The sequence below is a fragment of the Caulobacter sp. CCNWLW153 genome (assembly GCF_036889365.1).
GTDB lineage: Bacteria > Pseudomonadota > Alphaproteobacteria > Caulobacterales > Caulobacteraceae > Caulobacter > Caulobacter radicis.
Genome location: NZ_JBAKFV010000003.1, coordinates 287,143 through 339,169 on the forward strand (window position 1 = coordinate 287,143; position 52,027 = coordinate 339,169).

The window sequence follows — 52,027 nt, forward strand, 5'->3', positions numbered from 1 at the left end:
CCGGGGATGCCGCGCATGTCGTTCTCCATGCACCAGAAGCAGCCGCCGGCGAAGACGGCGGTCCTGGTCGCCGCGGCCGAAGCGGCGGCCGGCAGGGCGGCCAGGGGCGCGGCCAGCAGGGCCAGGGCGATGAGGAGGCGACGGATCATGGGCGGTCCTTTCAGAAGCTCGAAATAGGTACGGATCGAGCCGGCGAAAGGATGGAGGCGATCAGCGCCAGCCGTGACCCACGCCCCGCACCACCGGAACCGACGCCAGGCGCGCGGCCAGCACCTGGGCGCGGTCGTCGCCCTGGTCGTCGATCTCCAGACGAATGGAGATGGCCGCGCCCTCGGGGTGGGCGGTCAGGGCGCGCAGGCGAACCTGCTGCACGCTGGCCACGCCCAGCACCCGCATCAGGGCGTCGGGCGTGTCCTCGGCGGTCACCAGGAAGAGGCGACGTCGATCCTCGCGAAATTTGTCGTCTTCCGATTTGAGCTCGCCTACGTCGCCAAGGCTCACGGACGCACCCACTGGTGTTCCACGCTGGCCGAGTTGACGCCGGGCCAGGCGGCCAGGTCGCGGGCGAGAAGGCGGGCGGCCTGGTCGCCGAGGCGACGGACGCGCAAGGAAGCCTCGACCAGCTGGCCGACGGGCTTGAGGGACAGGTTGCACAGCTCGGCGCCGCAGTCGGCCAGGCTCTGACGGACGGCGTCCAGCGCGCTGGGCGCGTCCTGGGCCGACAGGAACAGCTGGTGGACGGTGACGCCGTCGTCGTCGCTGTGGAAGGCGGGTGGGGAAGGCAGGTAGCTCATGTTCGAAGATCCTTTTGGGTTTGAGGACCGTCGGACCGCGCAACGAAAAAGCCCCGCTCCTTTCGGAGGCGGGGCTTTTTCGGATCTCGTGATCCTTCGGCTTGGTTTTCCAGGGAGGTCCCTAGTCTGCGCGCCGTCTTTGCCCCGTCCTGACAGGCACGGTTTTAATCTGGTTCATCTTCGACATCATGGCGCACCACATCGCGACGCCGGCCGAGAGGCCAGTCGTAAAGAGCGCGATGGTAATCAGGTGCGAGGGCATGGAGTCGGAAGGGGTCCAGGAAGGCTTGCAGGTCAACAGGTAACGCTTGCCGGCCCGCCGCGCAAGCTCTTGCCGCGCGGCGGGCTGAAATGCCTCATGTTGGGCACAAATTAGGCGAGTTCGATCGCCATGGCCGTGGCCTCGCCGCCGCCGATGCACAGGGAGGCCAAGCCGCGCTTGGCCTTGCGGGCCTGCAGCGCCGAGATCAGCGTGCACAGAATGCGGGCGCCGGACGCGCCGATCGGGTGGCCCAGGGCGCAGGCGCCGCCGTTGACGTTCAGCTTGTCGTCCGGAATGCCCAGTTCCTTCCGGGCGATCATGGCCACGACGGCGAAGGCCTCGTTGACCTCGAAGAGGTCGACGTCGGCGACGCTCCAGCCGGCGCGGTCGAGCGCCTTCCGCATCGCCGGCACGGGGGCGGTGGTGAAGAGGCCCGGCTCGTGGGCGTGGGCGGCGTGGCTGACCACGGTGGCGACCACCGGCAGGCCCAGGGCCTGCGCGACGCTCTTGCGGGTCATGACCAGCGCCGCGGCGCCGTCGCTGATCGAGCTGGAGTTGGCGGCGGTGATCGCCCCGTCGCGCGAGAAGGCCGGGCGCAGGGTGGGGATCTTGGCCGGGTCGGCCTTCAGCGGCTGCTCGTCCTTGTCGATGATCTCGGCGCCCTTGCGGGTGGTGACCGTGACCGGCGCGATCTCGGCGGCGAAGGCGCCGCCCTCGACGGCGGCCTTGGCCTTGGCGAGGCCCTTGGTCGCGTAGTCGTCCATGGCTTCGCGGGTGAACTGGTAGTCGGCCGCGGTGTCCTCGGCGAAGGCGCCCATCAGCTTGCCGGGGCTGTAGGCGTCCTCGAGGCCGTCGAGGTACATCGAATCCCAGATCTGGTCGTGGCCGATGCGGGCCCCGCCGCGATGCTTGGCCATCAGGTAGGGGGCGAGCGTCATGCTCTCCATGCCGCCGGCGACGATGACGTCGGCGCTGCCGGCCAGCAGGGCGTCGTGGGCCATGATGGCGGCCTGCATGCCGCTGCCGCACATCTTGTTGACGGTCGTGGCCTCGACCGACTTGGGCAGGCCCGCGCCCAGGGCGGCCTGGCGGGCCGGCGCCTGGCCAAGGCCCGCCGGCAGGACGCAGCCCATGATGATCTGGTCGACCTTGTCGCCGGCCAGGCCCGCGCGTTCCAGGGCCGCCCTGACGGCGGTCGCGCCCAGCTCGGTGGCCTTCACCCCGCCCAGCGCGCCCTGGAAGCCGCCCATCGGCGTGCGGGCGAAGCTGACGATCACCACAGGATCGGCGTGGTTGGACATGGACGAACTCCCGATACGTTTGTTTTGCGGTGGAATAGGCCCTCTATCGGCCCGCTTGCGCAAGTGTCTTGCGTCTGCGTGCGGCGCAAGAAGCGGCCGGCGGCGGAAGGGGGCTCCCGTCGTCGGCCGGAAAGTCGAGCAATGAACCGAGAGAGTCAATTGCGATAAAAAACCTACTCGGGTTCGTACTGAAAAGCAACGGCCCTTGCATTCCCTCGCGGAACGCCGCACTTTCGCGCCATGGGCCGCACCGCCGACTATAGCCAGCAACGCTGCGCCATCGCCGCCACCCTCGAGGTCGTCGGCGATCCCTGGACCCTGCTGATCCTGCGCGACGCCTTCCAGGGCGTGCGGCGCTTCGAGCAGTGGCAGGAACGCCTGGGCGTGGCGCGCAACGTGCTGGCCGCGCGGCTCAAGAGCCTGGTCGGTTACGGGGTGATGGAGACGCGCCGCTATTCGGAGCGTCCGCCGCGTCACGAATACGTGCTGACCGCCAAGGGGCGCGACCTGTCGAACGTGCTGCTGACCATGGCCGAATGGGGCGACCGCCACGTCTATGGCGTGGGCGCCGGCCCGGTGCATTTCGTGCACAAGGCCTGCGGCTGCGATTTCCACCCCAAGCTGGCCTGCGAGGCCTGCGGCCAGGTGGTCGACGGCCGCGACCTGTCCCGGGTGATCCACGACGACCCCGGCCCCACGGTGGCGCAGGCGCTCGAAGCCGTCGCGGTGAAGGTGGCGGCCGAGTAGGGCCTAGCCGCCCTGGGCCTCGCGCAGGCTCTTGGGGCGCATGTCGGTCCAGACGTTCTGGATGAACTCGAGGCACTGGCTCTTGGTCCCGCTGAAGCCGGCGCTCTGCCAGCCCAGCGGCAGTTCGCGGCCGGCCGGCCAGATGGAGTACTGCTCCTCGTGGTTCACGACCACGGTGTAGAGCGTGTTGTCTTCGTCGCCTTCGTACATCGTCCCCGCCTTGCATGCATTGGATGAGGCGCGAGGCTTGGTCGGAGCGAGGGTCGCTGTCAATCGCGCAGGTGGAGCTTGCGTGGCGCACGCCGTCCGGTTGCGCGGGGCGAGCGGTTGCTGGGGGTAACCGGCGGGCGTCCACAGCCAAGTTAACGGCAAGGCTTGAAGCGCCGGAACGCGCGCGAAACGAATCGGGACCGAATCGCTGACACGGTCCGATTCGGGATTTGTTCCCTACAAGCTATTGTAGCTTAACGCGGGTTAACCACAATGGCGTTCCCCGAAGGGCGTTCTGCGAGTGGGCGTCAGTCGACGTTGGTCGGGCAGGTGGCGGCCAGACGCTTGGCGCTCATCACGCCGGCGATGGGCAGGCCGTTGATGGTCTTCATCTTGACGTCGAGCTTGAAGCTCTCGGGGGTATAGCTGCCCTTGGCGCTGACCGGGGCCACGCGGCCCTTCTTGTCGGTCCAGGTCCCCTTCAGCGCGATCTTGCCGTCGTCGACCTGGTTGGTGGTGTAGTCGCACTTGTAGCGGCGCGTGCAGATGCCCTTGGAGAACTGGGCGGCGTCGGCCGGCTTTATGCACTTGTCCTCGCTGCCGGCGGGAATGATGCCGATCCGGTAGCTGTACTCCCAGTGGCCGGGCAGAATCGTCGACTTCGGCGCGGCGGCCGTCGCCGGCGCGGTCACGGCGAATCCCGCGGCCAGGGCGGCCAGGGAAGCGGCGATGGCGGGGGCGGCGAGGGCGATGGAACGCATGCGGTCGAACTCCTTCATGGCCGCGTATATAAGAAGTCGCAGATGAACCGCGATTGAAGGCGGGGAGATGGCGGGCGTTCAAGCCCATGCGCCTTGACTCCGGCGGGCTCCATCGCCTATATCGCCCCCTCTCGCGCGGCGGACCTGTCCGGAAGCGCGCCTGACATTATGTTCGCGGGGCCTTCGGCTTCGCCTAGCCCAAGGTACTCGTCATGTCGCGCCGTTGCGAACTCACGGGCGTCGGTCCGATGATCGGCCACAACGTGAGCCACTCGAACATCAAGACCAAGCGCCGGTTCCTGCCGGCTCTGTCGCCTGCCACGCTGCAGTCGGAATCGCTGGGTCAATCCTTCAAGCTGCGTATCAGCAACGCCGCTCTGCGCACCCTGGACTTCAAGGGCGGCCTGGACGTGTTCCTGCTGGGCGCCAAGGACGAGCAGCTGTCGCCGCGCGCCCTGAAGATCAAGGCCCAGGTGAAGGCCAAGGCCAAGGCCGCCGCGCAGGCCGCCTAAGCCTTTCGACCCTCCAGTCCTCAGGGATTGGCGGTCGAACACGAAAAGCCCGCCAGGTTCGCCTGGCGGGCTTTTTCGCGTTTCACTCCTGGGCCCTCTCTTTGTGAGAGAGGGAGGGGCCCGCGCCGCAGGCGTGGGAGGGTGAGAGGTAACAATCTCGCCGGACTGAGCGCGGTGGCTCGTGCGAGCGTCCACGTCCCCTTATCCTGGCATCCGGATAATCCGATCTTGCGGTTCATCCGGCCCCTAACGGCCAGCGGTGAAACCTCTCACCCTCCCACCGCTTCGCGGCGGGCCCCTCCCTCTCTCAAAGAGAGAGGGCTTTGGTTTGCGCCCAGCAAAAAGCCGCCGTCGCGGGGCGACGGCGGCTCTTGAAGCCTTGGAAGGGCTTGGGCGCCTTAGCGGGCGGCCACTTCCAGCGGCTTGGCCGGGTTGGCGGCGTTGTAGGCGATCAGGTCGGCGTTGCCGAGCTTGGTCACGGCGTCGTTGACCGACGAGCGGACGCAGGCCGGGTACAGGTACATGGCCAGCGACTCGCCGCGGACGTCCTGCCAGCAGACGGTCGAGGCGGCCTTGACGATGTCGGCGCGGACGTCGGCGGCGGCGCGGCCGGCGACCTTGACGCGGACTTCGGCGGCGCCGGCCGGGGCGGCGGCCAGCAGGGCCAGGGCGGAGAGAGCGAGAGCGGCGGAGCGGATCATGGGTGGGATTCCGGGTCGGGCGGCGCCTTAAGCGCACGGTTCAGATCGACCGCTTCCCGACGCGTTCCTCCGGCGACTGGTCCAGGATCTCGCCCGCTCTGTCGCCAGAGAACAGCCTTAGCTCATCGCCGATCAGTTATCAACAGTCATGTTGCTGCAACTTTCGGGCGAAGTCATTGATTTCACGCGCTTGTTACCGGTGTCATGAGCAACGTTCCAGGCAAGCAAAAGCCCGCGGAGCGGGGGCTCCGCGGGCTCTGGTCCCGATGGGCTAAGGCGTAGAAGCGCTTAGCGGGCCGAGGCGGTCTTGATCAGACCGTTCGGGCGCCATTGGGTCTTGTCGTAGGCGGTCAGGGTCGGGCTGCCGACCTTTTCGACGGCGGCGCGGGCCACGTCGCGGATGCAGTAGGGCAGCACGTCGGCGCCATAGGTGGTCGAGCCGTTGTCTTCCTGGCACACCGAGGTGGCGGCCTTGACGATGTCGGCGTGCACGGCGGCGGTGGTGCGGCCGGCGACCTTCACGGTGACTTCGCCGGCGAAGGCGGCGGGGGCGCTCATGAGAGCGATGGCCGAAGCGGCCAGAACAAACACACGTTGCATTTCAGTCATTCCGGAAAGGGGGTTGGGATCAACCTCCTCCCGATGCGTTCCTCTGACGGCCGACCGGATCTCGCCAGTTCGTCGCCGTCACGAACTAGATAGTGCTGACAGCGTTGTCATATCAAGCGGCTTTTTGGCTCCCGGTGTCAATTTTTTACGACGCCGGCGAACGTTGCGTGCGCAAAAGGCAGTCTGTGCAGCAAATAAGCGCCTCGAAACCCGTTAGTTTCAGGTGAAATTATCCCCATCTGTGGTTCTCGCACGCGACGCTGGACCCGACTTTCGGCGATCGGCGGGAAGGTCCTGGCCCCGATGGCGGCGGTGCTTAGCACGGCCGCCCAACAGGCGATCCCTGGCCTTCGGGGGAAGGGGGCGATCTGCCGCTGTTGCCATCGGGCCACAGCGGCCAGCCGGCTCTCGCGGTGATTCCGGCGGGAAGGACCCGCTGCTCGGCCGTGCGCGGCGCTATGGCTAGCGGAAGGTGCGCTTGTGGCGGCGCCAGGCCCAGGTCGCCAGGCAGATGACGGCCACCAGCACGCTCATGATGAGCAGGCGGGTCGGGAAGTGACGGAGGGCCTCGACGAAGCCGTCGTCGGTGACGTCGAACAGGAACTGCCCGCCCAGGATCGGCAGGGCCAGAAGCGGATAGTTCGACAGGCTCCAGCGCATGGCTCCACCGTAGCGCGCACCGCAACCCTGGCAAGAGGCGGCGGCGCCGCGCGGGGTCAGCGGCGCTTCTTCTTTGGCGGGGCGGGCGGCGGCGCGGGCTGGGGCGGCGGCGGGGTCCAGTCGAAGGCCAGCAGCAGGGTGCGCTGGTTCATCGAACCGCCGTTGTCGTCCGACAGCAGGTAGATCCGCGTGGCGCCATTGGGACCGGCGGCCAGGGCGATCCCCTCGAAATTGTCGCGGGTGACCTGGCCGTCCAGCATCAGCGTGGCCAGCGGATACTGCTTGGCCGCCGGCAGCAGCGGGTCGGGCAGGAACCGCACCTGGGCGCGCCAGCCGCGCACGGGGTCGTAGGCCCGGTGCAAGGTGGCCAGCGCCTTGCCCTGGAAGGCGGCGAAGCCCGACAGGCCCCAGGTGAAATCGTTGGGCGTCTGCGGGGCGATCGACTGGCAGTTCGTCGACAGCCGGCACAGCCAGGCCTCGCCTTCCTCGCCGCCGACGAGATAGGCGTCGGGGCCGGCGGCCGGATAGGCGGTGATCGCCTCCATGCCCTCGTTGTCGGGGAAGACGGTGGCGGGCTTGGGGGCGAGCGCCGGGCGGCTCCACTGGCCGTCGGCCCCGACGGCGTAGCGCCAAATGCGGTGATCGCGCTCGAAGCTGACCAGGCGCTCGCCGTTGGGCAGGCGGGTCAGCCCCTCGGCGTCGCCTTCGGTCTTGCCGCGCAGGCCCTCGCCGTCGACGCCCAGCAGGGGCGACAGCTTGCCGTTGGTCAGGCCGACCAGGCGTCCGTCGGCGTCGAGCTGGAGCTTCGCCGAGAAGCGGTCGCCGTCGTCGGTGATCGCCTCCAGGCCGTTGTCGTCGGTGAGGATCAGGTCCGACAGACCGTGCAGGCGGCTGGTGTCGGCGCTGGTGACGTGGATGCCGCCGGCATAGACGAAGCGGCCGACGGCCGTCTGGCTGGCGTCCGAGGCGTTCAGCGGCACGGGCGCGACCGTCAGGCCGATCTCCGGCCCGACCTTGACCGGGGCGGCGGGCAGCACGACGGGCGGCGGCGGGGCCGGCTTGGGTCCGCACTGGGCCAGCATGCCGCCGGCCAGGCCAAGAACGAGCAGGCTGCGCAGTCCGATCACGCCGAAACCTTGCGCGCGGCCTTGGGAGCGGAGGGCACGACGGTGGGCGGCGGCGGCAGCAGGCCGCGGGCGCGCACGGCCGTGCGCGGCTCCTCGTCGAACAGGGCGGCCAATTGCTCGACCAGCACCCCGCCCAGCTGCTCGACGTCGACGATGGTGACGGCGCGGCGGTAGTAGCGGGTCACGTCGTGGCCGATGCCGATGGCGATCAGCTCGACCGGGCTTTTGCCCTCGATCTCGGCGATGACCTGCCGCAAATGCCGCTCCAGATAGTGGCCCGAATTGACGCTGAGGGTGGAGTCGTCCACCGGCGCGCCGTCGGAAATCACCATCAGAATGCGGCGGGCTTCGGGCCGGCCGATGATCCGCTGGTGCGCCCACATCAGGGCCTCGCCGTCGATGTTCTCCTTCAGGAGACCCTCGCGCATCATCAGGCCCAGGTTCTTGCGAGCCCGGCGCCAGGGCGCATCGGCGGCCTTGTAGACGATGTGGCGCAGGTCGTTCAGGCGGCCGGGCGAGGGCGGCTTGCCGGCCTTGATCCACTCGTCGCGGCTGGTTCCGCCCTTCCAGGCGCGGGTGGTGAAGCCCAGCACCTCGGTCTTGACGCCGCAGCGTTCCAGCGTGCGCGCCAGGATGTCGGCGCAGACGGCGGCGACCATGATCGGGCGGCCGCGCATCGAGCCGGAATTGTCGATCAGCAGGGTCACGACCGTGTCGCGGAACTCCTGGTCTTCCTCCTGCTTGAAGGACAGCGGCGCGGTGGGGTCGATGATCACCCGCGTCAGGCGGGCCACATCGAGCATCCCTTCCTCGAGGTCGAAGGTCCAGGCGCGGTTCTGCTGGGCCAGCAGGCGGCGTTGCAGCTTGTTGGCCAGGCGCGAGACGACGCTGGAGAGGGCCGACAGCTGCTGGTCGAGATAGGCCCGCAGGCGGGTCAGCTCGTCGGGATCGCAGAGCTCCTCGGCCGAGACCACCTCGTCATAGGCCGTGGTGAACACCTTGTAGGCCGGCTCGCCGCCCTTGTCGGCCGACGGATCGGGACGGGCGGGTTTGGCGCCGTCGCCCATGTCGGGCGTCTCTTCGCTTTCCTGGGCCTCGCCTTCCTGGTCGGACTGGACGATCTCCTCGTCGCCGGCCTGGCTTTCGCGGTCGGAGGCCTCGCTTTCCTGCGGCGAGGAGCCGTCGGTCTGCTCGCCCTCGCCGTCGCCCTGATCGTCGTCGGCGGTGTCGGTGGGGTTTTCGTCGTCGCCCTCGTCCTCGTCGGAGGATTCGGTGGCGTCGTTGACGTCGTCGCCGAGGTCGAGGTCGCGCAGGATCTGGCGGGTGACCTTGGCGAAGGCGGCCTGGTCGTCGACGGCGGCGGCCAGGCGGTCGAGGTCCTTGCCGGCCTTGCTCTCGATGTCGGCGCGCAGGATCTCGACCAGGGCTTTCGCGCCATCGGGCGGGGCGTCGCCGGTCAGGCGCTCGCGCACCATCAGGCCCAGGATCTCGGCCATCGGGGCGTTGTTGCGGTCGAAGGCGACGGCGCGGGTCAGGCCCTGCTTTTCGAGGCGGGTCTCCAGCACCGTGGTCAGGTTGGCGCGCACCCCGCCCAGCGCGTTGGCGCCGATGGCCTCGATGCGGGCCTGCTCGAGCGACTCGTAGATCGCCTGGGCGTCGGGCGCGGCCGGACGCGAGCGGGCGTGGGTCGACGGGTCGTGGTGGGCCAGGCGCAGGGCGATCTGGTCGGCCATGCCGCGCAGGCGGGCGGCGTCCGGGCCGGACAGGTCGCGCGGCGGATGCGGCAGCACGGCGCGGTTGCCGACGAGGCCCGGCGACTCGCCGGAAAACACGATCTCGAGGTCCGGCGTCTCGGCGAGCGAGCGGGCGGCGTGCGCCAGGGCGCGCTTGAAGGGTTCGGTCGGGTTCTCGGGCTTGGCGGCCATGGCTTTGGAGTTAGCGGCGCGGGCTCGCGAACACAAGGAACGACGCGCGCCAAGGCGACGTTGATCCGGTGAAGCCTGCATCACGCGGGCCCAGTGCAAGGAGCTTACCCATGCTGAAATGGGCTCTGATCTTCGCCGTGGTGGCCATCATCGCCGGCGCGCTTGGTTTCACCGGCATCGCGGGCGCCGCGGCCGGCGTCGCCAAGATCCTGTTCTTCCTGTTCCTGGTCGTGTTCGTGGTCGTTCTCGTTCTCGGCCTGGGCGTCTTCAAGGGCGTGACGGGGAAATGATCGGGATCCTTCTCCCCTTGCGGGAGAAGGTGTCGGCGATAGCCGACGGATGAGGGGGGTCTCAGACGCAAAACGTCGCGACAGCTGAAAAGCCGCCGCGGCGTTTCTGTTGGTGCGCCCCCTCACCCGACCCCGCTCCGCGGGGCCACCCTCTCCCGCAAGGGGAGAGGAACTTGATCGCTACTTCCAGCCCTTCCCCTGCGCCTCGACCAGCGCCACCAGGTCCCCCATCGCCAGGTTGACGTCGGCCAGGTGCAGGCCCCAGGCCTTGAGCGGCGAGCCCAGCACCATCAGGTCGCCGGGAATGTCGTCGACGCGCGGGTCGGCCGGGACGCCGTGGACCTTGACGGCCAGGTAGTCGTAGGGGCCGCTCGCGGCGCATTCGGCGGTGACCAGGCCCGGCGTCGAGACGAAGGTCGTGGTCACGTCCTTGCCCTTGATCCAGGGCGTCTTGCGCGGCGCGCCGGCGATGGTCTTGTCGCTGAAATAGCTGTGCAGCGGCGCCTCGCCGCCGGCCAGGGCGGCCGGGTTGACGCAGGCCGCGCGCTTGCCGTCCGGGGTGGCCTTGCCGAAGAAAGCCGGCTCGGCCGGCGGGCTCGAAGCGCGGAACGACACGTAGCTGACGATGCAGCCGGTCTGGCCCGGCTTGCGGCACATCTTGATCGAGCCGTAGGCGTCTGTGGCCGGATCGATCGGCGTGTTCATGCCGATGATCAGGGCCGAGACCAGCTGCTTCTGGATCGGCTTGCCGTCGATCTCCTCGGCCAGCAGGCGCAGCAGCACGCGCGAACCCTGGGAGTGGCCGATCAGCACGACGCCGCGGCCGCCGTTGTCGCGGGCCAGGTAGTCCTTCCAGGCGTCCAGCACGTCATTGTAGGCCAGGGCCTCGTCGCCCGGCGAGGCCTTGCCCTGCATCACCTGGCGCAGGGCCGCCAGGGTCACCTGCCGGTACATCGGCGCGAAGGTGCGGCACACCTGGCCAAAGCGCGCGAACTGCTGCTCGGCGACGATGGTCTCGGCCGGGTCGATGGTCATGTCGCTGTTGCCGCCGGGATCGGTCGACACGGTCGGATAGACGTAGAAGCAGTCGATCGGGGCCTTGGGATCGGCCTTGAACGGTTCGACCCTGGTCGCGCCGTCGGCGGCGACGATGGTGGCGGTCTGGTCCTGGGCGCAGGCGTCCTGGCGGCCCGGGCGGCACAGCCAGGCGGCGTCCTGGGCGTAGTCGTTCTTGGGCTGCGGACCCGCCGGCGCCGGCTGGGCGCAGGCCGTCCCGGCCAGCCCCATGGAGACCGCCAGCGCGGCCCAGATTGTCTTGTGCATTTCCATCCCCTCGCAGGCCGAACGGCCGTTTGGCGGGGAGGATGGCGTGTGGAGCAGGAGGAGGGAAGGGCAGAAAGATGCTCCCCCTGAAAGGGGGAGCTGTCGCCCCCGGGTCCGGCCAAAGGCCGGCCCGAGGATAAACTCCGCGACTGAGGGGGAAGTTGTTACGGCGGCTCAGAGGCCGCTTCCCCCTCCGGCCTTCGGGCCACCTCCCCCTTCAGGGGGAGGATCTTAGATCCCCGGCACGATCGCCTTCAGCCGCGCCTCGCCGGTGGGGGCTTCGTGGCGCGGCGGGCCGCCGGGCGGGCCGCCATTGGGGAAGCCGCCGGGCGGCGGGCCGGGCGGCGGGCCGGGCGGGCGGCCGTTCATGCCGCCGGGCGGCGGACCGCCGGGACCGCCCATGGGACCACCGGGGCCCATCCCCGCGTCGTCCTTCCAGTCGGCGGCGGGATCGACGCCCAGGACCAAGGCCAGCACATAGCCGTCCTTGGCTTCCTTGACGCTGGCGACCATGGCCTCGCCGCCCTGAAGGGCGATGCCGTCCTGGCGGTTGAACATGTCGCGCTGGCGCGGTCGCCTGTAGGCCGGGACGTTCTCGTAGAGGAACTCCGACAGGGCGTCGGGCACGAACAGCTGGGCGGTCAGGGCCGTGCGGGCGTCCAGGTGGACCTTGATGTGGATGTGCGGGGTGCGGCCCTCGTACCAGCCCGGCCAGATGGTCTTGAAGGCGACCTTGCCGGCGGCGTCGGTGGTCTGGGCCCCGCGCAGGAAGGTCTGCCCCTTGGCGGCCGCCTGGTGGTCGTCGCCCTGGCCCTCGTAGCCGGAATAGATCCCCTGTGCGTCGCAGTGCCAGATGTCGACCCGCGCGCCCTTCAGCGGCCGGCAGGCGCCGTCGACGACGGTCAGGGCCACCGTGACCGGCGCGCCTTTCTTGCCTTCGGTGATGTCGGCGCGGTCGAGCTTGGGGTCGAACCAGTAGGGGCCTTGGGTGACCTGGGGCGTCAGGGCGCAGACGGTCTCGGCGGCGGCCACGGGGCGGGCCGAGGCGGCGATGGCGGCGAAGGGCGCGGCGCCGGCCAGGGCCAGCAGGCCGCGGCGGCTGGGGGAAACGGGCGAGGGCATCGTAACTCCGAAACGACGAGCCGCCCTTGTGGCCGGGCGATCCTGCCGGCGTATGTCGAGGTCTTGCGAGATTGCAATCAAGATCCTCCCCCTGACGGGGGAGGTGGCCCAGAGGGCCGAAGGGGGACGTGTCTGATGAGGTCGGGGCGTCTCCGGCGCCGCAGTTAATTCCCCCTCAGTCGCGGAGTTTATCCTCGGGCCGGCCTTTGGCCGGACCCGGGGGCGACAGCTCCCCCTTCGGGGGGGGAGCATCTATCCTCTACAGATACTTCGTCAGGCTGAGCGACGAGAGCGTCGAGATCATCGAGTACATGGCCTCCAGCTGGGTCTCGTACTGGGTGGCCAGCACCGCCGTCTCGGCCAGGTCAGCGTCTTTCAGGTTGGAGGCCAGGGTGTCGATGCTCTCGATCTTGGCCTCGTTGCGTTCGATCAGGCGGTCGAGGGTGGAGGCCTGGATCGAGACCTGCTCCTGCAGCGAGCCGATACCGGTCAGGGCCCCGCCGGCCAGGTCGTAGGCGGCCGAGACCACGTCGCTGTCGCCCGGCGAGGCGATGATCATCGAAAGGGCGCGGGCCAGCTGCTCGAAGGCCGCCGAGCCGCCCGAGACCGACAGGTTGATGGTCTGGCCGTCGGTGGTGGTGAAGGTCCGGGTGCTGGACGAGCCCTGGTAGAAGTCGGCGTCGACGCCGGCCGAGGGATCCCAGTCCGCATCGCTGAAGTCGGCGGCGGCGGTGTCGCCCGCCGTGCCCGAGAACAGGTAGGTCCCGCCAGACGTGCTGTTCATCAGCGCCTGGAGGTCGTTGAGCCAGTTGGTGGCGTACTGGGCGGTGGTGGCCGAGTCGATCGTGGTGCTCGAGATCATCGAGGCCAGCTGGGTCTTGATGGTGGTGGCTAGATCCGCGATGTCGCCCAGGGCCGAGTAGGCGGCGTTGACATAGGCGGTGGCGGTCTGGGCGGCGGCGTTCTCGGCCGTGAGGGCGGCGCCCTGGCTGGACAGGCGCAGCAGGCTGCCGGTGTTGCTGCCCAGGCCCCCGTAGGTGGTGGACTTCAGGCCCGAGGCGGTCTGGGCCTGCTGGTCGGCCAGCTTGGCCTGCACCTTGAGGCTGGCGGCCAGCATGGTCGTCGAATGGCCGAAGGTGGCGATGCGGCTGATCATGGTCAGTTCACCATCTGGATCAGGGTGTCGAACAGCTCCTGCACCATCGAGACGAGCTGGGCGTTGGCCTCGTACTGCGACTGGTAGGTGGTCAGCAGGGCCAGCTCCTCGTCGACATTGACGGCGGTGGTGTTCTGCAGCCGCGTGGTCGCCGCCTCGAAGGTCGACAGGGCGCTGGCGGCGCTGGACGAGGCGTTGGCGACAAGGGTGGCCGCGCCCGAGACGAAGCTTGCGGCATAGGACGACAGGCTGACGGTCTTGGCGGCCTGGTCGCCGGCGGCGGCGAAGCTCAGGGTTCCCGACAGCATCGACGACAGCTTGTCGATGGTGGTGCTGTCGGAGGTCGACAGGGCGCGGTCGCCCACGGCCAGGGTGGTGGCGGTGTCGAGGGCCGCGGTGGCCAGCAGGCTGTAGTCGCCCGACAGCTTGGACGTGACGGCGATGTCGGCGGCGGTCGAGCCCGAGAACAGGTCGTTGAAGCCGAAGTAGTCCGAGAAGCCCTGCGCCGATGCGCCGACCGAGGCGCTGATGTCGCCCAGGGCGACGCCGTTGGCGCTGTCGTCGGCGGTGATCGACAGCTTGCCGTCCGAGCCGATGCTGGCCGACAGGCCGTCGACGGCGTCTAGCGCGCTGACCAGGTCGGCCAGGGTGGAGTAGGCCGAAAGATCGATGTCCTGGGTCGAGACCGTCGAGCCGCTGGAATCGACGACCGCCACCCGCAGCGTGCCGGTCGCCGAGAAGGCGTCCGAGCCCGAGACGGTGGAGGCGCTGGTCAGGGCGTTGGGCGCGGGCGTGGACGAGCCGGCGTTGGCGATGGCGTTGACCTGGGCGATCAGCGTCGAGGCCAGGGCGTCGAGTTCGGCCTGCTCGTCCACCAGCGTCTTGTCGCGCAGGGTGACCAGGGCGCCCAACTGGCCGGAATCGAGGCTGCCGGTGATGTCCTTGCCGTTCAGCGTGATCCCCGAGATCGAGGTCGGGTAGACGCTGGTCGAGGAAAGCGCGCTGGAGGCGGTGTACGACAGCTTGGCCGCCGTCGTGCCCAAGAGCTGGTCGCCGCCGGTGGTGTAGACCACCAGCCGGTTGTCGGAAGTGGTGTAGCTGCTGACCCCGATCAGGCCCGACAGGGTGGTCAGGGCCGCGTCGCGCTGGTCCTGCAGGGCGGTGACGTCGCCGCCCTGGGCGGTGACCGAGACGATCTGGTCGTTCAGCGAGGCCAGGGTCGACAGGGTCGAGTTGATGGTGTCGACCGTGGTGGCGATCTCGGCGTTGGCCTGGGTGCGCAGGTCCTGGATCGAGGCCGACAGGCTGCTGATCCCCGCGGCCAGGTCGGACGCGGCCGAGACCGTCGCGGCCTTGGCCGTGTCGCTGTCGGCGCTGGCCGACAGGGCGGTCAGGGCGCTGGAAAAGGCGTCGAGCAGGCTGGACAGGTCGTCGCCGCTGTCCACCGAGCCGAGGGCGGCGTCGTAGGACTGCATGTAGGTGTCGACCACCCCGGCGTAGCCCGAGGCCGCCGCGGTCTTGACCACCGTCTTGGCCAGATAGGTATCGGCCGCCCGCTGCACGGTGGCGCTGGAGGCCGAGTTCAGGGCCGTGGTCGCCGTCGTGCTGACCGTCTTCTTAGTGTAGGTCAGGTCGTCGGCGTTGGCCACGTTGGCGTTGGCCACCGCGATCTGCATCTGGGCGGTCGACAGGGCCGACGAGGCCGAGCTGATGATCGACGACAGCGACATGGCGTCAGTCCTTGCGGCGACGGTGGTCGCGCAGCGACGCCACCCCGCCGCGATAGCCGGCCTGGGCGTTCAGCCCGCGATTGACGGCCTGGATGCGCACGCGCTCCTCCGCCATCTCGGTCTCCAGGGACGCCATGCGGTCTTCCAGCGTCGCTTGCACCTCGTGCAGGTTCGACAGCATGAGCAGGCGCTGGTCGTCGGAAAGGGCCGAGAGGCCCTCGGCGATGCTGCGGGCGAGGGCGCGGGCCTCCTCGACCGACGAGACCACGGGCGTGGCCGGATCGCGGCGGGCCTTCTGGGCGCGCGCGTGCAGGCGTTCGATCGTGCCCATGACGCTCACCGCACGGCCTGGATCAGGGTGTCGAACATGTCGCTGGTGGCGCTGATCACCTGCGAGGCGGCCGAATAGGCCTGCTGGGCGATGATCATCTTGTTGAACTCGGTCGCCGTGTCGGTGGTCGAGCCTTCCAGCGCGCTGGCCACAAGGCTGCCGGCGTTGCCCTCGCCCGGCAGGTTCAGGTGGACCTGGCCGGCGGCGGTGTTCTCGTCATAGACCGTGCCCGAGACGTGGGTCAGGCCGCCCGGGTTGCTGAAGGTGGCGACCGGGATCTGGTAGATCGCCAGGCTGACCCCATTGTCGAAATTGGCCGTGACCAGGCCGCTCTCGTCGATGCTGATCCCCGACAGCTCGCCGTAGTTGGCGCCGTCCTGCTCGAAGGTCGGGCTGATCGACAGGGTCGAGGAGGTCGAGGCGTACTGGGTCAGGCCGTCGGTGCCGCCCGTCGAGCCGAGGTCGAGCACGATCGCGCTGTCGGCCGCGCCGGTCGAGAGGCCGGTGATGCTGATGTTGACCGGCGACGGATCGGTGGTGGCCAGGCTGCCGTCGGAGTTGAAGGTGACCGTCACCGTGCTGGGACTGATCGTGCCCGAGGTGGTGGCGCTGTCCTTGGTCAGGGTCGGGTCCGACAGGCTCAGCGACCAGGTGTTGTCGCCGGTCTTGGTCCAGGTCTGGCCGACGGTGTGGCTGACGCCCAGGGAGTCGATGACCTCCATGCTGGTGTCGAAGCTCTGGCCCGTCGTGGCGTCGGCCGGCAGGTTGGCGGCCATGCTCACCGTCGAGGTGGCCTTGGCTGTGCCGCTGATCGAGTCGAGGTTGATCGCCGACAGGCTGGTCAGGTCGCTGGTGTTGGACGCCAGGACGGCGCCGTCGGAGTCCGTGGGATAGCCCATCAGGTAATAGCCTTCGCTATTGACCAGATAGCCGTTGGCGTCCGTCGAGAAGCTGCCGTTGCGGCTGTAGACGAGGTCGCTGCCGCTGTCGCCGGCGTTGGCCGCGACCACGAAATAGCCCGAGCCGTCGATGGCGATGTTGGTCGCCACGCTGGTCGAGGAGATCGCGCCGGTGACGTTCAGCGCCTGGTTGGTCTTGGCCACCACCGAGCTGGTCGAGGTGTTGGTGCCCATGGCGCCGCTGACCAGCGACTGGAACGACACCTCGGTCGTCTTGTAGGCGGTGGTCGAGGCGTTGGCGATGTTCTCGGAGATCGCCGACAGGGCGATGCTCTGGGCGGACAGGCCCGAGACGGCGGTCGAGAGGGCGGAAGACAGGCTCATGGTCGCTGGCCCCTATTCCGAGGCCGAGGCGAGCAGCTGAACCTGGGTCAGCAGCGACGACATGTTGTCTGACATCGTCGTCAGCGTGTCGTTCATGTTGATCTGCTGCTCGAGCGACGAGTAGGTCGCCAGCTGGCTGGTGAACTCGGTGGGATCGGTCGGATCCAGCGGGTTCTGGTTGGTCAGCTGCGTCATCAGCAGCTTCAGGAAGTCGGTGGTGCCGAGCTGCAGCGTGCCGGACGAGCTGCTCGAGCTCGTCGTGCTGGTGCTCGTCGCCGAGGAGACGGTGGTCATGGAGAAAGCCCTCCGGTGAAGTCGGTCCGGTCGCTCTGGGCGCCGATCGACGGGTTCAACGGAGGCTCCGCGCCGGATGGGGCGGATTATTTTTGGGGGGGTCTCTTTACTCCCGTCATTACCGCCACAAGGGCGGGAATGACGGGAGGTGGGGGCAAGAGAGCCCCGCATTCCGAAAAATAATCCGCCCCATCGTCGGCGGACGTCCCGTTCAACCCGTCGAAGCCAGGCCGTCAGAACGGCGGACAGCTTCCCGACCGGACTCTCCCCCGGGCGGACTCCAGACAGAGAACCGGACTAGAACATGCCTGTTATCTCCACCAACACGGCCGCCAACACCGCCCTGCGCTACCTGAACAACAATTCGGCGGCGCAGAGCGAATCCCTGGCGAAGCTGTCGAGCGGCTCGCGGATCGTCAGCGCGAAGGACGACGCCTCCGGCCTCGCCATCGCGACGTCCATGAACGCCGACATCACCGTGCTCAACCAGGCCGCCACCAACGTGACCAGCGGCACTTCGGTGCTGAACACCGCGGACGGCGCCCTGTCGAACATCGCCGACATCCTGCAGCGCATGAACTCCCTGACGGCCCAGGCCCAATCGGGGACGTCGAGCACTGCCGACCTGTCGTACATCAGCGCCGAGTACGAGCAGCTGACCGAGGAAATCAACGACATCGCCGAGACGACGACCTTCAACGGCGTCTCTCTGCTCAACGGTGACAGCAACTACACCGAGGGCACGGGCGTCGATTTCATGGTCGGCACGTCCAGCACCGATGTGATCAAGGTCGAACTGGGTACGGCCAACACCACGGGGCTGAACCTGACCGTCACCTCGATCAGCTCCACCAGCGACGCCGTCGCCGCCATGGACGAGATCGACTCGGCGATCACGGCGGTCTCGAAAATGCGCGCCGACGTCGGCGCCACCCTGTCGCGCTTCGAGTTCCGCGGCGACGTGATCTCCACGTCGCTCGAGAACCTGGAGTCGGCGGCGTCGGCGATCACCGACGTGGACATCGCCGCCGAGCAGACCAACTTCACCAACGCCCAGACCCTGACCAGCGCAGCGATTTCGGCCCTCAGCCAGGCCAACTCGATGAGCCAGTCGCTTCTGAAGTTGCTGCAGTAGTCGCTCGTGTCGCGATGACGGGGGCCTGGCTCCCGTCGTCCTGCAGACTGGCGGGGGAGCCCCTCAAGGCTCTCCCGCCGACTTTCCGGACATTGCCATGACGACGACCAGCAGCGTCTCGACCTCGGGTTCGACGACCTATCTGACGGGCACGATCTCGGGGCTCGACACCGACTCCCTGATCGAGGCGGCCGTCGCCCAGAAGACCGCTCGCGCCGACACCATCGACGCCAAGGTCACGGCCAACGAGACCAAGATCGCCTCGTACCAGTCGCTGCAGACCCTGCTGCAGGCGATCTCCGATTCCATGACCGCGCTGGCGGCCACGACCTACAGCTCGGTCACGACCACCACCAACGCCTTCGACGAGAAGAGCGCCTATCTCACCGCCTCGGACGGCACGGACGCCACCTCGGTGATCGCCGTCGACGCCGACAGCGACGCGGTGGCCGCCTCCTACGAGATCACCGTCACCCAGCTGGCCAAGGCCATGAAGGCAGCCTCCACCGCCCAGGCATCCGGCACGGCGCTTGGCCTGTCGGGGGTGATGTCGGTGGGCGTCGACGGCGGGACCGCCGCCGAGATCACCGTGACCTCGACCATGACGGTCAGCGACATCGCCGCGGCCGTCAACGCCAAGACCAGCACGACCGGCGTCACCGCCACCCTGATCACCAGCTCGACCGGCACGCGCCTGGTGATGTCGACCAGCGACACCAACCAGGAGATCACGCTGTCGTCGGTGTCGGGCGACGACATCGGCCAGTCGCTGGGCCTGACCGACAGCTCGGGCGCTTTCGCCAACGTGTTGCAGGCGGCCCAGCCCTCGATCGTGACCATCGACGGGGTCGAGATCGAGAGCGACGGCAACGAGTTGACCGACGTCATTCCTGGCCTGTCGATCTCGCTGATGCAGGCCACCAGCGGCCAGACCATCACCCTCGACATCGAGGCCAACTACGACGACATCAAGACGGCGATCACCGACTTCATCGACGCCTACAACGCCCTGCGCGCCTTCGTGGTGACCAACCAGACGGTGGGCTCGGGCGGGGTGGTGGCCGACGACGCGGTGCTGTTCGCCGACGGCATACTGCGCGACGTGAACCGCCAGCTGAACGCCCTGCTGGGCGGCAAGACGGGGTCGGACGACGAGCTGACCGACCTGTCGGCGCTTGGCGTCACGCTCAACAGCGCCAACCAGCTGGAGCTGTCGGACGAGACTTCGCTCGACAACCTGCTGCTGACCGATCTCTCCAGCGTGGCCGCGTTCTTCGAGACCAAGTTCGAGGCCAGCGACAGCAACCTCAAGCTCCTGAAGAACGACACCACCCTGTCGTACGACTTCGACCTGGAGGTCGCCGTCACCGACGGGGCGATCTCCAGCGTGTCGGTGGGCGGGGATAGCAGCCTGTTCACGATCTCGGGCAGCCGGATCATCGGCGCGACCGGGTCGATCTACGAGGGCCTGTCCTTCGCCCTGGCCAACCCGACCAGCGGCACGATCTCGGTGCAGATCACCCAGGGCTTCGCCAACCTGATCACCAGCCTGATGGGCGACTACGCCAACACCACCACCGGCGTGATCCAGCAGCGCATCAACACCCTCGACACGGTCAACAGCGACCTGACCGAACAGTCGGAGACCATCCGCGACAACGCGGAGACGTACCGCACCAAGCTGATCGCGAAATACTCGGCGATGGAGACGCAGCTCTACGCCGCCCAGATCCTTCAAGAGCAGATCAAGGCCATCCTCGGAGCCAGCAGCGATGACGACGACTAACAGCCAGGCGTTCAGCGCCTACGCGGCCTCCAGCCGCCTGACCGCCAGCCCGCGCGACGTGCTGGCCTCGGTGCACGAGGAGCTCTACCGGGCCATCGGCTCGGCAAAATTCGCCCACGAGCAGGGGCGGCTGGATCAAATGTGCCGACACGCCATGCGCGCCACCCAGATCCTCACCGTGCTGTCGACGAGCCTGGATTTTTCGGCCGCCGGACCGGACGGCAAGACGTTGCGCAGCTTCTACCAGTACGTGCTCGACAGCATGGTTCGCGCCAGTCGTCGCAAAGATGTGTCGAATTCGTATCAAATCGTACTCGACTTGTTGCGTCCGTTCTGTAAAGAACTCCGTTCTGAAAAATAGAAATATTCCCGCGTATCGTCATCGTATCGGATGAATTCGGTAATGTAGTTATCTGATATATGGCATGCTGTTTGCCAATCCCATTGCGATACAGCGATGGAGGCGAGTAATCGCCATGGCGAATTCAGCGATGACTGTGACGGGCGAGTTCGGGCTGACGGATGCGCGGTCTGACGAAGACCTGTTCCTGGCCTGCCGCGAGGGCGATCAGGTGGCGTTCCGGGTGCTGGTCGACCGGCATCTGCGGATGGTCCGGCGGCTGGCCCTGAACGTCCTGGGCGACGTGCAGGAGGCCGAGGACGCGGCCCAGGAGGCATTTATTGCCGCCTGGCGCGCCCGCGAGCGCTGGACCCCGGAGGCGCGGTTCTCGACCTGGCTGCACCGCATCGCGGTCAACAAGGCGATCGACCGTCGCCGCGTCCGCAAGGCCGTGCCGGAAAGCCAGGAGGTCATCACCCGCCTGGCCGACGCCGAGGATCGGGGAGCGGTGCAAGCCGACGCCCTGGCCAACCTCGAACGCTCGGAAGTCGCGGTGACCCTGCAGCAGGCCCTGGGCAAGCTGCCGGACACCCAGCGCCAGGCTTTGACTTTGTTCTATTTCGAAGAGCTCGAGGTCGGTAGAATCGCCGACGCCATGGGCTGTTCGGAACAGGCGGTCCGCTCGCTCCTGAAACGGGGCCGGCAGACCTTGAAGACGAGACTCCAGAGGCAGAAGAAGATCTGTGGCCATGGACCTGAAACTGTTCGAAGCGCGCCTGAAGGCGCTGGGCGCGGTGCTTGACCGCTGGCCGCCCGAAGAAGCCGAGGCAGCGCTCGACCTGCTGACGACGTCCGAGGCGGCGCAGGACCTGTTCGCGCAGGTGACGGCCCAGGACATGGGCGTGTTCGACGAGCCCGGCGGCGACCTGACGCCCCTGGCCGACCGCATCGCCCGGAACCTCTGAGCGCCGCCGCGCCTTGAAGCCGTCGTGATCGGCGGGCCATCCTGGCCGTCGAAAGCGAGGATCTTCATGCTGCTTCGACGACTGATGCTCGGCCTGACGCTGCTGGCCATGGCCGCGCCGCCGGCCTTCGCCGCCTCGGACCCGATCGATCCGGAGAAGGAATACTCGCCCGCATACGACCGTTGCCTGGGCAGCGGCGACGCCATCAAGGGCGTGACCGTGGCCATGGCCGGTTGCACCAACGAAGAGCTTCAGAAGCAGGACGCCCGCCTGAACCGCGCCTACAAGGCGGTGATGGTCAGGCGCTCTAAGGCCGAGCAGGCCAAGCTGCGCACCGTCCAGCGGGCCTGGATCAAGCGCCGCGACGCCGAATGCCAGGAAGACCTGACCGGCGGCACGATCGACATGCTCAACATCAGCGGCTGCCATCTCAGCATGACGACGATCCGGGCGGTGGAACTGGAGCGGATGGTCAAGGGCAAGCGGTAGGCAACGAACCTCCTCCCAGAGGGGGAGGTTTCCATGTTCGCTCCCGCGCGGCGCCTACGCAGAACCCCTTATGCGGCGCTCCCGAATTTACCCGCACGAAGAGTAGGGGGAATGTGCCAGCGTTGGGGCGGCGTCTTTCGCCTCATGCCCTCGGGAGCCGTTTGATGCTGTCGCCCCTTCGTTTCGAGCCCGCCTGCGCCCAGCCGGCCCTGCCGGTCGCCGCCGCCAGCGTCATCCGCTACGCCGCCGGCGAGGAGATCTTCGCCGAGGGCGACAGCGCCGACCACGTCTACGAACTGGTCGAGGGCACGGTGCGCACGGGGCGGCTGCTGCGCGACGGCCGCCGCCAGATCGACGCCTTCCATTTCGCCGGCGAGGCCTTCGGCTTCGAGGCCGGCGAGGTGCGCCGCACCACGGCCGAGGCGGTGAGCGAGGTGACGGTCCGCATCGTGCGCCGCCGGGCGCTCAGCGACCTGGCCGCCCGCGACGGGCAGGTGGCCCGGCAGCTCTACCAGCTGACCATCTCGGGGTTGCAGCGCAGCCAGGACCACGTGCTGATGCTGGGCCGCCGCAGCGCCTGCGAGCGGGTGGCGGGGCTTCTGCTGCTGCTGGCTGACCGCACCGGCGAGGCGGCCTTCGACCTGCCGATGAGCCGCCAGGACATGGCCGACTATCTGGGCCTGACCATCGAGACGGTGTCGCGCACCCTGACCGGCTTCCTGCAGGAGGGGCTGATCGCCCTGCCGACCGTGCGCCACGTCGAGCTGCTGGACCGCGACGCGCTGGAAGCGCTCTGCGAATAGCAGAACGGCCTCCCCGCGGGAGCGGGAAGGCCGTTCGAAGTCTTCAGGCTTTGGAGGCCGCTCAGGCCGCCGGCAGTTCGCCCATGGCGCTCTGCAGGTAGTTCTGCTCGCCGAGAGACTTGATTAGCGACAGCTGGGTTTCGAGGTAGTCGATGTGCTCCTCGGTGTCGTTGAGGATCTCGCGCAGCAGTTCGCGGCTGATGTAGTCGCGGGCCTGCTCGCACTGGACGATGCCCGGCACCAGCAGTTCGCGGTTGAACAGCTCGATCGACAGGTCGGCGGCCAGGCACTCGGGCACGGTCTCGCCGATCTTCAGCTTGTGCAGGTCCTGCAGGTTGGGCAGGCCCTCGAGGAAGAGGATGCGGTTGATCAGCTTGTCGGCGTGCTTCATCTCGCCGATCGATTCCTGGTAGACGATCTGGCCGAGGCGCTTGAAGCCCCAGTTGTCGTGCATGCGAGCGTGCAGGAAGTATTGGTTGACGGCCGTCAGCTCGTTGGTGAGCACAGCGTTCAGGACGCGGATAACGCCGGGATCGCCTTGCATGGCGGCCTCCTAAGGTTCGAGTTCGCCCGCACCCTTAGTCGCCTTTTTCAGCGCTTCAACAGTAATGTGTGCAAGTGTTTCGCAGCCTCACAGAAAAGCGTGAGAGTGCTTCGCGGTAACCTGAAATCGTCGACTTTGCGTCGCAGGAAGCCTTACTCGGCGGCGTAAGCCAGAGCTTCCTGGGCTTGCTGAATCATCTGGCGCATCTCGCAGACGCACTTGGCGCACTGGGCCTGGCAGCCCTTGTGGCGGAAAATCTCGGCCGGACGAGTCGCCCCCGCGTCGATCGCGGCGCGGACTTCACGCTGGCGGATGCCGTTACAATTGCAGACGTACAAGGAAGGAACGCCCTACCGAATGATTGTCATTCTCATCTAACAGTTTTCCACCGGTTTGCAACTGACTCTCAGTCGAGTTCGCAGCGACGCGTCGTCGCGGGCGAGGAGGGTGGGTGATCCTCGCCCTTCGACAGGCTCAGGGTGAGGATCAAGGGGGGCGATTTGAAAACCTCATCCTGAGTCTGTCGAAGGACGAGGTTTTCATGCTCCGCTGGCAGCGCTTCGCCCCCAAAGTCGCGCTGCGCTCCAAATCGGCGTAAAGGCGGCGCATGACGCTCGACTGCCGCCTCTATCTGATCACCCCGCCGTCCCTGCCGGACCTGGCCGCCTTCGGTCGCCAGCTGGCCCGCGCCCTGGAGGGCGGCGACGTGGCGGCCTTGCAGATCCGCCTCAAGGATGCGCCCGACGACGTGGTGGCCGCCGCCGTGCAGGCCCTGTCGCCGATCGCCCGCGCCCGCGACGTGGCGGTGATCCTCAACGACCGTCCCGACCTGGCCGCCCGCCTCGACTGCGACGGCGTGCACGTGGGGCAGGGCGATACGCCGTACGCCGCCGCCCGCAAGCTGATGGGCAAGGACCGGATGGTCGGCGTCACCTGCCACGACAGCCGGCATCTGGCCATGGAGGCCGCCGAGGCCGGAGCCGACTACGTGGCCTTCGGGGCGTTCTTCCCGACCACGACCAAGGACGCGCCGATCGTCGCCGAGCCCGACATCCTGTCGATCTGGCAGGAGACGATGGAGGTTCCCTGCGTGGCCATCGGCGGGATCACCGCTGACAACGCCGCGGGTCTGGCGACCGCCGGCGCCGACTTCCTGGCCGTCTCGGGCGGGGTGTGGGCGCATCCGGAAGGGCCCGACGCGGCCGTGGCGGCGCTGAACGCGGCCATCGCGCAAGGGCTCGCCGCGCGCGGCTGACCCGCCGCCGAACGCGCATAACGACGTTCTCTTGCCGTGGTTGTGGGAGAGGCATAGCGTCCTCCCCGCGAACCATAACGGGGAGGGACCGCCATGCAGAAGCGGCTCGTAGCGTGTTTGCTCAGCGTACCCATGCTGGTCCTGGCCGCCGTTCCGACGGCCGCAGAGACCTGGAAACCGGCCCCCGGCGAGGCCAAGACCTTCTATGACGCCGACTTCCTGAGAGTGGACGAGAAGTCCGGCCTGGTGGTGCTTCGCATCGCCGAAGGCAAGGGCGGCGGGCCTTACAAGGCCTGGCCGGCCGGCAAGGGCCCGATCATGCTCTTCGCCCTCGACTGCGCCGCCGACAAGTGGATGGACCTCGGCATGGATTTCGCCGGCGACAAGGGCCTGCCCAAGAACTGGCGGCAGGAAGCCAAGGTCGACGACATCTCCGGCGCGGCGGGCAAGGCCGGCAAACTGGCCTGCGAGACCAGGGACAGCCTGCCCAAGACGCCGTTGCCCTGATGATCCCTCTCCCCTTGCGGGAGAGGGTGGCCTCCCGAAGGGAGGTCGGGTGAGGGGTCTCTCAGAACCGTCCGCGCGACCCCTCATCCGTCGGCCTTCGGCCGCCACCTTCTCCCGCAGGGGGAGAAGGATTACGGGGCCACCCGCGCCAGCTTGTCGGGATTGCGCATGGTGTAGACGGCGGCGATGCGGCCATCGACGATGTCCAGGCCCATGGTCTGGATGACGACGCCGTCGTGCGACAGCACCACGCCCGGCTGGCCGTTGATGCGCGCCAGGCGGACGGCCACGTCGTCGGGCTGGGGCCACTTGCGGGCGATGCCTTCCAGCAGGCGCACGGCGTTCTCGAGGCCGAACACCGGGTTCATCGTCGCCGAGGCCTTGCCGCCGCCGTCGGCGTGCATGACCACGTCCTGCGCCAGCAGCCCTCGCAGGGTTCCCGCGTCGCCGCTGAGCGCCGCGGCGATGAAGGCCTGGGTCAGGCGGCGCTCCTCGTCGGCGCTGGGCTTGTAGCGCGGCTTGCCGGCCTTGACGTGGTCGCGGGCCCGGGCGGCCAGCTGGCGCACGGCGGCCTCGGAGCGGTCCAGCGTGGCGGCGATCTCGGAAAAGGGCGTGTCGAACACGTCGTGCAGCAGGAAGGCCGCGCGTTCGAGCGGGGTCAGGCGCTCCAGGGCCAGCAGGAAGGCCACGGTCAGGTTCTCGCCCAGGCCGAAGGTCTCGTCGACATCGACCACGGGCTCGGGCAGCCATTCGCCGACATAGAGCTCGCGTCGGGCGCGGGCCGACTTCAGCCGGTCCAGGCACAGGCGCGAGACCACGCGGTTGAGGAAGGCGCCGGGATTGTCGACGCCGGCCTCGTCGACCTCGCGCCAGCGCAGCCAGGCGTCCTGCACCACGTCCTCGGCCTCGGCCCGCGAGCCGAGCATCCGATAGGCCAGGCCGGTCATGGCGTGGCGGCGGTTTTCGAAGATCTGGTCGGCCTGGGTCATGGCGCCTCGCGTCGCTTTGCGAACTCAGGACGAATTAGTCTTGGCCCATGTGACACGGCGGGCCACAGAAAAGCGAATTCATCCGCGGGGGCGAGATCATGTGGTGGAGGCTGGCGCTGATCGGCGGGGTGACGGCGATCGTTCTGGCGGTGCTGGCGCCGATGTGCCCGGTCCGCATCGAGATCCTCGCGCCGCCGGACATGGGTTACGCGGATAGCGCCGATCCGGTCGGCGAGGCCGCGCAGTGGATCTTCTGGTGGCTCCCGACGGCCTTCGGCCTGTCGGTGGTCGTCGTGGCCGGCCTGCTGGCCCGTTGGATCGTCCGGAAGCACCGCAAGGCCGGCTGACCGGACCCGTCGTGGGGAACGACGGGCCCTAGCCAGGCTTTAGTCGGCGATCCTATTCGGCGGCGTTGGCGGCGGCCGAGCGCAGGGCGGCATAATCGGCGCGGGCCTGGCCCAGGGTCTCGGTCACGCACGAGGCGTAGTTGGGGTGGCGGCTGGTCTTCAGCGCCTTGACGCACACCTGGCGGGCGGCGCGGGTCAGCTCGTCGCTGACGGCGGCCGAGGACTTGCCGGTCACCGAGACGCGCTGCGAGGCGCCGCTCAGCAGGGTTTCGGCGGCGACGGGTTGGGCCACGGCCAGCAGGGCGACGGCGGCGGTGATCAGGGAGAACTTGGTCATGGGGTCGTTCCTTGTTTGCGCTAAAGGGGAGTTTGCGCGTGGCGCGACCCTTCGCTTTGCGCTGGATCAACCGCCGCCCCTAAAATTGACCGATCGGTCCCCTTTTGCAAGGGGGAGGTCGAAACCGCGACAATCTGCCCCGCCTTGCCTTCCGGCGGCCCCGCGTCTAGGTTCCGCGCCCGCTCTTTCCCACTGCCATCGTCCGTCTCCCGCCGCCGCGCGTCCGCGCGCCGGTGCAGGGAATTCCATAGGATATTCGCCCGTGCCCACGCCTTCCGCCCTTCTCAACGTGATGATCGACGCCGCGCGCAAGGCGGCTCGCGGCCTGGCCCGTGACTTCGGCGAAGTCACCGAGCTGCAGGTTTCCAAGAAGGGCGCGGGCGACTTCGTGACCAACGCCGACCTCAAGGCCGAGCAGACCCTGTTCGAGATCCTCAGCAAGGCGCGTCCGGGCTACAGCTTCCTCGGCGAGGAGCGCGGCATGGTCGAGGGCACCGACAAGACCCACACCTGGATCGTCGACCCGCTGGACGGCACCACCAACTTCATGCACGCCATCCCGCACTTCGCGGTCAACATCGCCCTGCAGCGCGAGGGCGAGGTCGTCGCCGGCGTCACCTACAACCCGATCACCCACGACCTGTTCTGGGTCGAGAAGGGGCGCGGCGCGTTCCTCGGCGCCGAGAAGCGCCTGCGCGTCGCCGCCCGCAAGCACCTGGACGAGTCGGTGCTGGCCACCGGCGTGCCGTTCGTCGGCAAGCCCGGCCACGGCCAGTTCCTGAAGGAGCTGCACCAGGTCAGCCAGAAGGTCGCCGGCGTGCGCCGCTTCGGCGCGGCCTCGCTCGACCTGGCCTGGGTGGCCGCCGGCCGCTTCGACGCCTACTGGGAACGCAACCTGAAGCCCTGGGATGTCGCCGCCGGCGTGCTGATGGTCCAGGAATCGGGCGGCAAGGTCACCACCATCGAGGAGCACGGCGACCCGGTGCAGGGCGCCTCGATCCTGGCCTCGAACCCCGAGCTGCACCCGCAGGTGCTGAAGGCCCTGCAAGCCGCCGGCTGAGGCGCTTCGCAGCGAGAGATTGGAAGGGGCCCCGGAATTTCCGGGGCCCTTTTCGTTTGCGGGTGAGCTTTTCTTTTTCGCTTCCCTCGCCCCTGTGGCGAGGGCCCATGCCGGCGACGGCTCAGACCCAGGTCGCCCTGTGGAGGTCTGAGCAGGCTGAACGATGGATCCTGGGCACAAGGCCCAGGAAGGCAGGAAACGGTGATCCAAACCTGTTCGAAGCTCGCCAAACCGTCACACCCGCGCGCTAATCAGCGGCCATGACCCTACTGACCCGCCGCGCCATGACGACCGCCGCCCTCGCGGGCACCATGGGCGCCAGCATGATCCCGACCATGGTCCGCGCCGGGGTGCGCAAGCCGGTGGTCATCGCCCACCGCGGCGCTTCCGGAGAACGTCCCGAGCACACGCTGCTGGCCTATGGCCTGGCGGTCGAGCAGGGCTGCGACTTCATCGAGCCCGACCTCGTCGTCACCAAGGACGGCCACCTGCTGGTGCGCCACGAAAACGAGATCGGCGGCACGACCGACGTGGCCTCGCATCCCGAGTTCGCGGCCCGCAAGGCGACCAAGACCATCGACGGCGAAAGCCTGACCGGCTGGTTCACCGAGGACTTCACCCTGGCCGAGATCAAGACCTTGCGCGCCCGCGAGCGGCTGCCGCAGCTGCGTCCGGCCAGCGCCGCCTTCGACGGCCAGGCCAGCGTGCTGACCTTCGACGAGGTGGTCGCCTTCGCCCGGGCCGAGAGCAAGCGCGTGGGCCGCACGATCGGCGTCTATCCGGAGATGAAGCACCCGGCCTATTTCGCCTCGATCGGCCTGCCCATCGAGGGGCGGATGGTCGAGGCGCTCAAGCGCAACGACCTCAATTCCAAGACCGCGCCGGTGTTCGTGCAGTGCTTCGAGGTCGGGCCGCTGAAGACCCTGCGCCTGAAGACGCCCGCGCGCCTCGTTTTGCTGGTGGCGGGAGAGGGCGGTCCGGCCGACCTGCCGAACGTCAGGTACGCCGACCTGGTCACGCCCGAGGGCCTGAAGGGCGTGGCGGCCTATGCCGACGGCCTGGGCCCGGAAAAGACGATGATCGTCCCGCAGGACAAGCAGACCCTGCTGCCGGCCACCTCGCTGGTGAAGGACGCCCACGTCGCGGGCCTGGTGGTGCATCCCTGGACGGTGCGGGCCGAGAACTACTTCCTGCCGGCGACCCTGCGGCGCGGCGATGCGGGCGCCGCCGACTACCTGGCCCAGCGCGGCGACGTGACGGCGGTGCTGAAGGCGCTTTACGCCGCCGGCGTCGACGGGGTGTTCAGCGATTTCCCGGGGCTGGCGGTCGCCGCGCGCGGCTGATCACGGCTTGGGCGAGACGGGCGTTTCCTCAAGCCCGTCCGCCGGAACGTCACACGCGAGCGTTGCAAGCGGTGCATGCTGGCGCCTCCAGACCGGGAGGCCCGCATGACCCAGCCGTTCCAGCTTTCCCTGGCCCCGCGCCAGCTGACCCAGACCATCAATCCGTGGTCGTGGAGCTTCGGCGACTTCTCGCTGTTCACCGTCAATCTGGGCCAGTCGCGCAGTCCTGAAGTGGAGGCCCGGGTACTGGACGAGGTGGGCAGCTACGGCCGCCAGATCGGCCGCATCAGCGAGGCGCTGCTGGTGCTGGTCGACTGGGCGCAGAGCCAGCCCGACGGCCCGTCCAGCCCCGCCTTCCAGGCGCTGCGCGACCAGGTGGCCCATGTGGCCCTGATCAAGAAGGCTATCGAGGCCGAGAAGGCGGCCGGCTAGCCCGCCTTCTTCAGCGCGTGCAGGCGGAAGCCGCCGCGCGTGCCGGCGATGAAGCACAGCAGGGTGGCGATGGAGAGCACCAGGCCCACCGACAGCTGCCCCAGCGAAGAATATGGGTTGCTGGCCTTGTGGCCGACGATGGCCAGCAGGGAGACGGCCAGGCCGTAGATGGCGAACAGCAGGAGCAGCAGCGGGATCAGGCGCGTCTTGCGCCGCCACTGCACGACGCCCAGCAGCACGTAGACGAGGCCGACCAGGCCGCTGAAGCCGATGGTGGTCCAGACGATGGACGGCGCGGCGTTGGCCATCATCGCCTCGGCCATGGCCGGATCCTGCATGGCCGCAGTGGCCTGCACCTGGCGGCGCATCTCGTCGACATAGACGTCGAGCTTGAGGAAGATCATCGCCGCGCCGAACGCGCTGCTCACGGCCGCCAGCCAGGCGCCGACGGCCCCGGCGCGGGCGGCGCGGGCGGCGGTCTCCTCATCCGGCAACTTGGCGAACGGATTAAGGACGGCCAGCTTGTCGATCACGATACGCACCCCCGGGACGAAGGGCGCGAGCTTTCGACGCCCGCGCCCGCTTCGTCAACCTAGGGGGGGCGCGGTCAGGCCGCCTCGACGCCGAACTGCAGGCGGGCCAGGCGCGCGTAGAGGCCGCCCTTGGCCACCAGGTCGGCGTGCTTGCCCTCCTCGACCACGCGGCCGTCCTCCATGACCACGATGCGGTCGGCCTGCAGCACGGTGGCCAGGCGGTGGGCGATGACCAGGGTGGTGCGCCCGCTCATGGCCGCGTCCAGGGCCTGTTGGACCAGGCGCTCGTTCTCGGCGTCCAGCGCGCTGGTGGCCTCGTCGAGCAGCAGGATCGGGGCCTGGCGTACCAGGGCGCGGGCGATGGCCAGACGCTGGCGCTGGCCGCCCGACAGGGTCTTGGCGCGCTCGCCGACGGGCGTGTCGAAGCCCTCGGGCAGGGCGGTGATGAAGCCGGTGGCCTGGGCCGCGTCGGCGGCGGCGCGGGCCTCTTCCTCGGTGGCGTCGGCGCGGCCAAAGCGGATGTTGTCCATGGCCGAGCCGGAGAACAGCGGCGAGTCCTGGGCGACCAGGGCCATGGTCCCGCGCACCTCGGCGGGCGTGGCCTCGCGCAGGTCGACGCCGTCCAGGCGGATCGCGCCGCCCTGCGGGTCGTAGAAGCGCAGCAGCAGGCGCAGCACGGTGCTCTTGCCCGCGCCCGAGGGGCCGACCAGGGCGACGGTCTCGCCTGGCTTCACGGTCAGGGTAAAGCCGTTGAGGGCCGGCAGGTCCGGACGGCCGGGATAGGCGAAGGCCACGTCGCTGAAGGCGATCTCGCCGCGCACGGGCGAGGGCAGGGCCTTGGGCGCCTGCGGCGGGGCGATGCCCGGCTTGGCGTTCAGCAGTTCGGCGATGCGGTCCATGGCCCCGGAGGCCTTCTGGACGTCGCCCCACACCTCGCCCAGGGCGCCGACCGAGCCGGCGGCCATGATCGCCAGCAGGGCGAACTGGGCCAGGGTGCCCGGCGTCATCTCGCCCTTCAGCACCAGCTGGGCGCCGAACCATAGCAAGAGGGTCACGCCGCCGAAGGCCAGAGTGATGACCACCGAGGTCATCAGGGCGCGGGCGCGGATGCGGCGCACCGAGGCGTCGAAGGCCGTCTCGACCGCCGAACCGAACCGGCGGTCGGCCTCGCGCTCGCGCACGAAGGCCTGGACGGTGTCCAGCGCGTCCAGGCTTTCACCCGCATAGCCGACGGCGTCGGCGAAGCGGTCCTGGGCGGTGGCCGACAGTTTGCGCACGTTGCGGCCCATCAGGAACATCGGCGCCAGCACCACCGGCACCATCAGCACGATGAAGCCCGCGAGCTTGGGGCTGACCACGGCCATGTAGCCGAGGCCGCCGACCAGGCTGAGGGTGTTGCGGATGGCGATCGAGGCCGAGGCGCCGACCAGCTGGTCGATCAGGGTGACGTCGGTGGTCATCCGCGACAGCACCTCGCCGGTGCGGGTCTTGAGGAAATAGGCCGGATCCAGCGACAGCACGTGGCCGTAGAGCGCGCGGCGCAGGTCGGCCACGACCCGTTCGCCCAGGCGCGTGACGAAGAAGAAGCGCGCGGCGGTGGCCACGGCCAGCACCAGGGCGACGCCGCCCAGCAGCAGGAAGGCGCTGTTGACCGAACCGTGCGAGCCCTTGGCGAATCCCTTGTCGATCACCTCCTTGAAGGCGGCGGTCAGGCCCAGCGTGGCGCTGGTCGAGAACAGCAGGAAGAAACCGGCCGCCAGGGCGTCGCCGATATGGCGGCGGACGAACGGCAGAAGGTGGGCGAGGGGCCGGATGTCCTTGCGGCGCGGGCGGCGGGCGGCCGCCTCGCTCAGGCTCTGGGCCAGCTCGGCGCCGGCGCCGGGGCGGCCGTCGGCCGAAATCTCGCCGCCGTTAACGTCGGTCATCAACTGGGTCCTTGCCAAAATCGCGCGGGTTCTTTATAGCCGCGCGTCTTCGAGGGCCACCCCGCTGGTGGTGCTCACCCACATTTCACGCCGCGCTCTAGTCGGTTGGACCGTCCGATGAAACAGAACATTCACCCCGACTACCACTTCATCACCGTCACCCTGACCGACGGCTCGAGCTACCAAACCCGCTCGACCTACGGCAAGGAAGGCGCGAACCTGGCGCTCGACATCGACCCGCGCACCCACCCGGCGTGGACGGGCGGCAACGCCCAGCTGATGGACCGTGGCGGCCGCGTCTCGCGCTTCAACGCCAAGTTCGCCGGTTTCACCGCGAAGAAGGCCTAAAGCCTCCAAGTCTCGCCGTAAGGGCGACGAAAAGCCGGCTCCGCGTTCGCGGGCCGGCTTTTTCTGTATCTGGGCTCTGAAAAGGAAAAGCCGCGCCGGGGTCCGGCGCGGCTTCTGGCGTCAGCGCCAGGCGGTGGTGGTCTCGGCTTCCGGCTTGAACTCGAAGTCGCCGTCGGTGGAGGCCGACAGGTCGCGCCAGGCGTCGAGCTCGCCCTGCAGGCTGTCGATCTTGGCCTGCACCATGGCGAGCGCGTCCGTGCCGGCGCACCAGCGGACGGGCGGACGCTCGGCATTGGCCAGCGTCACCAGCGCCTGGCCCAGGCGCAGGGGATCGCCGGCCTGGTTGCGGCTGCGGGCGTCGTAGAAGGCCTTCAGGTCGGCGGCGACCTGGGCGTAGTCGTCGATGGCGTGCGAGGCGTGGCGCACCGAGGTCGGCTCCAGGAAGTCGGTGCGGAAGAAGCCCGGTTCGACCACCGTCACGTGGATGCCGAAGCGGCGGACCTCGCCGGCCAGGGATTCCGAGAAGCCCTCCACGGCGAACTTCGAGGCGCAGTAGAGCGTGCCGCTTTCGCCGCCGACGATGCCGCCCACCGACGAGACGTTGAAGATCCGGCCCGAGCGCTGGGCGCGCATGGCCGGCAACACGGCGCGGGTGACGTGCATCAGGCCGAAGACGTTGGTGTCGTACTGGGCCTGGGCGTCCGCCGCGGTCGATTCCTCGAACACCGACAGGTGGCCGTAGCCGGCGTTGTTGACCAGCACGTCGATGCGGCCAAAGCGCGCCAGCGCGGCGTCGACGGCGGCCTGCACCTGGTCGGGACGGGTGACGTCGAGGGCCAGCGACAGCAGGTTGTCGGTGTCGGGGCCGAGGGTCTCGACCAGGCTCTGGCGGTTGCGGGCGGTGGCCACGACGCGGTCGCCGGCGGCCAGGACGGCGCGGACGATGTCGGCGCCGAGACCGCGCGAGGCGCCGGTGACGAACCAGGTGCGGGGGGCGGGGGAAGTCATGGGGAAGCTCCTTCTGAGGAGCTTGCAGCATGGGCCGGGATCGGGCGGAGGCCGTAGACGGATGCCGCCAGCCTCTTGCATGATCCTGCCATCGCGGCGATCGTCGTTGCTGGATCAGGCCTTTGACGGTTGAATGTCGCCATGAGCAAGTTGCCCGAACTCGTCGACCTGGTGCGCGGCCATCTGGGAGAAGTCTCGACGGACGGCGTCGGTCCGCTGGTCCCGCCGGGCCTGCACATGATCGCCAGCACGACCGTCACCGAGGCCCAGCAGCTGGTCTACGAGCCGATGCTGTGCCTGATCCTCGACGGCGCCAAGACCACGACCCTTGGGGCCGAGAGCTATCCCTATCGCGCCGGCGAGTACCTGGTGGTGTCGGCCGACCTGCCGGTCAGCGGGCGGGTGATCGCCGCGCCCTACCTGGCCGTGGGGATCCCGCTGGATCCGGCCATGATCGCCGATCTGCTGGTCGAGGCCGGGGAAGTCCTGCCCGAGATCACGCCGACCCGGGCCCTGGCGGTCAGCCGGATGGACGACGAGTTGATCGAGACGGTGATGCGGCTGGTGCGCCTGCTGGACCGTCCGCGCGAGGCGGCGGTGCTGGGGCCGATGGTGCGGCGCGAGCTGATGTGGCGGCTGCTCAGCGGCGAGCGGGGCGGCATGATGCGCCAGATCGCCTCGTCGGGCGGCCGGCCGGACCAGGTGCGCAGGGCCATCCGCTGGCTGCGCGCGCACTATGCCGAGCCGATGCGGATCGAGACGCTGGCGCGGGTGGCGGGCATGAGCGAGACCTCGCTGCACCGCCACTTCAAGGCGGTGACCGCCATGAGCCCGCTGCAGTACCAGAAGCAGATCCGCCTGCAGGAGGCGCGCAATCTCCTGATGGTGCAGGGGCGCGACGTGGCCGGGGTCGGCTTTTCCGTCGGCTACGACAGCCCCTCGCAGTTCAGCCGGGAATACGCGCGCCTGTACGGCCGCCCCCCGGGACGGGACATGGCCCGGCTGCGGGCAGATCCGTCGCTCAGCGTGGCGGTTTAGGGCGGGGAGGTTCGCCGCCCAAGACCCTCCCCCTGAAGCGGGAGGTGGCCCGGAGGGCCGGAGGGGGAAGTGTCTGCTGACGTCGAGGATGCTGCTGGGTCACCAGCAACCTCCCCCTCAGTCGCTCCGCGACAGCTCCCCCTTCGGGGGGAGCATCCGCCGCCTCAGCGCGGCGGGGCGAAGCGGATGACGTTTTCGCCCAGGAAGGGCTCTTCGGATGCCTCGGACGGCGGCGCGAACAGCGGTTCCATGGCGTCGGCGGTGGCCGTGGGGCTTTCGGGCTTTTCCGGCGGCTTGGGGGCGGCCAGCAGGATGGGCATGCGCACCGAGACGCTGGTGCCCGCGCCCAGGCGGCTCTCGACATGCATCTCGCCGCCGTGCAGCTGGGCGAAGGCGCGCACCAGCGACAGGCCAAGGCCGGTGCCCTTGGCGCGCTGGTCGACGCCGCCGGCCTGCTCGTAAGGGCGGCCCAGGCGCTCTAGATCCTCGGGGCTGATGCCGACGCCGGTGTCGGCCACCACGATCTCCAGCATGCCGTCATGGCCGTCGGCCGTGACCGTCACCTGGCCGCCGCGCGGGGTGAACTTCAGGGCGTTGGAGACCAGGTTCAGCACGATCTGCTTGAGGGCCCGGCGGTCGGCGTCGACGTCCAGCTCGCCGGGCGGCAGCACGCCGCGCAGCTGCACGCCCACGCTGTCGGCCTGCACGCGCAGCAGGCGCATGGCGGCGTTGACGGCCTCGCGGGCGTCGAACTCGCCGCGCGACAGCTCGAAGCGCTCGGCCTCGATCTTCGACATGTCGAGCACGTCGTTGATCAGGTCCAGCAGATGGCGGCCGCTCTCGTGGATCAGCTCGGCGTACTCGCCGTAGCGGTCGGTCAGGGGGCCGAACATGCGGGCGCGCATGATGTCGGAGAAGCCCATGATGGCGTTCAGCGGCGTGCGCAGCTCGTGGCTCATATTGGCCAGGAAGCGGGCGCGGCCGGCGGCCAGTTGCTCGGCGTCGTTGCGGGCCTGGTCCAGCTGCTGCAGGTGGCGGGTCTCGGCGGTGACGTCGCGGAGCACGCCGACCAGCATGCCGGGACCGACGCGGCGCAGGGTCAGCGACAGGGTCTTTTCCGGGGCTTCGGCGGCCGGGAAGGTGAGCACGGCCTGGTGCTCGCGCAGGGCCTGGCCCAGGGCGAAGTCGACGCGGGCGCGCTCGCCAACGACGGCGGCGTGCGACAGGCCGTCGATCATGATCCTGTCCAGCGCCGCGCCCTCGGGGGCGACGCCGCGGACGGTGCGCACGCGGCCTTGCAGGGTGACCACGAAGGCCAGGAACGGCAGGCCGTCCAGCAGGGTGGAAAGGGCCGTCAGCTCCGACAGGTTGCGCACGTCGCGCTCGCCGGCCCGGCGGTGGGTCAGCATCAGGCCGGCGGCTAGGCCAAGGCCGGTGGTGGCCACGGCCAGGAAGCCGAGGATGAAGGCGGTGGGGCCGGTGGGCGGCGGCGGGGCCAGGCCCGACAGCTGGGTCAGGGCGGCCATGGCGCCGCCGATCAGGGCCAGGGCCGCACCCTCGGCCAGGCGGCGCGGGGCGGCCAGGGTCGAGGCGGCGGCCACGGGGGCCAGGCACCAGGCGCTCATGGCGCCGGAGACGCCGCCGGTCAGGGCCGCGGCGATCGCGCCGCCGGCGGCCCAGCCGACCAGCAGCATCGATTGGGTGCGCTCGTCCTCGCTGTCGCCCAGCAGCAGGGCGGCGATGGCGGGCAGGGCCCCGGCCAGCAGGGCCGTCCAGATCGGCCAACCCGTCGAGCCTGGCGTGAAGGCCACCGCGCCGCCGGCCAGCAGGGCCGCGGCCAGCCAGCCCAGACGCCAGGCGCGCGCCGTCTCGCCCGCGCCGAGCGCGGGACGAAAGGCGGCTTCATCCTGCCGCGGCTGCACCGGGTCGATGTCCAAGGGGACGCGTCCGCCTCAAAAGGTTCGTTATTGGTGAATCCTAACCCCGCTTCGGCCGATCCCCCAAGCGCGCACAATTGTGGGGCGACCGGCCGAGTCCAGCTTCTTGTGGACGGAAACGGTTTCGTAAGCGGGTTGGTTCAGGGTGGCACAGAATGCCTTTGCGGACAGAAGGTCCGGGAGTTTCATATGTCTCAGACGGCGTCCGCGGACGCTTCGTTCACAGCCGAAGAGCCCGCCGAAAGCGTGGCTGGGGCTGATTCGCGCGGTGCGCAGCGGGGCGCCGAAGGCCCCACCGCGACGTTTCGCCGCGCCGCCGCCCGCGCCCGCCGCAAGGCCGCCCTCGACGATCAGAAGCGTTCGTTCCTGCGCATGGTCAGCCACGAGCTGCGCACGCCCCTGAACGCGGTCATCGGTTTCTCGGAGATTCTCGCCAGCGAGCTCTACGGCCCGCTCGGCTCGCCGCAATACAAGGAATACGCCAAGCTGGTGCACGAGAGCGGCCTCAAGCTGCTCAAGCTGGTCAACCAGATCGTCGAGATCGCCCGCCTGGAAGGCCACGTCACCGACCTCGACGTCGCCGCCGAGCCGCTGGACGAGGCGGTGGAGGACGTGATGGCCCAGCTGCGGGCCGAGTGCGAGGCGCGGGGCGTGGTGCTCAGCGCGCCGGACCTGGTGGGCATGCCGGGCGTGCTTGCCGACCGCCGGGGCCTGCGCACCATTCTCTCCAACCTGATGCAGAACGCGGTCGCCCATTCGCCGCGCGACGGGGTGGTGACCATCGAGGCCGAGCGCGTGGCCGGCGGCATGGTCGAGATCTCGATCCGCGACCAGGGCGAGGGCGTCGAAACCGCCGACCTGCCGCGCCTGCTGCGCCCGTTCGAACAGGGCGGGGCGTCTCTCACGCGCACCGGCGAGGGGGTAGGCCTGGGCCTGCCGATCGTCGACCTGCTGACCCGGGCGATGAACGGCTCGCTGCGCCTGAAGTCGGCGCCGGGGCAGGGGCTGACCGCGATCGTGAGCCTGCCGGGGGCTTGACCGCTTGCATCAGGGGCGCGGCCCGCCTAGATGCCGCGCCATGAGCACCAGCCCCATCGACGCCGCCCTCGACGAACTGGCCGACGAGTTCGAAATGCTCGGCGACTGGGAAGAGCGCTATCGCTACGTGATCGAGCTGGGCAAGGACCTCGAGCCGCTCACCGCCGAGGAGCACTCGGAGGAGAACAAGGTGCGCGGCTGCGCCAGCCAGGTGTGGCTGGTGACCGAGCCGCAGGCCGACGGAACCGTGCGTTTTCGCGGGGACAGCGACGCTCACATCGTCAGCGGGCTGATCGCCGTGGTGCTGCGGCTCTATTCGGGCGCCCAGGCCAGGGACATCGCCGCCTTCGACGCCTCGGCGGCCATGGCGCGCCTGGGGCTGTCGGAAGCGCTGTCGTCGCAGCGCTCCAACGGCCTCAAGTCGATGGTCGCCCGCATCCAGCGCGACGCGGCGGCCCTGGCGGGGGCCTGAGAAAGGCTTCCTCTAACTCCCGTCATTCTCGCCCTTGTGGCGAGAAACCCTCTATCGGCCGCAAGGACGGAGGTGGCGAACCGCAGGCGGTTCGCTTGCGCCTCACGTGCAAGCTGACCCAGAGGTTCCCGCCACAAGGGCGGGAATGACGGCCGGGAAGGGGGATGCGAGCCCCCAAACCCCTAGAAGAACCCGGCCCGGTTGCCGATGAACACGATGGCCACGACGATCAGCAGAAGCTGGATCAGCCAGTTCACGGGCGAGGGGATCGGCGAGCGCTGGACGGCGTAGAGCGCCAGGCCAAGCAGCACGAGGGCGATGATGACGGTGATCAGTATGCTCATGGCCCGGTAACCCGCGTTATGCGCGCTTGGTTCCGGCCGTGCTTGAGCAGACCCGTCCGATCTTCTATGGCCCGCCCATGACCTCGACCTGGCGCATCGCCGCCCTCTACCGCTTCGCGACCTTCGACGACCCGGAAGCGATCCAGGCCGACCTGGCCAAGCTGTGCTGCGGGCTGAAGGTCAAGGGCACGCTGCTGCTGGCCCGCGAGGGGATCAACGGCACGATCGCCGGAACGCCGCGGGCGATCGACGCGGTCATCGCCCATATCCGCGCCCTGCCGGGCTGCGAGGCGCTGGAACTGAAGTTCGCCGACGCCGACCATGCGCCGTTCCACCGCCTGAAGGTCAAGGTGAAGGCCGAGATCGTCACGCTTGGCGAGCCCGATCTCGATCCGGCCCACAATCATGGCGTCCACGTCGATCCGGCCGACTGGAACGCCCTGATCGCCCGGCCCGACGTCATCGTCATCGACACCCGCAACGGCTACGAGGTCGATTGCGGGTCGTTCGAGGGGGCGATCGATCCGCAAACGCCCAGCTTCGCCGATTTCCCCGCCTGGTTCGACGCCTTCCGCCGGACCTGGGACCCGGCCGCGCCGGCCCCGAAGGTGGCGATGTTCTGCACCGGCGGCATCCGCTGCGAGAAGTCGACGGCCCTGCTCAAGGCGCGTGGCGTCGAAGAGGTGTTTCACCTCAAGGGCGGGATCCTGAACTACCTGGAGACGGTGCCGGAAGCCGAAAGTCTGTGGCGCGGCGAATGCTTCGTGTTCGACGAGCGCGTGGCCGTCGGCCATGGCCTGTCGCAGGGCACGCACGTCCTGTGCCGGGGCTGCCGGATGCCGGTGTCGGAGACCGACCGGGCCTCGCCGCTGTATGTCGAGGGCGTGGCTTGCCCGCATTGCCACGACAGCCGCAGCGACGACCAGAAGGCCCGCTACGCCGAGCGCCAGCGCCAGGCCGCGCGGGCCCTGGAACTGGGCATCGACCATGTGGGCGCGAGCCTGCCGCCGAAACCGCCGCGCGAGGGCTGACGGATCGCCCTCGCCCGCACGGCGTTATCTCCGCGACCCCTTCCCAAGGACATGGAGACAGACGCCATGGTCGCCTACGACCCCACCCAGACCAACGGCGCGGGCCCGGCCCGCGCCCGCCAGAGCCTGATCGACACCCTGTCGGACAAGGTCTCGAACTTCCTCGACCACCAGTCCAAGCCGCTGGATCCGCAGGCGCCGGTTCCCGACTACGCCGTCGGCGCGCCGCCCAGGAAGCCGCTGACCATAGCCGGCCGTGAGATCCATATCGGCGGCCGCACCGTGCCGCTGGCCGTCGCCGTGCTGGGCGGGGCGGTGCTGGCCGGCCTGCTGATCAACAAGCGCACGCGCGGCGCGGCGATCACCGCCGCCGGCACGGCCTGGACCTTCCTGCAATCGAAGAAACCGTAAGGCTCCGCTTCGAACCTTTTGCGGAGAGGCCGCGTTGCTGCGGTCTCTCCATTCGAAGCTCAAGGAGCCCAAGCATGGCCCATACGAACGAAAACCACATCAAGCTCGTCAACGGCCTGGTCGAGATCACCATCGACAGCGCCGACGGCTACGAGGAAGCCGCCAAGGACGCCGAAAGCAGCCGCTTCAAGACCCTGTTCCAGGCCCGCGCCCAGGAGCGTCGCGGCATCGTCTCCGACCTCCAGGCCGAGGTCCGCCGCCTGGGCGGCACGCCCGACGACGACGGCAGCATCCTGGCCGCCGCCCACCGGGTGTTCCTCAATGTCCGCGACGCCCTGACCAAGGGCGACGAGGCGGTGGTCAAGACCGTCGAGGACGGCGAGGACCACATCAAGGCCAAGTACGAGAAGGCCCTGGGCGACGTGGATATCCAGCCGGAGACCCGCCGCGCCATCGAGGAGGCCTACGCCAAGGTGAAGGCCGGCCACGACCAGATGCGCGACATCAAGCACGCCCAGCAGGCGTCGTAAGGCGCTTCAGGACAGGCGGGACGGCTCACGCCATCCCGTAATGCGCCGCGAGGCGCTGCAAGGCCGCCTTGAGGGCGGCCTTGCCCGTTCTGGGCTTCATGCCCAGGGCGACCTCGGTTCCCTGTAGAGACGTGCCGGTAAGGCAGATCAGGGTCAGGATCGGCATGGCCTCGGACCCCACCGCCTCCATGGCCCGTCCCAGGCGCTGGCGGGCGGCGTAGGCGCGCTCCATGGGCTCCAGGCGCGAACCGCCGCCCGAGCGCGGCGTCGGATCCCAGCGCATGGTCAGGCGGCCGATGATCCCCGAGGCGTGGGCGTCGGCCGACAGCTTCTCGCCGGCGGCGTGCTCGGCCCGGGTGATGTGCTTGCGGCGCAGCAGCCAGTCCAGCGGCGCCTCGCCCAGATTGGCGCGGTGCGTCGTCGCCCGGCCGCCGGGCTCGACCACCGTCTTCTCGCCCTCGACGAAGCCGGGACGCCCAGGGGGCGGGGAAGGAGTGCGGGGCGACAGCCGCCAGCCTCCGTCGCCGCGCGGGACCAGCCGGTCGAACAGCTTGCGGAAGGCGGCTTCGTCGATGACCAGCATCGGACGGCGGCCGCGAGCGAAGCGCACGGCGTAGGCCAGGCCCCTGGCCTCGATCACCGAGCCGGCGCGGGCCAGCAGGCGGGCGGCGCGGTCGGCCAGGTGCTCGGCCTCCAGCTCGCCTTCGAGAATGCCGGCGACGGTCATCGGCCCAGCCCCGCGCGCTGGAACTCGATGCCGGCGAGATCCGGGATGGTCTCGGGCGCCTGGCGCACGCAGGCCTCCAGCGCGGTCATCCGGGCGTCGAACACCCGGTCCTCGCGCAGGTCCTCGATGCGATGGCAGGCGTGGGCGCAGGTGGTGCGGTCGCGGCCGAAGGCGAAGGCCACGCGGGTCAGCGGCCAGTGAAAGATCACGTGCGCCAGGTAGATCGAGATCTGCCGGGCGCGGGCGGCCGACTTGTGGGTGCGCTTGTCCGACGTGATGTCGACCGGCGCGACGCCGGTGGCCAGGGCCACGGCGTGGGTGACGAAGGCGGCGGCCAGCCGGTCGCGACGCGGATCGGGCGAGATCGCCCAGGCCTCCTCCAGGATTTGAGCGAGCATGATGGTCCCTCAAGAGCGGCGCCCCCAATGACGCCCATGAGCATCAGCCTAGGCCGATATTCCTCCTGTAGGATAACTTTCCTATTTCGCGCGTCCAGCGAAAATCTAAACCACTGATTGTATTAAGCGGATTGGTCGCCTGTCCCCGTCCGGCGATGGGGACAGGCGCCTTCATCAGGGCTGGCCGGGCGCGGGCGGCGCGTTGGCCGCCGGCGGGTTGGGCTTCAGCAGTTCGGCCTCGATGGCCACCTGCACCTCGTCGCCGACGCCCATGGTCGAGCCGGGCTGCGGCACGCCGTAGGCGACGCCGAAGTCCGAACGCTTGAAGCTGCCGGTCAGCGAGAAGCCGATGCGGGCGTTGGGGTCCATCGGCGGATAGCCGGTGTAGCCGCCGTTGAACCTGGCCTTCAGCGTCACGGGCTTGGTCACGCCGTGCAGGGTGAGGTCGCCGGTGACGTCGGCGGTGTCGTCGCCGGTCTTGGCGACCTTGGTCGAGCGGAAGGTGATGGCCGGGTACTTGGCCGCGTCCAGCCACTGAGGGCCCAGCAGTTCCTCGGTGAAGCCCTTGGGCGGGGCCGGCAGCTGCAGCGAGGCGGTCTTGATGCTGGCCTCGATATGGGCGCTCTCGATGGCCTTCGGGTCGAGGGTCAGCTTGGCGTCGAAGTCGGTGAAGCGGGCCGTGTACCAGGAGAAGCCCAGGTGATTGACCTTGAAGCTGAGGTCGGCGTGGGTCTTGTCCAGCGTGTAGTCGCCGGCCGGCAGGTCCGCGGGCGGCTTGGCCGCGGCGGGCGCGGCGGCGGTCTCGCTGGCCGGCTTGGCCGGGGCGTCGCTCTTGGCCGCCTTCGGGTCGGAGCAGGCCGAAAGCGCCAGCAGCAGGGCGCCGCCGATCGCGAGCTTCGAGGCGTAGGACATGAAACCTCCCTTTTATGCAGGCGGGGAGGTTCGGCCCGGGGCGAGCGTTGGGTCAACCCCAGGCCGTGGCTCAGCTTGCCATTACTTTTTCCGCGCGGCGATCCAGGCGTCGGTCCGCGCCTCCAGCACCGCCAGGGGCGTGGAGCCGCCGAGCAGGACGAGATCGTGGAAGGCCCGCTCGTCGAACTTCGGGCCCAGGGCGGTCTCGGCGCGCTTGCGCAGCTCCAGGATCTTCAGCTCGCCGATCTTGTAGGACAGGGCCTGGCCGGGCCAGGAGACGTAACGCTTCAGCTCGACCTCGATATTGGTCGAGGACAGGGCGCTGTTTTCGGTGAAGCAGGCGCGGGCCTGTTCCAGGCTCCAGCCCTTCCAGTGCATGCCGGTGTCGGCCACCAGCCGGCAGGCGCGCCACATCTCGTAGGACAGGCGGCCGAACAGCTCGTAGGGGTCGCGATAGATGCCCATCTCCTCGCCCAGCCATTCCGAATAGAGCCCCCAGCCCTCGCCGAAGGCGCTGAAATAGAGGTTCTTGCGAAACTCGGGGCCTGCCTGTTCCTGGGCCAGCGAGGTCTGGACGTGGTGGCCCGGCGCGCCCTCGTGCAGCACCAGGGCCGGCAGCTCGTAGAGGCCGCGCTGGTCGAGGTCGGAGGTGTTGATCATCAGCCCGCCGGCGCGGCCGGCCTTCGGGTCGCCGCCGAAATAGCGGCCCGTGGTGTAGCCCTTCTCGATGCTGGCCGGCACCGGGCGCACGCCGTAGGTCAGGCGCGGCAGGGTCCCGAAGTGGGCCGGCAGCTGGTCGTCGGCGCGCTTGGCGATCTCGCTGGCCTTTTCCAGCAACTGCTGGCGGCTGGTGGCGTAGAAGCGCGGGTCGGTGCGCAGGAAGGTCAGGAAGGCCGGCAGGTCGCCCTTGAAGCCGGCCTCCTTCATCACCGTCTCCATCCGCGCGCGGATGCGGGCCACCTCGGCCTGGCCGATCTCATGCACCTGGTCGGGGGTCATGTCGGTGGTGGTGTAGCGCTTGACCAGGAAGGCGTAGTAGCGCTTGCCGTCGGGCACGTCGCCCACCGCCAGGCTCCTGGCGGCCTTGGGCAGGTACTCGTCCTGCATGAAGGCGACGAAGCTTGCGCGGGCCGGGGCGACCTTGGCCTTCAGCACCGCCTCGCCCTCGGCGATGAGGGCGGCCTTGCGCTCGGCCGGCACGCTGGCGGGCAGGGCGCGCAGCGGCGCCAGCAGCGGATCCTCGGAAGGCGGCGTGGCGGCCGTGCGCTGGGCGCGCTCGAGCACCGACTGGGCGGTCATCTTCGTATGGACGAAGCCGGTGGCGATCCCGCGCCGGGCCTCGGCGATGTTGGCGGCGTACCAGTCGGGCGCCTGGGCCAGCAGCGCGATCCACTTCCTGGCCTCGGCTTCGTCCTTCAGGCGGGCGCTGCTGGCGCGGTAGAGCAGCGCGACGTCGAAGCCGCCGTCGCTGCTGAACGGCATGCGGCTCTCGTCGAACGACAGCCCGGCGAGCTTGTCGTCGAGGCTCCAGGCCAGGATCTGGCGGGTCAGCTTCTCGTCGTCGGACAGGCCGGCCGCGTCGACCTCGCCCAGCAGGGCCTTGGCCTTTTCGTACTTGGCCTTGCGGTCGGCGTCGGCCTTGGGGCCGACCGGCGGCAGGCGCCAGCGGGCGGCGTCCGAGCCGCTTTCCTCGTCGTCGATGGCCGAGACCGACTCGTAGGCCTTCACGGCCTCGGTCAGGCGGGCCGAAGCGCTCGGGGCGGCCGCTTGCGCGCCGCTCGCCAGCAGGACGGCCGACAGGGCCGCGCCGGCGGCGAGGCGGAGAAGGTGATGACGCATGGACGCTCCCCGGAATGAACGAGGGGAGGTTAGAGCAGGATTTGCCGCCGGGCCAAACGGCCCCGCTTCGCATCCGGATCAGAATGTGAGGAGAGGGAAGAAAATGGAGCGGGCGAAGAGATTCGAACTCTCGACATCCACCTTGGCAAGGTGGCGCTCTACCACTGAGCTACGCCCGCGCACCGATTTTCTTGTCTCTTCCATCCGTCTCCCGAAGGGAGGGAATGGAGCGGGCGAAGAGATTCGAACTCTCGACATCCACCTTGGCAAGGTGGCGCTCTACCACTGAGCTACGCCCGCATCGAAGAGGCTGAAAGCAGCGCCCCGCGACGAGGAGGCGGCTTATGGCAGAGCGTTCCGTGCTTGGCAAGCACTGTCGCGCAACTTCATTGGGGATGAATGCCGCACTTGCGGAAAGCCCCGTTTCGACGGCTCATTGGTCCCTTGGATTTGAGGGCGGGGCTCTGGGTTTGCGTCTGTTCGTGTTCGGATTGGGCTATGTCGGCGCCGCCTTCGCCGAATCTCTGGCCGCGCGAGGCTGGGCGATCAGCGCGACGGGCCGCACGCCGCAGGCGCGGGCCGCCGTCGAGGCCCTGGGCTTTTCCGCTGTCGATCCCGACGACAAGGCCGCCATGGTCGAGGCCATGCGCGGCGTCAACGCGGTGCTGGTGACCTCGCCGCCGACCGGCGAGGGCTGTCCGGCCCTGGAGGCGGTGATTCCCGCCCTGGCCGCCGCCGAAGCCTTCCCCGACTGGATCGGCTATCTGTCGACCACCGGCGTCTATGGCGACTTCGACGGTGGGTGGGTGTTCGAATCGAGCCCGCTGAAGGCCCAGTCGGTCGAGGGCGCGCGTCGGGTCGGCGCCGAGCGCGACTGGCGCCAGGTGTGCCGGGGCATGGGCCTGACGATCGCCACCTTCCGCCTGCCGGGCATCTACGGCCCTGGCCGCAGCGCCTTCGATCGGCTGCGAGCCGGCGAGGGGCGCCGAATCGTCAAGCCGGGCCAGGTGTTCAGCCGCATCCACCGCGATGACATCGTCTCGGGCCTCCTGGCCTCGCTGGAGCGGCCTCGCGCCGGGGCGGTCTACAATCTGTGCGACGACGAGCCGGCCCCGCCGCAGGACGTCATGGAGCACGCCGCCCGCCTGCTGGGCGTTCCGGTTCCACCGGACCTGCCGTTCAACGCGCTGGGCCTGTCGCCCGCCACCCGCCGCTTCTATGCCGAGAACAAGCGCGTCTCGAACGCGCTGGCCAAGGCCGAGCTGGACTGGCGGCCAAAATATCCGACCTATCGCGAGGGGCTGGCGGCGATCCTGGCGGGCTAGAGGCCGTCGGGCCAGCGTTGGGCGCCGTGCATCACGCGTAGCACTTCGATCCGGTCTTCCGAAACGCGATAGGCGATGACGAAGGGCGTCCTGGGCACGACCATTTCTCGTGTGCCTGGGCGGCGTCCGACGCGGCCTTGATCGGGGAAGGCGACAAGGCCGGTTGCGCTCTCGAGAATGCGTACGACCTGGGTCTTGGGTCTGTCGGCGGCGATCCAAACCTGTGCTGAACGAAGATCGCGTAGCGCCGGCGCGGTCCAGACTAGCCGCACTTCGGCATGGGCTTTTCGTCGGGGCCGCCCCACGAAGCGACCCAATCCGCCACCGCGTCATGCTCGGCGAACTGGCCTGCGTCCGCCGCGCGAACGCCCTCGTCGATCGCCGCCGCCTGCCAGTCACGGACGGCGATGAACTCGCGCACGGCCTGTTCGACTACCCAGGCCTTGGATCGGTCCATGGCGTGGGCCAGCTCGGCGACTTGGTCGTCGAGGTCCGGTTCGAGGTCGATCGTGAACGGCTTGCTCATGCGCTTTCGGCTCCAGCGAGCAGTCTAGCGCAAGGCCCAGCGTCCGTCGCCGTCCTCTACTCCTCGTCGTTGCCCAGATCCGCCGCAGCCCAGGCCGCGGCCGGGGCCTGGCCGGCCGAACGGGCGGCGGCCGCGCGAGCCAGGCGGCGGGCGACCGGGTCGTCGTCCACGGGCGTGGCCAGCACGCGGGCCTCGGCCACGGCGGCCACCAGGCGCTCCAGGTCCTGCGGGCGCGACAGGCGGTGGTCGCCGTCCTTGATCAGCGAGAAGACGACGTCCTGGCTGGTCAGGCCGTTGGCCAGCTCCAGGGCGTGGGTCCACGGCACGTCGGCGTCGGCCCCGCCTTGCAGCACCCGCACCGGGACGTCGATCGGCACGGGGCCGGGCAGGATCGACCACCGGGCCCCGTCCTCCAGCTCGCGGGTGATGGCGTAGCCGCCGTCGTCGTACTCGGAGGGGCGGATCCAGAAACCGTCGCGGGCGATCGCGGCCCTGGCCTCGTCGGACAGGTCAGGTTCCATCAGCTTGTCGGTGAAGTCGGGGGCGGGGGCGATCAGCACCAGGGCCTTCACCCGCTCGGGCCGGGCGATGGCGGCCAGGCAGGCCAGCCAGCCGCCCATCGACGAGCCGACCAGCACCAGCGGCCCTTCGGTCAGTTCGTCGATGACGGCCAGGGCGTCGGCGCGCCAGCGGCTGATCGTCCCGTCCCGGAACGCGCCCGACGATTCGCCGTGGCCGAAATAGTCGAACCGGACGTAGGCGCCGCCCGTGGCCAGGGCGTGGTCGGCCAGGATCTCGGCCTTCGTGCCGGTCATGTCGGAATGGAAGCCGCCCAGCCACACCACCGTGGGGCCTTCGCCGCCGATCTTGCGGTACGCGAGACGCTGATTTTCCTCGCGCGGGTGGAAATCGCGGACTTCGGTCATGGCGCGGCCTTGTTCGTTTCGCTAACTAACCCCTCCTAACCTCTTCAGAGCGCGGCGTGTCCATCCTTCCCGATGAATTCACCCTGCTGCAGGTGACTCCGGAACTGGAAACCGGCGGCGCCGAGCAGACCACGATCGACGTCGCGCATGGCGTGGTGGCCCAGGGCGGCAAGGCCCTGGTGGCGACCCGCGGCGGTCGCATGGCCGCGCGGCTGGAGGCCGATGGCGGACGCCTGGCCCAGATGCCGGCGCAGTCGAAGAACCCGCTGATCATGCTGGGCAACGCCGCCCGCCTGATCGACCTGATCCGCCGCGAGAAGGTGACCCTGGTGCACGCCCGCTCGCGCGCGCCGGCCTTCTCGGCCCTGTGGGCGGCGCACGCCACCCGAACGCCGTTCGTGGCCACCTATCACGGCGTCTACAACGCCAAGTCCAGCCTCAAGCGCTGGTACAACGCGGTGATGACCAAGGGCGACCTGGTGATCGCCAACTCCGAATACACCCGCGCCCACGTCATCGCCGAGCACGGCATCCATCCCGACAAGGTGGTGGCCATTCCGCGCGGGGTGGACCTGACGCGCTTCGAGCCCGGCTTCGTCTCTGCCGATCGCATCGAGGCCCTGCGCAAGGCCTGGGGCGTCGCCCCCGACGAGCGCCGGCTGAAGGTGCTGCTGGCCGGCCGCCTGACCCGCTGGAAGGGCCAGGGCCTGGCCATCCAGGCCGTCGCGCGGCTGAAGGCGCTCAGCGACACGCGGGTGCTGCTGCTGCTGGCGGGCGACGACCAGGGCCGCAAGGGCTATCGCGCCGAGCTTGAGCACATGATCGCCCAGGCCGGCCTGCAGGACAGCGTCAAGCTGGTCGGCCACTGCGACGACATGCCGGCCGCCTACCTGCTGGCCGACCTGGCCATCGCCCCGTCGCTGGAGCCGGAGGCCTTCGGCCGCACGGCGGTGGAGCCGCAGGTCATGGGCCGTCCGGTGATCGCCGCCGACCATGGCGCCACGCGCGAGACGGTGGTTCCCGGCGAGACCGGCTGGCTGGCCGCGCCGGGCGACGCCGAGGCCTGGGCCCAGGCCCTGAACGACGCCTGCGAGGCAGGGGCCGCCGGACGTCAGGCGATGGGCATGGCGGCTCGCGCGCGAGCGCGACGGTTGTATTCTGTGGACGCGATGGTCGAGGCGACCCTTAAGGTCTATGCGCGCGTCATGGCCGCCCGGAAGACTGGGGCGGGCGTTTTGGAGTCGAAGGGTTGAGCAAGGAGATCAAGAAGGTCCTGGTCATCAAGCTGGGCGCGCTGGGCGACTTCGTCCTGGCCCTGGCGGCGATGAAGAAGATCCGCGAGGCGCACCCGCGCGCCCGGATCACCCTTCTGACGACCCCGCCGTTCGAAGCCCTGGCCCGCCTGTCGCCCTACTTCAACGCCGTCGAGGTGGACGGCCGTCCCAGCGACGCCGGCGACCTCTTCAAGATGCTGGGCCGGATCCGCAAGGCCAAGTACGACCGCGTCTACGACCTGCAGACCAACAACCGCACCGGCTGGTACTTCCAGGCCCTGCGCCCGTTCCCGCCGCAGTGGTCGGGGATCGCCAAGGGCGCCAGCCTGCCCCAGCGCGGCCGCGCCCGCCATCACATGCACACGCTGGAGCGGCACGCCGACCAGCTGCGCCAGGCCGGCATCTGGCCCGATGCGCCCACCGAGCCGGGCAGCGCCCCGCCGCCGGACCTGTCGTGGATCCTGCGCAAGCACAAGGACGCCCGCCCGGTGGCCGGCGCGGTGGCGCCCAAGCCCTACGTGCTGCTGGTGCCAGGCGGTTCGGCCCACCGGCCCGAGAAGCGCTGGCCGGTCGAGAGCTACGCCCAGCTGGCGGCCCTCCTGAAATCCAAGGGGCTGGACATCGTCATCATCGGCGGCCCGCAGGAAAGCGCCATGGCCCGCCAGATCCAGAAGGCGGCCGGCCAGGCCCGCGACCTCACCGGCCGCACCGACTTCGCCCAGCTGGCGGTGCTCGGCGCCAAGGCCGCCCTGGTGGTGGGCAACGACACGGGGCCGACGCACCTGCTGGCCGCGGCCGGCGCGCCGACCATCGCCCTGTTCTCCGACGCCTCGGACCCGGCCCTGTGCGGTCCGCGCGGCCACGTGGCGGTGATCAAGTCGCCGGACCTCAAGGCCCTGCCGGTCAGCACCGTGGCCAGCACGGCGATCTCGCTGCTGCCGCGCTAGGACATACGCCTCATGAACACCCGCGCGTCCTCGTCGAGGCCGCGCGCCAGGTGCTCGGCGCGGATCGCGGCCATGCCCGGGGTCAACTCAGAGACCGTCTCGAACCCCAGGCGGGCGTAGTAGGGGGCGTTCCAGGGCACGTCGCGGAAGGTCGACAGCATCAGGCCGCCAGCGCCGGCGCGCGCGCCGACCGCGTCCAGCAGGGTCGCGCCGATCCGCCGTCCGGCGACGGCCGGCAGCACGTCCAACTGCTCGACATAGAGCCCGTCCTCCAACGGCCTGACCATCACGAAGCCGACGATCGCCTCGCCGAACTCGGCGACCAGCAGGCGGCCCTCGACGATTCGCCGCGCCAGGAGCGGGGCGGGGGTGGGCTCGTCGGCGGCGATGGCGTCCATCAGGCCCAGGAAACGCTGGGCCGAGGCGTGTTCCAGCGCGCGGATCGCCTCGACCTCGACGACGCGCGCGGGACGTAGCAGGATGGGCGAGGGGGCGCTGTTCATCTGGAACCAAGCCGGAAACTGGACGGTTTAGGGTTCCGAGTTAACGAGGAGTCCGTCAATGCGCATCACCCCCGGCAAGCCGTACGCCCCCCGCGCCCTGCCTGGCCGCGAAGCGTTCCAGCCGGACACCAGCGGAAACAGCGCCGGCGCTCAGCTGGCCATAGGCCTGGCCCTGGCCGGCGGCGCCATCCTGGCCGCGACGCTGCTGGGCCGCCGCCACGAGCGGGTGATCGACGACGAGGAGTACGCGGTCGGCTACGCCGAGATGCACGAGCCGGTCGCCCACCAGCCCAAGCCGCTGACCAGCCTGCTGCTGCCGCCCCTGTTCATCGCCATGACCCTGTCGGGCCTGCGCACCTGGAACGCGCCCTCCAGCCCGGCCCGCACCCGGGCGCTGACCCTGTGGAGCCTGACCCAGGGCTTCAACGCCCTGTGGCTGGCCTTCGGCACGAAGCGCGGCGGCGGGCAACTGGCCGTGGCGACCGCCTCACTGGGCGCCTCGGCGGCCTATGCCGTCGAGGCTCGCAAGGTCGGCGGCGCCTCGGCGCCCGACCTCGGCTGGCTGGGCGTGGCCAACGCCCTGACCGCCCAGCTGTGGCGGCGCTCTCCGGTCCGTCCCACCTTGCACTAGACGTTCCGACACGGCCTTCTCCCCGCCTTCGAGCGGGGAGGCGCATGCGGATTCGGCTTCGACACCTGGCGGCGGCCGCGATCCTGTTCGCGGTCGAGGTGGTCATCGCGCTGTTCGTGCGCGACGGCTTCGTGCGCCCCTATCTGGGCGACGTGCTGGCCACGGCCATGGTCTATTTCGCGGTGAGAGGCGCCACGCCGCTGGGCCGCGCGGGAGCGGCCGCCTGCGCCCTGGCCCTGGGCGTCGTCATCGAACTGGGCCAGGCCCTGAACGTCCTCGACCACGCGGGCCTCGGCGGCAGTCGCGTGGCGCGGGTGGTGTTCGGCGGCGTGTTCGACCTCAAGGATCTTGCCTGCTACGTCGTCGGCGTCGGCCTGGCGATGCTGGTCGACCGGCGTCGGCGGAGCAACTCGTCCGCCGCCGGATGAGGCGCCGCGATCGCCGCTCACGGCTCCCGGCGCCGCTCAACCGAGCATTGAGGCGATGTCCACAGCCGCTCCACAGGGCTCGGAGAACGCCGGTATTGACTTCCGCTGCCTAACCTTTACGCATTCGCCCCGGCTTTTGAGAGCGCCTCTCACGAGCACGCGCCGCCAGGGGACGGGCGGCGAAGAACAAGCCTGTTGCGGGGGGAAGCGGTTGGCCTTCGACGACGCGACCTATGACGACGGCGTGCTCGCCGTGCGCACGCCCGATGAAGCGGGCTGGCGGCCGAAAGCCACGCGGCCGGCCTGGCGGCTGGCCGAGATCGGCGTCGCCGGGGGGCTGGCGGCCCTGCTGCTGGTTTTCTTCTGGCTGGACCTGCGCCCGGACATCGACACCGCGCACCAGCAACCGTTCTTCTGGCTGAAGATGGCCTACACCGCCGCCCTGGCCGCCGCGGGCTTCGACGGCCTGGCCCGCCTGATCCGGCGCGGCCCGCCCGCCCCGACGGCGATCGTCGTGGCGGTCATCGCGCTGCTGGTCTTCATCGTCGGGGGCGTGACCGAGGCGATGCAACTGGAGCCGGCCAAGCTGGCGCGGTTGTTCTCGCCGGCCTCGGTGGGGGCGTGCTTCTTCAATATCTCGGCCCTGGCCCTGCCGACCCTGCTGCTGGCCCTGACGGTGCTTCGCGGCGTCGAGACCGAGCGGCCGATCCTGGCGGGCTTCGCGGCGGGGATCTTCGCTGGCGGCCTGGCCGCCAGCGTCTATGGCCTGCACTGCCCGCACTCGACCTTCGTGTTCGTAGGTCTGTGGTACCTGAGCGGCGTGTTGCTGTGCGGCCTCGCCGGCGCCGTCCTCAACCGGCTGGCGGCGATCTAGGGCCACGCCGCCCGATCGGGTCCTAAGCCCAAGCCGGCGATCGCCTCCAAACGAAAAAGGCCCTCCCGGCGAACCGGAAGGGCCCTCGTTCCTGCGCGAGGCGGGAAGGCTTATTCGGCGGCGGCCTTGCCGGCCGGGGCGCCGAACTTGGCGTTCAGCTCGCCCGAGATGTAGCGCTTGGCCATGGCCGCGGTCGAGATCGCGCGGATCTTGCCGGCGTGGCCGGCCGAGCCGAACTGCTCGAAGCGCGCCTGGCAGACCTTGCGCATGGCTTCCTTGGCCGGCTTCAGATAGGCGCGCGGGTCGAACTCCTGCGGCTTCTCGATCAGCAGCTTGCGGATGGCGCCGGTGATGGCCATGCGGTTGTCGGTGTCGACGTTGATCTTGCGCACGCCGTGCTTGATGCCGCGCTGGATTTCCTCGACCGGCACGCCCCAGGTCTGGGGCATCTCGCCGCCATAGGCGTTGATGATGTCCTGCAGGTCCTGCGGCACCGAGCTGGAACCGTGCATCACCAGGTGGGTGTTGGGCAGGCGGCGGTGGATTTCCTCGATCACGTTCATGGCCAGGACGTCGCCGTCCGGCTTGCGCGTGAACTTGTAGGCGCCGTGGCTGGTGCCCATGGCGATGGC

The 52,027-nt window shown here is 69.4% G+C and carries 66 protein-coding genes and 2 tRNA genes (2 of these 68 running past the window's edge); 30 read left to right on the top strand and 38 right to left on the bottom strand.

The annotated features are described in order from the left end of the window. The 4 genes from msrA to V6S85_RS06990 form a co-directional block, all read right to left on the bottom strand. Positions 1–146, bottom strand: partial view of a peptide-methionine (S)-S-oxide reductase MsrA gene (msrA, locus tag V6S85_RS06975; RefSeq protein ID WP_243410568.1) — the start only. Its footprint begins 445 nt before the window's first position; only the first 146 of its 591 coding nucleotides appear in the window; its start codon is at positions 144–146; the stop codon falls past the left edge of the window. 64 nt (positions 147–210) lie between these two features. After that, positions 211–501: a hypothetical protein gene (locus tag V6S85_RS06980; protein ID WP_116568006.1), complete on the bottom strand. Its 291-nt coding sequence runs from the start codon at positions 499–501 to the stop codon at positions 211–213. Then, on the bottom strand, positions 498–794 hold the full coding sequence (locus V6S85_RS06985) for a hypothetical protein (protein ID WP_101715332.1): 297 nt from the start codon (positions 792–794) through the stop codon (positions 498–500). The genes V6S85_RS06980 and V6S85_RS06985 overlap by 4 nt, the downstream gene beginning before the upstream one ends. Before the next feature lie 372 nt (positions 795–1,166). After that, entirely contained in the window at positions 1,167–2,357 is a 1,191-nt protein-coding gene (locus V6S85_RS06990) for an acetyl-CoA C-acyltransferase (RefSeq protein WP_334348483.1), read from the bottom strand. A gap of 240 nt (positions 2,358–2,597) precedes the next feature. On the opposite strand from V6S85_RS06990, the gene V6S85_RS06995 reads away from it, so the two are divergent. Continuing rightward, positions 2,598–3,104, top strand: a complete 507-nt coding sequence (locus tag V6S85_RS06995) for a winged helix-turn-helix transcriptional regulator (protein WP_116568002.1) — start codon at positions 2,598–2,600, stop codon at positions 3,102–3,104. Between the two features lie 3 nt (positions 3,105–3,107). On the opposite strand, the gene V6S85_RS07000 is transcribed toward V6S85_RS06995, so the two are convergent. Beyond that, a complete protein-coding gene (locus V6S85_RS07000) occupies positions 3,108–3,314 on the bottom strand; it encodes an MbtH family protein (RefSeq protein WP_334348484.1) in 207 nt (68 codons plus the stop codon). Between the two features lie 308 nt (positions 3,315–3,622). Then, complete coding sequence (locus tag V6S85_RS07005) at positions 3,623–4,075, bottom strand: DUF3617 domain-containing protein (protein WP_334348485.1); 453 nt, start codon at positions 4,073–4,075, stop codon at positions 3,623–3,625. A 212-nt stretch (positions 4,076–4,287) separates the two neighbouring features. Between V6S85_RS07005 and rpmB the strand changes: the two genes are divergently transcribed. Then, positions 4,288–4,587, top strand: coding sequence for a 50S ribosomal protein L28 (gene rpmB / locus V6S85_RS07010; protein WP_101715328.1), 300 nt, complete (start codon positions 4,288–4,290; stop codon positions 4,585–4,587). A 398-nt stretch (positions 4,588–4,985) separates the two neighbouring features. Here the strand turns inward: rpmB and V6S85_RS07015 are convergent, their stop codons facing one another. From V6S85_RS07015 to cobT, 5 genes are all read right to left on the bottom strand, one after another. Beyond that, a complete protein-coding gene (locus V6S85_RS07015; protein ID WP_116567998.1) occupies positions 4,986–5,288 on the bottom strand; it encodes a hypothetical protein in 303 nt (100 codons plus the stop codon). 288 nt (positions 5,289–5,576) lie between these two features. After that, positions 5,577–5,888 carry a hypothetical protein gene (locus V6S85_RS07020; protein ID WP_334348486.1) on the bottom strand — a complete coding sequence of 104 codons (312 nt, stop codon included), beginning with the start codon at positions 5,886–5,888 and terminating at the stop codon, positions 5,577–5,579. A 471-nt stretch (positions 5,889–6,359) separates the two neighbouring features. Beyond that, positions 6,360–6,557, bottom strand: a complete 198-nt coding sequence (locus V6S85_RS07025) for a hypothetical protein (RefSeq protein WP_334348487.1) — start codon at positions 6,555–6,557, stop codon at positions 6,360–6,362. 56 nt (positions 6,558–6,613) lie between these two features. After that, on the bottom strand, positions 6,614–7,684 hold the full coding sequence (locus tag V6S85_RS07030) for an esterase-like activity of phytase family protein (RefSeq protein ID WP_334348488.1): 1,071 nt from the start codon (positions 7,682–7,684) through the stop codon (positions 6,614–6,616). Further along, the gene (cobT, locus tag V6S85_RS07035) at positions 7,681–9,609 is read right to left on the bottom strand and encodes a cobaltochelatase subunit CobT (protein ID WP_116567992.1); all 1,929 of its coding nucleotides are present in this window, start codon (positions 9,607–9,609) and stop codon (positions 7,681–7,683) included. Before cobT ends, V6S85_RS07030 begins: the two co-directional genes overlap by 4 nt. A gap of 110 nt (positions 9,610–9,719) precedes the next feature. Between cobT and V6S85_RS07040 the strand changes: the two genes are divergently transcribed. Next, positions 9,720–9,899 carry a DUF1328 family protein gene (locus V6S85_RS07040; RefSeq protein WP_116490557.1) on the top strand — a complete coding sequence of 60 codons (180 nt, stop codon included), beginning with the start codon at positions 9,720–9,722 and terminating at the stop codon, positions 9,897–9,899. Between the two features lie 180 nt (positions 9,900–10,079). Here V6S85_RS07040 and V6S85_RS07045 read toward each other — a convergent pair whose 3' ends face one another. The 7 genes from V6S85_RS07045 to V6S85_RS07075 form a co-directional block, all read right to left on the bottom strand. Next, positions 10,080–11,222: a DUF3089 domain-containing protein gene (locus V6S85_RS07045; protein WP_334348489.1), complete on the bottom strand. Its 1,143-nt coding sequence runs from the start codon at positions 11,220–11,222 to the stop codon at positions 10,080–10,082. 231 nt (positions 11,223–11,453) lie between these two features. Beyond that, positions 11,454–12,344: an intradiol ring-cleavage dioxygenase gene (locus V6S85_RS07050; RefSeq protein ID WP_334348490.1), complete on the bottom strand. Its 891-nt coding sequence runs from the start codon at positions 12,342–12,344 to the stop codon at positions 11,454–11,456. Between the two features lie 259 nt (positions 12,345–12,603). Beyond that, positions 12,604–13,500: a flagellin gene (locus tag V6S85_RS07055; RefSeq protein ID WP_334348491.1), complete on the bottom strand. Its 897-nt coding sequence runs from the start codon at positions 13,498–13,500 to the stop codon at positions 12,604–12,606. A gap of 2 nt (positions 13,501–13,502) precedes the next feature. Further along, on the bottom strand, positions 13,503–15,230 hold the full coding sequence (flgK, locus tag V6S85_RS07060) for a flagellar hook-associated protein FlgK (RefSeq protein WP_334348492.1): 1,728 nt from the start codon (positions 15,228–15,230) through the stop codon (positions 13,503–13,505). A 4-nt stretch (positions 15,231–15,234) separates the two neighbouring features. Further along, complete coding sequence (locus tag V6S85_RS07065; protein WP_334348493.1) at positions 15,235–15,561, bottom strand: hypothetical protein; 327 nt, start codon at positions 15,559–15,561, stop codon at positions 15,235–15,237. A 5-nt stretch (positions 15,562–15,566) separates the two neighbouring features. Then, complete coding sequence (gene flgE, locus V6S85_RS07070) at positions 15,567–16,844, bottom strand: flagellar hook protein FlgE (RefSeq protein ID WP_334348494.1); 1,278 nt, start codon at positions 16,842–16,844, stop codon at positions 15,567–15,569. Positions 16,845–16,856: 12 nt separating this feature from the next. Beyond that, positions 16,857–17,138, bottom strand: a complete 282-nt coding sequence (locus V6S85_RS07075; RefSeq protein WP_101720058.1) for a flagellar hook capping FlgD N-terminal domain-containing protein — start codon at positions 17,136–17,138, stop codon at positions 16,857–16,859. 304 nt (positions 17,139–17,442) lie between these two features. Here V6S85_RS07075 and V6S85_RS07080 point away from each other — a divergent pair, with 304 nt between their 5' ends. From V6S85_RS07080 to fixK, 7 genes are all read left to right on the top strand, one after another. Beyond that, positions 17,443–18,273 (top strand): flagellin, encoded by an 831-nt coding sequence (locus V6S85_RS07080; protein ID WP_116567979.1) that lies wholly within the window; start codon positions 17,443–17,445, stop codon positions 18,271–18,273. Between the two features lie 97 nt (positions 18,274–18,370). Further along, positions 18,371–20,059: a flagellar filament capping protein FliD gene (gene fliD, locus V6S85_RS07085; RefSeq protein ID WP_334348495.1), complete on the top strand. Its 1,689-nt coding sequence runs from the start codon at positions 18,371–18,373 to the stop codon at positions 20,057–20,059. Continuing rightward, positions 20,046–20,420, top strand: coding sequence for a flagellar protein FliS (locus tag V6S85_RS07090; protein ID WP_058349598.1), 375 nt, complete (start codon positions 20,046–20,048; stop codon positions 20,418–20,420). The genes fliD and V6S85_RS07090 overlap by 14 nt, the downstream gene beginning before the upstream one ends. Before the next feature lie 64 nt (positions 20,421–20,484). Continuing rightward, positions 20,485–21,201: an RNA polymerase sigma factor gene (locus V6S85_RS07095; RefSeq protein ID WP_334348496.1), complete on the top strand. Its 717-nt coding sequence runs from the start codon at positions 20,485–20,487 to the stop codon at positions 21,199–21,201. After that, complete coding sequence (locus V6S85_RS07100) at positions 21,149–21,364, top strand: hypothetical protein (RefSeq protein ID WP_334348497.1); 216 nt, start codon at positions 21,149–21,151, stop codon at positions 21,362–21,364. The genes V6S85_RS07095 and V6S85_RS07100 overlap by 53 nt, the downstream gene beginning before the upstream one ends. Before the next feature lie 66 nt (positions 21,365–21,430). Continuing rightward, a complete protein-coding gene (locus V6S85_RS07105; RefSeq protein WP_334348498.1) occupies positions 21,431–21,853 on the top strand; it encodes a lysozyme inhibitor LprI family protein in 423 nt (140 codons plus the stop codon). A gap of 164 nt (positions 21,854–22,017) precedes the next feature. Further along, entirely contained in the window at positions 22,018–22,656 is a 639-nt protein-coding gene (gene fixK, locus V6S85_RS07110; protein WP_116567969.1) for a transcriptional regulator FixK, read from the top strand. A 61-nt stretch (positions 22,657–22,717) separates the two neighbouring features. On the opposite strand, the gene bfr is transcribed toward fixK, so the two are convergent. After that, the gene (gene bfr / locus V6S85_RS07115; protein WP_058349593.1) at positions 22,718–23,200 is read right to left on the bottom strand and encodes a bacterioferritin; all 483 of its coding nucleotides are present in this window, start codon (positions 23,198–23,200) and stop codon (positions 22,718–22,720) included. A gap of 152 nt (positions 23,201–23,352) precedes the next feature. Next, positions 23,353–23,538, bottom strand: a complete 186-nt coding sequence (locus V6S85_RS07120) for a (2Fe-2S)-binding protein (protein ID WP_116567967.1) — start codon at positions 23,536–23,538, stop codon at positions 23,353–23,355. 113 nt (positions 23,539–23,651) lie between these two features. On the opposite strand from V6S85_RS07120, the gene V6S85_RS07125 reads away from it, so the two are divergent. From V6S85_RS07125 to V6S85_RS07135, 3 genes are all read left to right on the top strand, one after another. Then, complete coding sequence (locus V6S85_RS07125; RefSeq protein ID WP_334348499.1) at positions 23,652–23,798, top strand: hypothetical protein; 147 nt, start codon at positions 23,652–23,654, stop codon at positions 23,796–23,798. A gap of 9 nt (positions 23,799–23,807) precedes the next feature. Beyond that, positions 23,808–24,455, top strand: a complete 648-nt coding sequence (thiE, locus tag V6S85_RS07130; protein WP_334348500.1) for a thiamine phosphate synthase — start codon at positions 23,808–23,810, stop codon at positions 24,453–24,455. A gap of 93 nt (positions 24,456–24,548) precedes the next feature. Continuing rightward, positions 24,549–24,962 carry a hypothetical protein gene (locus tag V6S85_RS07135; RefSeq protein WP_116567963.1) on the top strand — a complete coding sequence of 138 codons (414 nt, stop codon included), beginning with the start codon at positions 24,549–24,551 and terminating at the stop codon, positions 24,960–24,962. A gap of 131 nt (positions 24,963–25,093) precedes the next feature. Here the strand turns inward: V6S85_RS07135 and V6S85_RS07140 are convergent, their stop codons facing one another. After that, positions 25,094–25,951, bottom strand: coding sequence for a sigma-70 family RNA polymerase sigma factor (locus V6S85_RS07140; RefSeq protein WP_334348501.1), 858 nt, complete (start codon positions 25,949–25,951; stop codon positions 25,094–25,096). 98 nt (positions 25,952–26,049) lie between these two features. Here V6S85_RS07140 and V6S85_RS07145 point away from each other — a divergent pair, with 98 nt between their 5' ends. After that, entirely contained in the window at positions 26,050–26,298 is a 249-nt protein-coding gene (locus V6S85_RS07145) for a hypothetical protein (RefSeq protein WP_334348502.1), read from the top strand. Between the two features lie 52 nt (positions 26,299–26,350). Here V6S85_RS07145 and V6S85_RS07150 read toward each other — a convergent pair whose 3' ends face one another. After that, positions 26,351–26,635 (bottom strand): hypothetical protein, encoded by a 285-nt coding sequence (locus V6S85_RS07150; protein ID WP_116490573.1) that lies wholly within the window; start codon positions 26,633–26,635, stop codon positions 26,351–26,353. Positions 26,636–26,897: 262 nt separating this feature from the next. Between V6S85_RS07150 and V6S85_RS07155 the strand changes: the two genes are divergently transcribed. The 3 genes from V6S85_RS07155 (at position 26,898) to V6S85_RS07165 (ending at position 29,470) form a co-directional block, all read left to right on the top strand. Beyond that, positions 26,898–27,695: an inositol monophosphatase family protein gene (locus V6S85_RS07155; protein WP_165799375.1), complete on the top strand. Its 798-nt coding sequence runs from the start codon at positions 26,898–26,900 to the stop codon at positions 27,693–27,695. A 260-nt stretch (positions 27,696–27,955) separates the two neighbouring features. Continuing rightward, the gene (locus V6S85_RS07160; protein ID WP_334348503.1) at positions 27,956–29,038 is read left to right on the top strand and encodes a glycerophosphodiester phosphodiesterase; all 1,083 of its coding nucleotides are present in this window, start codon (positions 27,956–27,958) and stop codon (positions 29,036–29,038) included. 105 nt (positions 29,039–29,143) lie between these two features. Further along, positions 29,144–29,470 (top strand): hypothetical protein, encoded by a 327-nt coding sequence (locus V6S85_RS07165; RefSeq protein ID WP_334348504.1) that lies wholly within the window; start codon positions 29,144–29,146, stop codon positions 29,468–29,470. On the opposite strand, the gene V6S85_RS07170 is transcribed toward V6S85_RS07165, so the two are convergent. Together V6S85_RS07170 and V6S85_RS07175 are read right to left on the bottom strand one after the other, a co-directional pair. Further along, complete coding sequence (locus tag V6S85_RS07170) at positions 29,467–30,003, bottom strand: hypothetical protein (RefSeq protein ID WP_133244763.1); 537 nt, start codon at positions 30,001–30,003, stop codon at positions 29,467–29,469. The two genes, V6S85_RS07165 and V6S85_RS07170, sit on opposite strands and share 4 nt — an antisense overlap. Before the next feature lie 74 nt (positions 30,004–30,077). After that, positions 30,078–31,931 carry an ABC transporter transmembrane domain-containing protein gene (locus V6S85_RS07175; RefSeq protein WP_165828856.1) on the bottom strand — a complete coding sequence of 618 codons (1,854 nt, stop codon included), beginning with the start codon at positions 31,929–31,931 and terminating at the stop codon, positions 30,078–30,080. 114 nt (positions 31,932–32,045) lie between these two features. On the opposite strand from V6S85_RS07175, the gene rpmE reads away from it, so the two are divergent. Then, positions 32,046–32,276, top strand: a complete 231-nt coding sequence (gene rpmE / locus V6S85_RS07180) for a 50S ribosomal protein L31 (protein WP_058349579.1) — start codon at positions 32,046–32,048, stop codon at positions 32,274–32,276. Between the two features lie 120 nt (positions 32,277–32,396). On the opposite strand, the gene V6S85_RS07185 is transcribed toward rpmE, so the two are convergent. Next, positions 32,397–33,284, bottom strand: coding sequence for an oxidoreductase (locus tag V6S85_RS07185; RefSeq protein WP_334348506.1), 888 nt, complete (start codon positions 33,282–33,284; stop codon positions 32,397–32,399). 141 nt (positions 33,285–33,425) lie between these two features. On the opposite strand from V6S85_RS07185, the gene V6S85_RS07190 reads away from it, so the two are divergent. Then, positions 33,426–34,322 (top strand): AraC family transcriptional regulator, encoded by an 897-nt coding sequence (locus V6S85_RS07190; protein ID WP_116567946.1) that lies wholly within the window; start codon positions 33,426–33,428, stop codon positions 34,320–34,322. Positions 34,323–34,486: 164 nt separating this feature from the next. Here V6S85_RS07190 and divJ read toward each other — a convergent pair whose 3' ends face one another. Beyond that, on the bottom strand, positions 34,487–36,259 hold the full coding sequence (divJ, locus tag V6S85_RS07195; protein ID WP_165828854.1) for a cell cycle sensor histidine kinase DivJ: 1,773 nt from the start codon (positions 36,257–36,259) through the stop codon (positions 34,487–34,489). Positions 36,260–36,448: 189 nt separating this feature from the next. Here divJ and V6S85_RS07200 point away from each other — a divergent pair, with 189 nt between their 5' ends. Together V6S85_RS07200 and V6S85_RS07205 are read left to right on the top strand one after the other, a co-directional pair. Continuing rightward, entirely contained in the window at positions 36,449–37,297 is an 849-nt protein-coding gene (locus V6S85_RS07200) for a sensor histidine kinase (protein ID WP_116567944.1), read from the top strand. A gap of 40 nt (positions 37,298–37,337) precedes the next feature. Beyond that, complete coding sequence (locus V6S85_RS07205) at positions 37,338–37,769, top strand: SufE family protein (protein WP_334348507.1); 432 nt, start codon at positions 37,338–37,340, stop codon at positions 37,767–37,769. Positions 37,770–37,951: 182 nt separating this feature from the next. On the opposite strand, the gene V6S85_RS07210 is transcribed toward V6S85_RS07205, so the two are convergent. Continuing rightward, positions 37,952–38,113 (bottom strand): hypothetical protein, encoded by a 162-nt coding sequence (locus tag V6S85_RS07210; RefSeq protein WP_165799372.1) that lies wholly within the window; start codon positions 38,111–38,113, stop codon positions 37,952–37,954. A 77-nt stretch (positions 38,114–38,190) separates the two neighbouring features. On the opposite strand from V6S85_RS07210, the gene trhO reads away from it, so the two are divergent. The 3 genes from trhO (at position 38,191) to V6S85_RS07225 (ending at position 40,085) form a co-directional block, all read left to right on the top strand. After that, positions 38,191–39,144 carry an oxygen-dependent tRNA uridine(34) hydroxylase TrhO gene (trhO, locus tag V6S85_RS07215; protein WP_334348561.1) on the top strand — a complete coding sequence of 318 codons (954 nt, stop codon included), beginning with the start codon at positions 38,191–38,193 and terminating at the stop codon, positions 39,142–39,144. 66 nt (positions 39,145–39,210) lie between these two features. Next, a complete protein-coding gene (locus tag V6S85_RS07220; RefSeq protein WP_334348508.1) occupies positions 39,211–39,555 on the top strand; it encodes a hypothetical protein in 345 nt (114 codons plus the stop codon). A 74-nt stretch (positions 39,556–39,629) separates the two neighbouring features. Continuing rightward, the gene (locus V6S85_RS07225; RefSeq protein WP_334348509.1) at positions 39,630–40,085 is read left to right on the top strand and encodes a PA2169 family four-helix-bundle protein; all 456 of its coding nucleotides are present in this window, start codon (positions 39,630–39,632) and stop codon (positions 40,083–40,085) included. A 25-nt stretch (positions 40,086–40,110) separates the two neighbouring features. On the opposite strand, the gene V6S85_RS07230 is transcribed toward V6S85_RS07225, so the two are convergent. The 6 genes from V6S85_RS07230 to V6S85_RS07255 all read right to left on the bottom strand — a co-directional run bounded on the left by V6S85_RS07230 (position 40,111) and on the right by V6S85_RS07255 (position 44,261). Continuing rightward, positions 40,111–40,812, bottom strand: coding sequence for a DUF6456 domain-containing protein (locus V6S85_RS07230; RefSeq protein WP_334348510.1), 702 nt, complete (start codon positions 40,810–40,812; stop codon positions 40,111–40,113). Further along, complete coding sequence (locus V6S85_RS07235) at positions 40,809–41,210, bottom strand: helix-turn-helix domain-containing protein (protein WP_116567936.1); 402 nt, start codon at positions 41,208–41,210, stop codon at positions 40,809–40,811. The genes V6S85_RS07230 and V6S85_RS07235 overlap by 4 nt, the downstream gene beginning before the upstream one ends. Positions 41,211–41,384: 174 nt before the next feature. Beyond that, positions 41,385–42,122, bottom strand: coding sequence for a YceI family protein (locus V6S85_RS07240; protein WP_334348511.1), 738 nt, complete (start codon positions 42,120–42,122; stop codon positions 41,385–41,387). 81 nt (positions 42,123–42,203) lie between these two features. Beyond that, positions 42,204–43,961, bottom strand: a complete 1,758-nt coding sequence (locus V6S85_RS07245; RefSeq protein WP_334348512.1) for a DUF885 domain-containing protein — start codon at positions 43,959–43,961, stop codon at positions 42,204–42,206. Positions 43,962–44,065: 104 nt separating this feature from the next. Then, positions 44,066–44,140, bottom strand: a tRNA-Gly gene (locus tag V6S85_RS07250). A gap of 46 nt (positions 44,141–44,186) precedes the next feature. Beyond that, positions 44,187–44,261, bottom strand: a tRNA-Gly gene (locus tag V6S85_RS07255). 170 nt (positions 44,262–44,431) lie between these two features. On the opposite strand from V6S85_RS07255, the gene V6S85_RS07260 reads away from it, so the two are divergent. Continuing rightward, entirely contained in the window at positions 44,432–45,286 is an 855-nt protein-coding gene (locus V6S85_RS07260) for an SDR family oxidoreductase (RefSeq protein WP_334348513.1), read from the top strand. Here V6S85_RS07260 and V6S85_RS07265 read toward each other — a convergent pair. From V6S85_RS07265 to V6S85_RS07275, 3 genes are read right to left on the bottom strand one after another with little or no spacing between them, the layout of a single operon-like run. Further along, positions 45,283–45,591, bottom strand: a complete 309-nt coding sequence (locus V6S85_RS07265) for a type II toxin-antitoxin system RelE/ParE family toxin (RefSeq protein ID WP_334348514.1) — start codon at positions 45,589–45,591, stop codon at positions 45,283–45,285. The genes V6S85_RS07260 and V6S85_RS07265 overlap by 4 nt on opposite strands. After that, on the bottom strand, positions 45,549–45,812 hold the full coding sequence (locus V6S85_RS07270; protein WP_116567928.1) for a CopG family ribbon-helix-helix protein: 264 nt from the start codon (positions 45,810–45,812) through the stop codon (positions 45,549–45,551). Before V6S85_RS07270 ends, V6S85_RS07265 begins: the two co-directional genes overlap by 43 nt. A gap of 56 nt (positions 45,813–45,868) precedes the next feature. Beyond that, complete coding sequence (locus V6S85_RS07275; protein WP_334348515.1) at positions 45,869–46,738, bottom strand: alpha/beta fold hydrolase; 870 nt, start codon at positions 46,736–46,738, stop codon at positions 45,869–45,871. Positions 46,739–46,794: 56 nt separating this feature from the next. Between V6S85_RS07275 and V6S85_RS07280 the strand changes: the two genes are divergently transcribed. Both V6S85_RS07280 and V6S85_RS07285 read left to right on the top strand, forming a co-directional pair. Next, positions 46,795–47,991: a glycosyltransferase family 4 protein gene (locus V6S85_RS07280; protein ID WP_334348516.1), complete on the top strand. Its 1,197-nt coding sequence runs from the start codon at positions 46,795–46,797 to the stop codon at positions 47,989–47,991. Then, positions 47,988–48,959, top strand: coding sequence for a glycosyltransferase family 9 protein (locus tag V6S85_RS07285; RefSeq protein WP_334348517.1), 972 nt, complete (start codon positions 47,988–47,990; stop codon positions 48,957–48,959). Before V6S85_RS07280 ends, V6S85_RS07285 begins: the two co-directional genes overlap by 4 nt. Here the strand turns inward: V6S85_RS07285 and V6S85_RS07290 are convergent. After that, positions 48,956–49,462 (bottom strand): GNAT family N-acetyltransferase, encoded by a 507-nt coding sequence (locus tag V6S85_RS07290; RefSeq protein WP_334348518.1) that lies wholly within the window; start codon positions 49,460–49,462, stop codon positions 48,956–48,958. The two genes, V6S85_RS07285 and V6S85_RS07290, sit on opposite strands and share 4 nt — an antisense overlap. A gap of 58 nt (positions 49,463–49,520) precedes the next feature. On the opposite strand from V6S85_RS07290, the gene V6S85_RS07295 reads away from it, so the two are divergent. From V6S85_RS07295 to V6S85_RS07305, 3 genes are all read left to right on the top strand, one after another. After that, positions 49,521–50,093 (top strand): TspO/MBR family protein, encoded by a 573-nt coding sequence (locus tag V6S85_RS07295; protein ID WP_334348519.1) that lies wholly within the window; start codon positions 49,521–49,523, stop codon positions 50,091–50,093. Positions 50,094–50,137: 44 nt separating this feature from the next. After that, positions 50,138–50,521 (top strand): ribosomal maturation YjgA family protein, encoded by a 384-nt coding sequence (locus V6S85_RS07300; RefSeq protein WP_334348520.1) that lies wholly within the window; start codon positions 50,138–50,140, stop codon positions 50,519–50,521. 211 nt (positions 50,522–50,732) lie between these two features. Continuing rightward, positions 50,733–51,395, top strand: a complete 663-nt coding sequence (locus V6S85_RS07305) for a DUF1109 domain-containing protein (protein WP_334348522.1) — start codon at positions 50,733–50,735, stop codon at positions 51,393–51,395. 110 nt (positions 51,396–51,505) lie between these two features. Here the strand turns inward: V6S85_RS07305 and fba are convergent, their stop codons facing one another. Next, positions 51,506–52,027: the 3' portion of a class II fructose-bisphosphate aldolase gene (gene fba, locus V6S85_RS07310; RefSeq protein ID WP_101719458.1), read on the bottom strand. The gene runs 570 nt beyond the window's last position; 522 of the gene's 1,092 nt are visible here — the last part of the coding sequence; its start codon lies beyond the right edge, outside the window; it ends in the stop codon at positions 51,506–51,508.

Coding starts and splice junctions, on each gene's coding strand:
- V6S85_RS07045 (WP_334348489.1), bottom strand. CDS start 11,222: ATGCACAAGACAATCTGGGCCGCGCTGGCGGTCTCCATGGGGCTGGCC.
- V6S85_RS07185 (WP_334348506.1), bottom strand. CDS start 33,284: ATGACTTCCCCCGCCCCCCGCACCTGGTTCGTCACCGGCGCCTCGCGC.
- bfr (WP_058349593.1), bottom strand. CDS start 23,200: ATGCAAGGCGATCCCGGCGTTATCCGCGTCCTGAACGCTGTGCTCACC.
- V6S85_RS07065 (WP_334348493.1), bottom strand. CDS start 15,561: ATGGGCACGATCGAACGCCTGCACGCGCGCGCCCAGAAGGCCCGCCGC.
- cobT (WP_116567992.1), bottom strand. CDS start 9,609: ATGGCCGCCAAGCCCGAGAACCCGACCGAACCCTTCAAGCGCGCCCTG.
- V6S85_RS07225 (WP_334348509.1), top strand. CDS start 39,630: ATGGCCCATACGAACGAAAACCACATCAAGCTCGTCAACGGCCTGGTC.
- fliD (WP_334348495.1), top strand. CDS start 18,371: ATGACGACGACCAGCAGCGTCTCGACCTCGGGTTCGACGACCTATCTG.
- V6S85_RS07020 (WP_334348486.1), bottom strand. CDS start 5,888: ATGCAACGTGTGTTTGTTCTGGCCGCTTCGGCCATCGCTCTCATGAGC.
- V6S85_RS07245 (WP_334348512.1), bottom strand. CDS start 43,961: ATGCGTCATCACCTTCTCCGCCTCGCCGCCGGCGCGGCCCTGTCGGCC.
- V6S85_RS07205 (WP_334348507.1), top strand. CDS start 37,338: ATGAGCACCAGCCCCATCGACGCCGCCCTCGACGAACTGGCCGACGAG.
- V6S85_RS07220 (WP_334348508.1), top strand. CDS start 39,211: ATGGTCGCCTACGACCCCACCCAGACCAACGGCGCGGGCCCGGCCCGC.
- V6S85_RS07190 (WP_116567946.1), top strand. CDS start 33,426: ATGAGCAAGTTGCCCGAACTCGTCGACCTGGTGCGCGGCCATCTGGGA.
- V6S85_RS06990 (WP_334348483.1), bottom strand. CDS start 2,357: ATGTCCAACCACGCCGATCCTGTGGTGATCGTCAGCTTCGCCCGCACG.
- V6S85_RS07050 (WP_334348490.1), bottom strand. CDS start 12,344: ATGCCCTCGCCCGTTTCCCCCAGCCGCCGCGGCCTGCTGGCCCTGGCC.
- V6S85_RS07040 (WP_116490557.1), top strand. CDS start 9,720: ATGCTGAAATGGGCTCTGATCTTCGCCGTGGTGGCCATCATCGCCGGC.
- V6S85_RS07210 (WP_165799372.1), bottom strand. CDS start 38,113: ATGAGCATACTGATCACCGTCATCATCGCCCTCGTGCTGCTTGGCCTG.
- V6S85_RS06995 (WP_116568002.1), top strand. CDS start 2,598: ATGGGCCGCACCGCCGACTATAGCCAGCAACGCTGCGCCATCGCCGCC.
- V6S85_RS07200 (WP_116567944.1), top strand. CDS start 36,449: ATGTCTCAGACGGCGTCCGCGGACGCTTCGTTCACAGCCGAAGAGCCC.
- V6S85_RS07235 (WP_116567936.1), bottom strand. CDS start 41,210: ATGCTCGCTCAAATCCTGGAGGAGGCCTGGGCGATCTCGCCCGATCCG.
- rpmB (WP_101715328.1), top strand. CDS start 4,288: ATGTCGCGCCGTTGCGAACTCACGGGCGTCGGTCCGATGATCGGCCAC.
- V6S85_RS07005 (WP_334348485.1), bottom strand. CDS start 4,075: ATGCGTTCCATCGCCCTCGCCGCCCCCGCCATCGCCGCTTCCCTGGCC.
- V6S85_RS07275 (WP_334348515.1), bottom strand. CDS start 46,738: ATGACCGAAGTCCGCGATTTCCACCCGCGCGAGGAAAATCAGCGTCTC.
- V6S85_RS07015 (WP_116567998.1), bottom strand. CDS start 5,288: ATGATCCGCTCCGCCGCTCTCGCTCTCTCCGCCCTGGCCCTGCTGGCC.
- rpmE (WP_058349579.1), top strand. CDS start 32,046: ATGAAACAGAACATTCACCCCGACTACCACTTCATCACCGTCACCCTG.
- V6S85_RS07240 (WP_334348511.1), bottom strand. CDS start 42,122: ATGTCCTACGCCTCGAAGCTCGCGATCGGCGGCGCCCTGCTGCTGGCG.
- V6S85_RS07075 (WP_101720058.1), bottom strand. CDS start 17,138: ATGACCACCGTCTCCTCGGCGACGAGCACCAGCACGACGAGCTCGAGC.
- fixK (WP_116567969.1), top strand. CDS start 22,018: ATGCTGTCGCCCCTTCGTTTCGAGCCCGCCTGCGCCCAGCCGGCCCTG.
- V6S85_RS07100 (WP_334348497.1), top strand. CDS start 21,149: ATGGACCTGAAACTGTTCGAAGCGCGCCTGAAGGCGCTGGGCGCGGTG.
- V6S85_RS07160 (WP_334348503.1), top strand. CDS start 27,956: ATGACCCTACTGACCCGCCGCGCCATGACGACCGCCGCCCTCGCGGGC.
- V6S85_RS07000 (WP_334348484.1), bottom strand. CDS start 3,314: ATGTACGAAGGCGACGAAGACAACACGCTCTACACCGTGGTCGTGAAC.
- V6S85_RS07055 (WP_334348491.1), bottom strand. CDS start 13,500: ATGATCAGCCGCATCGCCACCTTCGGCCATTCGACGACCATGCTGGCC.
- V6S85_RS07165 (WP_334348504.1), top strand. CDS start 29,144: ATGACCCAGCCGTTCCAGCTTTCCCTGGCCCCGCGCCAGCTGACCCAG.
- V6S85_RS07105 (WP_334348498.1), top strand. CDS start 21,431: ATGCTGCTTCGACGACTGATGCTCGGCCTGACGCTGCTGGCCATGGCC.
- flgE (WP_334348494.1), bottom strand. CDS start 16,844: ATGAGCCTGTCTTCCGCCCTCTCGACCGCCGTCTCGGGCCTGTCCGCC.
- V6S85_RS07300 (WP_334348520.1), top strand. CDS start 50,138: ATGCGGATTCGGCTTCGACACCTGGCGGCGGCCGCGATCCTGTTCGCG.
- V6S85_RS07290 (WP_334348518.1), bottom strand. CDS start 49,462: ATGAACAGCGCCCCCTCGCCCATCCTGCTACGTCCCGCGCGCGTCGTC.
- V6S85_RS07270 (WP_116567928.1), bottom strand. CDS start 45,812: ATGAGCAAGCCGTTCACGATCGACCTCGAACCGGACCTCGACGACCAA.
- V6S85_RS07095 (WP_334348496.1), top strand. CDS start 20,485: ATGCTGTTTGCCAATCCCATTGCGATACAGCGATGGAGGCGAGTAATC.
- V6S85_RS07090 (WP_058349598.1), top strand. CDS start 20,046: ATGACGACGACTAACAGCCAGGCGTTCAGCGCCTACGCGGCCTCCAGC.
- V6S85_RS07295 (WP_334348519.1), top strand. CDS start 49,521: ATGCGCATCACCCCCGGCAAGCCGTACGCCCCCCGCGCCCTGCCTGGC.
- V6S85_RS07230 (WP_334348510.1), bottom strand. CDS start 40,812: ATGACCGTCGCCGGCATTCTCGAAGGCGAGCTGGAGGCCGAGCACCTG.
- trhO (WP_334348561.1), top strand. CDS start 38,191: ATGACCTCGACCTGGCGCATCGCCGCCCTCTACCGCTTCGCGACCTTC.
- V6S85_RS06985 (WP_101715332.1), bottom strand. CDS start 794: ATGAGCTACCTGCCTTCCCCACCCGCCTTCCACAGCGACGACGACGGC.
- V6S85_RS07140 (WP_334348501.1), bottom strand. CDS start 25,951: ATGACCCAGGCCGACCAGATCTTCGAAAACCGCCGCCACGCCATGACC.
- V6S85_RS07150 (WP_116490573.1), bottom strand. CDS start 26,635: ATGACCAAGTTCTCCCTGATCACCGCCGCCGTCGCCCTGCTGGCCGTG.
- V6S85_RS07135 (WP_116567963.1), top strand. CDS start 24,549: ATGCAGAAGCGGCTCGTAGCGTGTTTGCTCAGCGTACCCATGCTGGTC.
- thiE (WP_334348500.1), top strand. CDS start 23,808: ATGACGCTCGACTGCCGCCTCTATCTGATCACCCCGCCGTCCCTGCCG.
- V6S85_RS07025 (WP_334348487.1), bottom strand. CDS start 6,557: ATGCGCTGGAGCCTGTCGAACTATCCGCTTCTGGCCCTGCCGATCCTG.
- flgK (WP_334348492.1), bottom strand. CDS start 15,230: ATGTCGCTGTCGTCGATCATCAGCTCGGCCTCGTCGGCCCTGTCGACC.
- V6S85_RS07145 (WP_334348502.1), top strand. CDS start 26,050: ATGTGGTGGAGGCTGGCGCTGATCGGCGGGGTGACGGCGATCGTTCTG.
- V6S85_RS07080 (WP_116567979.1), top strand. CDS start 17,443: ATGCCTGTTATCTCCACCAACACGGCCGCCAACACCGCCCTGCGCTAC.